This window comes from Nocardia sp. NPDC057668 (assembly GCF_042799795.1).
Classification (GTDB): domain Bacteria; phylum Actinomycetota; class Actinomycetes; order Mycobacteriales; family Mycobacteriaceae; genus Nocardia.
The window spans coordinates 1-56,662 of record NZ_JBHVIC010000005.1 but is presented as its reverse complement, the minus strand read 5'-3'; the positions used below and the strand labels follow the sequence as shown (position 1 = coordinate 56,662).

The following is a 56,662-nucleotide window of genomic DNA, read 5'->3' as shown; positions in this document are numbered from 1 at the left end:
AAATAAAGACCCGGTAGGGGTCGTGATTGAGCGGATTACGGAGAGAGTGCCCGCCGGGCCTGTCGGGCCGGGCTGCTTGGATGGGGCAATGCTGCACGGACTGTGGACGCCGGGGTCTGGCCTGGTGCTGTGGCACGACCCGGAAACGGCCCCGGACCCGTCCGGGCTGCCCGAGCCGACCGCGTCGATCGTCGCCGCCGCGAAGTTCCGTCATCGGGCGAACGTGCTGGTCCCGGGCCCGGACGGGCCGCGGGAGCGGGAGGTGCGGGCCCACGCGCTGGCCCCCGAGAAGGCCGTGCGGGTGCTGCTGAGCGAGTTGCCCGCGCCCGCCGTCGCAGGTGATCTGCGGTATCTGTCGCACGTCGCACACGGTGTGGATCGCTGGGTGCGTGCGGGTCGCATGGTTCCGGAAGTGCGCCGCGACGAGGGCGACTGGTGGGTGCGCTGGCGGTTGGTGGGCGGTCAGCGGCAGCGCGCGTGGCTCGCCGAGCTCGCGGTGGCCATGCCGGCGGCTTTGCAGACCGCAGGTCGCCCCGCCGAGATCCTGGAGAATCTGCTCGACGAGCTCACCGATCCCATGGTCCGGCAGCGGCTCGCCGCGCACCCGGACGTGGTCGAGACCGCGTCGCACCCGCTGCTGACCGCCCTGCTGGATGCCGAACCGCTGGAGGCGGGTTCGCCGCGGCTGGCCGCGGTCCTCGGCGACTGGCGCACGAGTCTGACCGTGGACGAACCGGAATTGCTGCTGCGCCTGCTGGAACCCGATACCGAGGACGACGGCGACGCGCTGTGGCGGCTGGAGGTGTGCCTGCGCACCGAAGGCGAAGCGCCGCAACCGGTCCTGCTGCCGGGCGATCCGCAGCTGGTGCGGATCGCGGGGGAGAAGCTGGCCGCGGCCAAGCTCGCCTACCCGCGCCTGCGGGATCTGCCCGGCGACAACCGGAGCATGGATCTGTTCCTGCCCAGCGAGGTGGTGCTGGATCTGGTGGCGCACGGCGCCGGCGCGTTGCAGGCGGCCGGGGTGCGACTGCTGCTGCCGCGCGCGTGGCGGGTCGCCGCGCCCGCGCTGCGCCTGCGGGTGCAGAGTCCGGCCGCCACCGAAACCGCCGTCGGGCTCAAGGGTTTGGTGTCCTTCCGCTGGGAGTTGGCGCTCGGGGACACGACGCTCTCACCCGCCGACATGGCGCGCCTGATCCGCGCCAAATCCGATCTGGTGAAGCTGCGCGGGGAGTGGGTGCAGGCCGATCACCGCATGCTCGCCGCGGCGGCGGAGTACGTGTCGGGGCGCGCCGCGCCGGTGTCGAGCACGATCGCCGGGCTCTTCGCCGAGCTCGCCGCGCAGCCGGTGGCCGGGGTGCCGATCGAGGAGGTGTCCGCGACCGGTTGGGCCGCGGAGCTTCTGGAGACCGAGCGCGGGTCCGAGTCGGTCGCCGAGCCGGTCGGATTGAAGACGCAGCTGCGGCCCTACCAGCTGCGCGGGCTGAGCTGGCTGGCCACCATGAGCAGGCTGGGCTGCGGTGCGATCCTGGCCGATGACATGGGCCTGGGCAAGACTGTGCAGGTGCTGGCGCTGCTCGTGCACGAGCGCGAGAGTGCCTCCACCACCGTGGATTCGGCAGCGGTGGGTCCGACGCTGCTGGTCTGCCCGATGTCCGTGGTCGGCAACTGGCAGCGCGAGGCCGAGAAGTTCGCGCCCGATCTGCGCGTGCTCGTGCACCACGGCGCCGGCCGGCGCTCGGGCGCGGAATTCGATGCGGCGGTGGCGGATTCGGATCTGGTGGTGACCACCTACGCCCTGCTGGCCCGGGACGTCGAGGAACTCAAACGGCAGTCGTGGCAGCGCATTGTGGTGGACGAGGCACAGCACATCAAGAACGCCGGCACCCGCCAGGCCCGCGCGGCCCGGCAGGTGCCCGCTCCGCACCGGCTCGCACTCACCGGCACCCCGGTGGAGAACCGGCTCGAAGAACTGCGCTCCATCATGGATTTCGCGAACCCGGCGCTGCTGGGCAAGGCTTCGGAGTTCCACGCGCGCTTCGCGGTGCCCATCGAGCGCGAACAGGATCAGAACGCGATCACCCGGCTGCGCGCCATCACCGCGCCCTTCGTGCTGCGCCGGGTGAAGACCGATCCCGCGGTGATCTCCGATCTGCCGGACAAGATCGAGATGACGGTGCGCGCCAACCTGACGGCCGAGCAGGCCGCGCTCTACCAGGCCGTGCTCGACGACATGACCGCGAAGCTGAAGTCGGCGAAGGGTATGGAGCGCAAGGGCGCGGTGCTGGCCGCGCTGACCAGGCTCAAGCAGGTCTGCAACCACCCCGCGCACTATCTGCGCGACGGCTCCACGCTGCTGCGCCGCGGTCATCATCGATCGGGCAAACTCGCACTGGTCGAGGACATTCTGGAGTCTGTGCTCGCCGACGGCGAGCGGGCGCTGCTCTTCACCCAGTTCGCCGAGTTCGGGGAGCTGGTCGCGCCCTACCTGACCGAGCGCTTCGGCGCCCAGGTGCCGTTCCTGCACGGCGGGGTGAGCAAACAGCGCCGCGACGACATGGTCACCCGGTTCCAAGGCGAGGACGGTCCGCCCATCATGGTGCTCTCGCTCAAGGCCGGCGGCACCGGCCTCAACCTCACCGCCGCCAATCACGTTGTGCACCTGGATCGCTGGTGGAATCCGGCGGTCGAGAACCAGGCCACCGACCGTGCCTTCCGCATCGGGCAGCGTCGGGATGTGCAGGTGCGCAAGCTCGTCTGCGTCGACACCATCGAGGAGCGTGTGGACGACATGCTGCGCGGCAAGAGTCAGCTCGCGGATCTCACGGTCGGCGCGGGCGAGAAGTGGATCACCGAACTCGGCGATGCGGAATTGCGGGCGCTGCTGGCCCTGGGCGACGCGGCGGTCGGCGAATGAGCTTCCCCGATTTCAGCGAATTCGGCCCGCGCCGGGCGGTCAAGGGCGCGGTGCCCGCCCGCAGTCGCGGCGGCGCGGCGTTCGCCCGCACCTGGTGGGGCCGTGCGTTTCTGGGCGCGGTGGAGCAGGTGGCCGACACGGGCCGCCTCACCCGCGGCCGGTCGTATGCCCGCAGTGGCCAGGTCATCAGCTACCGGCTCGACTCCGGCGCGATCACCGCGGAGGTGCAGGGCAGTCAGCCGCGCCCGTTCATCGCGGTGCTCACCCTGCGCGAGCTGCGCGACGAGCGCCTGGACGAACTCGCCGATCTGGTGCGCTCGACGCCGGGAATGCTCGGCGAGATCGCCGCGGGCACGCTGCCGCAGGCGCTCGCACCGCTGCTGCTGCCCACCACCGCCTCCGAACTCGACTTCTCGTGCAGCTGCCCGGATTCCGGCTGGCCCTGCAAACACGTGGCCGCGGTCTGCTACGTCGTCGCCGAGCGGCTGGACGAGCACCCCGACGATCTGCTCACCCTGCGCGGGGTGGCCCTGGACGATCTCATCGGCCAGGTGCAGCGCGAGCCGGCCCCGGCCGACCCGGTGGATCTCTACGGTGACACGACCGCCTGGCCCGCGCTGCCCGCGCCCGCCTATCGCGCGGCCCCGGAGGACCTCGACGCCATGCTGCTGCGCCAGGGCCTGCGCATGACCGCCGAGGACGAACAGGTCGCCGAATCCGGTCTGCGCCAGTTGCGCGCGCTATACCGGGCACTCGAAACCTGACCGCCGTGCCCGCCGGTGTTCGCCGTGCGGGTTCAGCGTGCGCGGCTGCGATCGGCTACGCCCGCGGGAGCGGTCCGGGGGGCCAGAGACTCGAATCGATAGTCGTTCATGTCGAAATGGCCTGCCCGCCAGGCGGCCTCGGGTGTGCTCATCGGGCGCAACGGCACATCGCCGTGCTGGTCGAAGTAATAGCTGTTGGAGAGCGCGCAACTGTCCTGCCAGAAGACCTGACTGCCGCGCCGGGCGAGCATTTCCCGGAAATACCTGTCATTGGCTTCGGCGGTGACTTCCACACGGGTGGACGCGTGCCGCCGGGCTCGGCGCAGCAGGCGCAGAATATGCCGGGTCTGAATCTCGATGAGCGCGAAATACGACGAGCCGTTGTAGCCGTACGGCCCGATTATGCTGAAGAAATTCGGGAACCCGGGCACACTGACGCCCTCGTACGCCTGCAATCTGTGGGTATTCCACCAGTCCTCGAGCCGGCCGCCACCGGTGCCGCGCAGGTCGAAGGTCGGCATATTGCCCGACTCCATCACTTTGAACCCGGTTGCCATGATGAGCACGTCGAATTCGTGATGCGTTGCCCCGGTGCGCAATCCGGTAGGGGTCAGCTCGGTGATGGGATCGGTTTCCAGGGTGACGTTCGCGCGATTGAAGGTCTTCAGATAGTCGTTCGAGAACGAGGGGCGCTTGCAGCCGAGCGCGTAGTCGGGGGTGAGCGCGGCGCGGGTCGCCGGGTCGCGCACCTGGTCTCGTAGATGAGCCCGCCCGGTGCGCTCACCGAGCTTGGCCACCGGCAGGACCCCGTAGTAGTGCGCGGCCAGCGGGAAGGTGAGTTCCACGAATGCCTGGCTGAGCCAGCGGGTGAGCCTCTGCCCGCCGGGCAGGCTCATCACGCGCCGCACCGCGCCGGGCACCGGTGCGTCCGGCCGCGGCAGGCACCAGATCGGAGTGCGCTGGAACACAACGAGTTCCGCGACCTCGGGGGCGATCTCCGGGATGATCTGCACCGCGGAGGCCCCGGTGCCGATGATGCCGACCCGCTTACCGCGCAGGTCCAGCTCGTGGTCCCAGCGGGCGGTGTGCACGACCGCGCCGGTGAAACTGTCCGCACCCGGGATCTCCGGCAGCTTCGGCCGGGTCAGCACCCCGGTCGCGCCGATGACGAAGCGGGCGGTGAGCTCGTGCCCGTCGGCGGTGCGCAGCCGCCACACGTGCACGGTGTCGTCGAAGTCCGCGCTCGCGATGGTGGTGTTGAACCGAATGCGCGGGCGCAGGCCGTATTTCGCCACGCAGTGCTCGGCGTAGGCCTTGAGTTCGTGCCCGGGCGCGTACACGCGGGACCAGTCGCGCTGCTGCTCGAACGAGTACTGATAGCTGAACGAGGGGATGTCCACGGCGATGCCGGGATAGGTGTTCCAGTGCCACGTGCCGCCCACGCCGTCCGCGTCGTCGACGAGCAGGAAGTCCTCGAATCCGGCCTTGCGCAGGGCGATCGCGGTGCCGATCCCGGAGAATCCGGCGCCGACGATGATGATCTCGTGGTCGACCACGGTGCTGGTCATAGGGTGTCCTCCGCGAAGATGATGCAGTCCACCCGATGCTCGACGCCGTCCACGGTGCGAATGCCGAGGGGTGCGAGCCGGGCGATGGGCCAGGTGACGAGGCTGCACCCGGCGCGTCGCAGCGCCGGGTAGTAGTGGTTGTGCAGGCGGACCCCGGCGGACGTGTCGGGCGTCAGTTGCCGTCGCTGCCAGCTGTCGCGCACCTGCAGCCGCAGGTTCGCCAGTGCGGCCAGGCGCAGCGCTTCCCCGGTGACGCGGCGCAGCAGCGAGTTCGGTGTGCTCGTGACCGTTTCACCGGCGAGTGGAGCCGAGGTGTGCGCGGGCAGCGGGCCCAGCAGGTCGGCGGGCAGCAGGCGTAGCAGGCGCGCCCCCGGCAGCGGGGGAGCGGGCAGCACCCAGACCGGATCGCGCTGGAAGACCGTCACGCGGCGGGCCCGCACGGCGACCGCGGGGAGCACGCGCGCGATCGCCGCGCCGCTGCCGATCACCGCGACGTGCAGGCCGGTGAGATCGTGGTCGTCGCGCCAGCGGGTGCAGTGGATCCGCGGCCCGGCGTAGCCGGTGCTCGAATCATGCTGCCGCGCAGCGGAGCTCATTTCGCCACCGGGTCGTAGGTCAGGCCCTTGGACCAGGCGGGCGGTTTGCCGAGCAGCCGGACCGGGAAGTGATCGATGGCCCGGTTCAGCGCGGTGTTGATGCCCTGGATCGGCTGCACCCCGTTGATGGTGGCGCGCCCGTGCAGGCGGACCACGTGGAACAGCGGCACGCGCTTGATGCTCGGACTGCGATCGCCCGCTTTCTCGTAGCGGCGCACCGCGTTCCAGAGCTTCTCCTCGTCCAGGCCCATGGCCATGATGTTCGCGGACATGCGCGAGAGCAGCGGGGTGTAGAGCAGCGCGCCCAGCAGCAGGGTCGGCCGCAGCGCGAAACCCGCGGTCTCGATGGCGATCCGGCGCACGGGACCGGCCCCGAGCTGTTCCAGGACCTGGAAGCCCACCGCCAGGTGCCGGGACTCGTCGCTGTTGATATGCCGGAAGACCTGGTGACACAGCGGATCCCGCACCTCGTCCAGCAGGAACTTCACCAGCGCGCCGTCGAGCGCGCATTCCAGCGAGGGGATGACCGTGCCCAGCACCGGTAGTGACAGTTCGTCGCCGTACCGGTCCAGCCATTCGATGACGAGCCGGATGTTCTTGTTGGGCTCGGGCATCGAATCGCCGTCCAGCATGCCCCAGCGCCGCATGAGGGCGAGTTCGGCGTTGGCGTGCTTCTGCTCCTCGGCGTGGAAGTAGCGGTAGATCTCCTTGAGCGGGCCTTCGGGCGCGCATTTGGTGAGCGCGGCGAAACCGCGCGCGCCCACGTGCTCGATCCAGACCAGGTCCGCCATGAAGGCCGCCAGCCGTGGCCGCTGCTCTTCGGTGATCAGCTCGGCTCCCGGTGCATCCCAGTCGATGTCGGCCAGGGCCCACTGTCGCTCCTGGATAACCGCGAGCATGTCGGGATAGGTGAACGCCATTGTTCAGCTCCTTGTCGGAAGTGCTACCGCACCAGCCGCTCCAGTAGTCCGGCGGCGCGGGTGTAGGACTCGGGGAGCAGTCGTTTGGACTGCCAGAGGAATTTGGCCTCCAGCTGCGGGACCACGTACAGCTCGCCGCGGTCCACGGCGTCGAGGGTGGTGCGGGCGATCGCCGCGGGCGGGCGGCCGGTCCAGCGCAGCAGGCGGTCGCCCCACAGCTGCACGGTGTCATCGCCGATCGAAACACCTTCGAGGATGCGGGTTTTCACCGCGGTCGGGCACAGCGCGGTGACCACGACGCCGGTGCCGGACAGTTCCGCGGCCAGCGTCTCCGACAGCGCCAGCACCCCGGCCTTGCTCACGTTGTAGGCGGCCATGCGCGGGGCGACGCCGAAGGCCGCGGCCGAGGCCACGTTCACGATCGCGCCGTGGCCGGCCGCGCGCAGGCGCGGGGCGAAGACGTGGCAGCCGTGCACCACGCCCCACAGGTTGATGTCCAGGACCCCATGCCATTCGTCCAGGGGCGTTTCGCCGATCACCGTGCCGCCCCGGCCGATTCCGGCGTTGTTGACCATCACGTCCGCCGGTTTGCCGAACCACTGCTCGGCGGTGTCGGCCAGCGCGGTGACCTGATCGAGGTCGCGGACATCGCATACGACATCGAAGCCCTTGCCACCCGCCGCGACGACCGCTTCGACGGTCTCGCGGGCGCGTTCGGCGTCGATGTCGGAGCAGATGACCCGCCCACCGCGGCGGCCCAGCTCGATCGCGAAGCCGCGGCCGATGCCGCTGCCCGCGCCGGTCACCACGGCATCCGCCTGCTGGGTGCGGCGAGAACCGCCGAAGGGATTGAGTCGCATGGGAACTCCCGGAGAGTGTGGTCCGGGGCAGTCAATTGGTGGCATCTGCCACCACTGGCCGCGCCTGCCACCAATTAGGCGCGTGATGGGGCAAAATGTCAACCATGAACGTGCGCGCACCGGCCCGGACCTGGGGCGGCCGAACCCGGGACGAACGCCGCGCCGAACGCCGCAGGCGACTGGTGACGGCGGCGCTGGACATCTGGCTCGAAAACGGCTGGGCCGCAGTGACCATGCGCGGGGTCTGCACCCGGGCCGGGCTCAACGACCGCTACTTCTACGAGCACTTCGCCGACCGCGACGAGCTGCTCGCCGCGGTCTGGGACGAGGTGTGCTTCGAGGTCTTCGGCGAACTCTCGGCGGTGGTCGCCGAGCACCTGGATCGTTCACCCCTGGACATCCTGGACCTGGCGATCGCCCGCGCGGTCGGTCTCCAGATCGACAGTCCCGCACGCATTCTCTTCGGCGATCACGCGGGCAGCCGCGTGTTGGAGGAACGCCGCAAATCCATGCTCACCGAGGCCGCCGATCTGCTCATCGCCACCGCCCGCCCCTACCTGCGCCCCGGGTGCGACGAGTCGGACCTGCGCATGGGCACCCTGATGGGCATCGGCGGCTTCGTGGAGCTGCTCACCGCCTGGCGCACCGGAGCCATAGAATCCGACACCTCCCGGATCGTCGACCACGTGTCCCGCACCGCCCACCTGCTCGGCACCCAGTACCTGGCCCTACCCGGCTGAGTCCACGGGCCTCCGCACCGCACACCCGTTCGGAGCCGAGTATCTGGCCCTGCCTGGTTGAGTCCCCGGGCCTCCGCATCGCGCACCTGTTCGGGGCCGAGTATCTAGCCCTGCCTGGTTGAGTCCGCGCGCCTTCGCATGCGCACCCGTGCGGGGCCGAGTACCTTGCCCTGCCCGGTTGAGTTTCCGAGCCTCCACAGCACGGCGGCAGTGAATTCGTCCGGGGGATAGCGGAGTTCGATGGCGAGGGCGGACACCCTGACGTAGGGCGCCGGCCACCCGCACACCGATATGGCCGAGGCCGCGCTGAACATCCCGCGATAAGGGCGAGGTCGGTGATGTCGGCACCGGTGAGGGTCGAGGTGAGCGAGGCGGTGACGGATGTGGGGTGGGGGCCTGCGTGGTGCGAGGGGCGCGCCGAGGGTCGCCGTGACGCTGAACAGGGCGCGCGTCAGCCGGGGTGCGAATCTGCGGTGGGACCTGGTCCCCGGTCCGGACGCGCGGGCTCGGAGCCGACGGCCGGCAGGAGCGCATTGTGTTCGTGCAGTGAGATATCCGGGGTTTCGCACAGTCGCGGCACTATGTCCCGACTTGGCGTTCGTAGCCGTCTTCGGGCACCGTTCCCTCCGCTGAACCACCGCGCGGAGACCTTCGGCGTTCCCCCGCCGTGCGCGGGTGCGCGCGCATACTCGGTGGCATGGCCGGTGATCGTTCTGTGGGCGTGGCTTTGGCGCGGTTGGTCGAGCGGGGGGTGCTGACCGCGGGGCAGCGGGACGCCGTGGTGGCGGAGATCGACCGGGAGCGGGATTCGCGGGGGTCGGGGGTGCGGTGGGGGGGCGGAGGTCGCGGCCTATGCGGGGGCGGGGCTGGTGCTGGGCGGGGTTGTGCTGCTGCTGGATTCGGCTTGGGAGGATCTGGGGCGGGTCGCGCAGCTCGGGGTCATGGCGGTGGTGATCGCCGGATTGATCGCCGGGGGGTACCTGGTGGCGGGCGGGCGCGCCGGATTGTTCCGCGGGTTCGATACGGGGCGGACCGTGCGCCGGGAAGTGGACTCCGGCTCGGGAAGGAAGGAATCCGCTCCGGCGGGAATCGGTGGCGCGACGGCGGAACCCGGCGGTCCGCGCGAGGAATCCGGTGGTCCGCGTGGGGAATCCGACGGTGTGCGCGGGGATCCCGGTGTTCCGCGTGGGGAATCCGGCGGTGCGCGTGGGGAATCCGGTGGTGTGCCGGCCGCGCTCGAACCCACTTCCGGCGGGGGCGGGGCCAGCTCTCCGGGGCCGGGTACCTCGCGGGGGCGGCTCGGGTCGGCGCTGTTCGCGTTGGCGGCCGGGTGTGTGGCCGTGTTCGTGGGGATCGCGGTGAACGGGGAGCCGGGGGACGTGTGGGTGTGGCCGGTCGTGGCGGGGCTGGTGGCGGCCGTCGTGGGGTACGTGGCGTTGCCCTCGGTGGTGGGGCTGCTGGTCTGTGCGGGGTTCGCGCCTGCCGCCTGGGTGGGGGTATTGGACGCGGCGGGGGGATCGCACGACGTCGTTTTCGGGGCGGGACTGCTCGTGCTGGCCGGGATCTGGTTCGGGGTCGCGTATTTCGGGTTCGCCGTGCCGGCGTGGGCGGGGTACGCGGCGGGGATCGTGACGGGGTTGATCGGCGCGCAGACGGCCGGGGACGCGGGGCGGCCGTGGGCCTACGGGCTCACGGGGCTGGTGGCGGTGGCGTGTTTCGCGCTGTACCGCGTGCGGCGGAGCGCGGTGCTGGTGCTCGGTGGCGCGCTGGCGCTGGCCATCGGCGTGTCCACGGCGGTGTGGGACTGGACCGGCGGCACCGCGGCCGCGTTCGTGATCGTCCTGCTGGTGGGCGCGGTCGTGCTCGGTGCGGGTGTCGCCCTGCTCGTCCGGGAGCGGGGCGACACCGGCACGCCGGGTTAGAGGCCGGTGACCCCGTACACCCGCTGGGCGTTGACCCGGAACACCTGTTCCAGCGCCTTCTCGTCGGCGCCGTGCGCGGTGAGCGCGGTCGCCACCGCCTCGGCCGCGTTGCCGATACTCGTGATCGGCTTGTCCACCGGGAAATTCGACCCCCAGATCAGCCGATCCGCGCCGAATACCTCGAGCGCGTGCCCGACCATCGGCGAAATGCGTTCCAGCAGCACCGGTACCGGGGTGGGCCGGCCGCGCGGCGGCACCGGATGCCCGAGGATCGGCATCATCAGCCCGCTGACCTTCGCCACCACGTTCGCATGCGTGGCCAGTTCGGCGATATCGTCCCGCCAGCGCAGGAACAGCTCCCGGCGCTGCCCGGGATTGCGCCCGGTGTGCTTGCCCACCGGCCCGAAAATGCCCGCGGGCGTGGCGAGATGGTTCAGCACGATGGTGGCGTCGGGATACCGCCCGGCCAGCGCGGTCACCTCGGGCAGCTGCCCGGAGTACACCCACGCCTCGAAGGACAGCCCGCGTTCGGCCAGCGCCGCGAAACCGTCCAGGAAGCGCGGGTCGGTCAGCCGGCCCGGCGCCTTGTTGTGCGCTCGCACAGCGGGATCCGGGTGGTACTCCACGCGCGTGCGAATCCCCCGGAACAGCGGTGAGGCCGCCCGGTGCGCGTCGAGCAGTTCGGCGAAATCCGGTGCGGACGGATCGCCCGCGCCGATGATCGCGCCCAGCGCCGGGGTGTCCACCCCGAACGGCAGGCTCGCCACCCAGCGCGTTTCCGCGACCGGCGCCAGCGGTCCCCTACCCGACCACTCCACCTCGATGTGCACGATCGCTTCCACCGGCACGTCGCCGGCGTCGTCGCGATACTGCGCGGGCAGATACGGCTGGACGAAGGGTGCGGGGTCGCCGACGAATTCGCGATCACGCCGGGGCGCGACTCTCTTGGCCCAGTCGATGGGTACCGGAACGTATCGGAAGAGCTTGGCCAATGAACTGAACTCGCGCGGGGTGCTGAGCGGATCCCACTGGTGGATATGCGCGTCGACGACTGTCATTCCCGCAAGGTCCATCTTGTCCCTTCCGTCCGGGTCGGTCTGCCCCCGGATTGTTCCACGCGCCCTCGCGCCCGGTGGCTCGAATCGACAGGAGCCGAACGGGAACGGCGGTGCGCGGTTCAGCTCAGCTCGTAATCCAGCCGAATACGGTGGGTGCCGTCGGCGTCGATCTCGATGTCGCCGGTGCCGGTGATGCCCGCCAGTTCGCCGGTGCCGCTGCCCGGCACGATGACGAAGAACGGGGCGCTGCGATCGGAGCCGGTGGTGGTCGCCGAATGCGCGAAGTTGAAGCTGCCCGGCCGCCCGTTCAGGGTGCCCTCGAACGACTCCAGCGCGAGATAGGTGCCCGCGCCGGTGTTCTGATCGAAGGCGGAGGTGAACAGCGTCGACGCGCGGCCGGCGATGTCGCCCTCGAAGAGCTTCTCCATGACCGCCGCGCCGACCGGGGCCGCCGTGGCGATCCGCGGCTCGAGCACGAGCTCGGTCGGAGTGAACGATTTGACGCTGAAAGTTCCCTGTGCCTGCACGAATCCGAGCCTAGCCAGCACCTCCGACAAACTGGCAACAGCGCGGGCAGTCGCATACCCAGCCCGCGCGTCCCGCCACCTCACACGTTGCGGCGATACTGCCCGCCCACGGTGAAGAACGTATCTGTCACCTGCTGCAGCGTGCACACCCGCGCCGCGTCCATGAGCACCTCGAACACGTTGGCATCGCTGCCCGCGGCCTCGGCGAGCCGGGCCAGCGCGGCCGCGGACTCGCCGCGATGCCGTTCGCCGAACTCGCGCACCCGCCGCAATTGCGACTGCTTCTCCGCCTCGGTCCCGCGCGCCAGCTCCAGCACCCGGTGCTCCTGCTCGTGCGGGCTCCGGAAGGTGTTCACCCCGATGATCGGCAGCGAGCCGTCGTGCTTGCGCCGCTCGTACAGCATGGACTCGTCCTGGATGCGCCCGCGCTGGAACCCGGTCTCCATGGCCCCGAGCACCCCGCCGCGCTCGCTGATGCGATCGAACTCCAGCAGCACCGCCGCCTCCACCAGATCGGTCAGCTCGTCGATGACGAAGCTGCCCTGCAGCGGATTCTCGTTCATCGCCAAACCCCATTCGCGATTGATGATGAGCTGAATCGCCAGGGCGCGCCGCACCGATTCCTCGGTCGGGGTCGTCACCGCCTCGTCGTAGGCGTTGGTGTGCAGGCTGTTGCAGTTGTCGTAGACCGCGATGAGCGCCTGCAGCGTGGTGCGAATGTCGTTGAAGCTCATCTCCTGTGCGTGCAGCGAGCGGCCCGAGGTCTGCACGTGGTACTTGAGCTTCTGCGACCGCTCGTCCGCGCCGTACCGATCCCGCATGGCCACCGCCCAGATGCGCCGCGCGACCCGCCCGATCACCGAGTACTCCGCGTCCATGCCGTTGGAGAAGAAGAACGACAGGTTCGGGGCGAAGTCGTCGATGCGCATCCCGCGCGCGAGGTACGCCTCCACGTAGGTGAATCCGTTGGCGAGGGTGAAGGCCAGCTGGCTGATGGGATTCGCCCCGGCCTCGGCGATGTGATACCCGGAGATGGAGACCGAGTAGAAGTTGCGAACGCCGTTGCGCACGAACCACTCCTGGATGTCCGCCATCATGCGCAGGCTGAACTCGGTGGAAAAGATGCAGGTGTTCTGCCCCTGATCCTCCTTGAGGATGTCGGCCTGCACGGTGCCGCGCACGGTGGCCAGCGTGCGCGCCCGCAGCTCGGCGGCTTCGGCGTCGGTGGGCGCGCGGCCCTCGGCCTCGGAGAACTGTTGCACCGCTTGATCGATGGCGGCGTTGAGATAGAACGCCAGAATGGTCGGGGCCGGCCCGTTGATGGTCATCGACACCGAGGTGCTCGGCGCGTCCAGATCGAACCCGTCGTAGAGCGCCTTCATATCGTCCAGCGTCGCGATGGACACCCCGGAGGTGCCGACCTTGCCGTAGATGTCGGGCCGCTCGGCCGGATCGTGCCCGTACAGCGTCACCGAGTCGAACGCGGTCGAAAGCCGTTTGGCCTCCGCGTGTTCGGACAGCACCCGGAACCGCCGATTGGTACGGAACGCGTCGCCCTCCCCGGCGAACATGCGCGCGGGATCCTCGCCCTCGCGCTTGAAGGGGAAGACCCCGGCGGTGAAGGGGAAGCGCCCGGGCAGATTCTCCGCGCGCAGGAAGCGCAGCAGCTCACCGTGGTCGGTGTAGCGGGGGAGCGCGACGCGCGGAATCGAGCTGCCGGACAGGGTTTCCCGGCGCAGGGTCGTCCGTAGCTCGCGGTCCCGCACCCGGACCACCTGCTCCTCGCCGCGGTAGGACTCGGCCACGGCGGGCCACTCGGCCAGCAGGCCGGCGGCGTCGGGGGCGAGCTCGTGGCGCGCGCTCTCGAGCAGAGCGGTCACCGCGGCCACGCCGTCGCCCGGCGTACCGTCCACGCTCGTGCCCGCCGGGCCGGCGTCCGGCGGCCCGGCCAGCTCCGCCAGGACCAGCTCCAGCCGCTGCACCCGCTGGGCCGCCGCGACCCGCAGCTCGGTCGCACCGTGGTACGCGCGCACCGTCTCGGCGATCTCGGCCAGGTACCGCACCCGCGCGGGCGGGATGATCTGCGCGAACCGGGTCGAGGCCCGGGTGTCCACGCGCGGCAGCACGCCCGGCTCCAGCGGCAGTCCGTGTTCGCCGAGCCGTGCGGAGACGTGCTGGTACAGCGCCGTCACCCCGTCGTCGTTGAACGTGGCCGCGCTGGTGCCGAATACCGGCATGTCCTCGGGCAGGGCGTGGAACTCCTCCCGATTGCGCAGCAGCTGACGGGACACGTCGCGCAGCGCGTCGGCGGCCCCGCGCCGCTCGAACTTGTTGATGGCCACCACATCCGCGAAATCCAGCATGTCGATCTTCTCCAGCTGGGAGGCCGCGCCGAACTCCGGCGTCATGACGTACAGCGCCACGTCCACGTGCTCGGCGATCTGGGCGTCGCCCTGCCCGATGCCGGGCGTCTCCAGCACGATCAGGTCGTAACCCGCCGCCTTGCAGGCGATCACCATCTCGTCGATGTTCACCGGCACCTCGCGCGCGCCCCGGGTGGCCAGCGACCGGAAGAACACCCGCTCGGGATCGAGCGCGTTCATGCGGATGCGATCGCCGAGCAGCGCGCCGCCGCCGCGCCGCCGGGTCGGATCCACCGCGAGCACCGCGACCTTCAGCTTGTCCTGCTGATCGGTGCGCAGCCTGCGCACGAGTTCGTCGGTGAGCGAGGACTTTCCGGAGCCGCCCGTGCCGGTGATGCCGAGCACCGGCACCTGCCGCGCGGCCGCGGCGGCGGCCAGATCCGCCAGCTCCGCCGACCCGAGCGTGTCCCGCTGCAGGCAGGTGAGCGTGCGTGCGAGCGCGGCGCGATCCCCGCCCAGCACCGCCTCGATCGGCGCGGGCGTGCGCGACAGATCGACGTCGCAGTCCCGGATCAGCCGATTGATCATGCCGGGCAGCCCCAGCCGCTGCCCGTCCTCGGGCGAGAAGATGGTGACCCCGGCCGCGGCCAGGCGCTCGATCTCCTCGGGAATGATGACCCCGCCGCCCCCGCCGAAGATCCGTACGTGCCCGGCCCCGGCCTCGCGCAGCGCGGTCGCCAGGTATTCGAAGTACTCCACGTGCCCGCCCTGGTACGAGCTGACCGCGACGCCCTGCACGTCCTCGCTGACCGCGGCGTCCACGACGTCGAGTACCGAACGGTTGTGCCCGAGGTGCACGACTTCGGCGCCCTGCGATTGCAGGATCCGCCGCATGATGTTGATGGCCGCGTCATGCCCGTCGAAGAGCGCCGCCGAGGTCACGAACCGGACCGGGTTCACGGGAACGTGCAGATCGGGCATGGATTCCTCCGCCTCGACGACCGTGGGCGCGCGGCCCGGCGGCTCGTACCGTTGATAACCCAATAGTAGGACGTCAAAGCAAAGTCCAGGTGATATCCGACACAGCAAACACTCTGGAAATACTTGGATGTCCAACTATATGGTGGCCTAGCACCGCGCGATTCGCGTGCGGCGCCGGCATCGGCCCTCGGCCATGCGACGGCGGCGATTCGAGACAGGACTGGCATGGTTCGCGAACTCACCCACTTCATCGGCGGACAGCACGTCCCCGGCGCCTCCGGCAACTTCAAGGACGTGTTCAACCCCAGCACCGGCCAGGTGCAGGCGCGCGTGCCGCTGGCGAGCAAGGCCGAGGTCGAGGCCGTCATCGCCAACGCCGCCGAAGCGCAGCGCGAGTGGGCCGCGTTCAATCCGCAGAAGCGCGCCCGCGTGCTGATGAAGTTCCTGACCCTGGTCCAGGACGAGATGGATTCGCTCGCCGCGCTGCTGTCCAGCGAGCACGGCAAGACCATCCCGGATGCCAAGGGCGATATCCAGCGCGGGCTCGAGGTCATCGAATTCGCCACCGGCATACCGCATCTGCTCAAGGGCGAATACACCGAGAGCGCCGGCACCGGCATCGACGTCTACTCCATGCGCCAGCCGCTCGGCGTGGTCGCGGGCATCACGCCCTTCAACTTCCCGGCCATGATTCCGCTGTGGAAGGCCGGACCCGCGCTCGCGTGCGGAAACGCCTTCGTGCTCAAGCCCTCCGAGCGCGACCCGTCGGTGCCGCTGCGCTTCGCCGAGCTCTTCCTCGAGGCCGGGCTGCCCGCGGGCGTGTTCAACGTGGTCAACGGCGACAAGGAAGCCGTCGACACCATCCTGCACGACGAGCGGATCAAGGCCGTCGGCTTCGTCGGCTCCACCCCGATCGCGCAGTACATCTACGAGACAGCCACCGCGAACGGCAAGCGCGCCCAGTGCTTCGGCGGCGCGAAGAACCACGCCATCGTCATGCCGGACGCCGATCTCGACGACGTCGCCGATCAGCTGGTCGGTGCGGGCTACGGCTCGGCCGGTGAGCGCTGCATGGCCATCTCGGTCGCGGTGCCGGTCGGCGAGGAGACCGCGGATCGCCTGCGCGCCAAGCTCATCGAGCGCGTGGAGAAGCTCAACGTGGGCGCCTCCGACGACCCGGGCGCGGACTTCGGCCCGCTCGTCGGCCAGGACGGCGTGGATCGGGTGAACAACTACGTGCAGATCGGCGTCGACGAGGGCGCGGAACTCGTCATCGACGGCCGCGGCCTGGTGGTCGAAGGCGGCGAGGACGGATTCTTCGCCGGGGCAACGCTCTTCGACCATGTCACCGAGAACATGCGCATCTACAAGGAAGAGATCTTCGGCCCGGTCGTCACCATCGTGCGCGCCAAGGATTACGAAGAGGCCCTGCGGCTTCCGAACGAGCACGAGTACGGCAACGGCGTCGCCATCTTCACCCGCGACGGTGACACCGCCCGCGACTTCGCCGCCCGCGTGCAGGTCGGCATGGTCGGCATCAATGTCCCGATCCCGGTGCCGATCGCGTACCACACCTTCGGCGGCTGGAAGCGTTCCGGCTTCGGCGATCTGAACCAGCACGGCCCGGACTCGATCCGCTTCTACACCAAGACCAAGACCGTCACCCAGCGCTGGCCCTCCGGTCTCAAGGAGTCCAACGCGTTCGTCATCCCGACCATGGACTGATCGATGTTCACACTCGACGAAGACGAACAGGCGATCGTGCAGACCGCCCGCGCCTTTGCCGACGAGCTGCTCGCCCCCGACGCGCTGGATTGGGATGAGCGCAAGCACTTCCCGATCGACGTGCTGCGCAAGGCCGGGCAGCTCGGCCTGGGCGGCATCTACGTCCGCGAGGACGTGGGCGGCTCGGAGCTGCGCCGGCTGGACGCCGTGCGGATCTTCGAGGCGCTGTCCACCGGCTGCCCCGCCATCGCCGCCTACATCTCCATCCACAACATGGCGGCGTGGATGATCGACAGTTACGGCGATGAGGCGCAGCGCAATCGGTGGCTGCCGGGCCTGACCTCCATGGATCTGCTGGCCAGCTACGCGCTCACCGAACCCGGTGTCGGCTCGGACGCGGCGGCCCTGAGCACCAGGGCCGTTCGCGACGGTGACGACTACCTGCTCACCGGCGTCAAGCAATTCATCTCCGGCGCGGGCAGCACCGATGTGTACGTGATCATGGCGCGCACCGGAGACGAAGGCGCACGCGGGATCTCGGCGTTCATCGTGCCCGCCGACACCCCCGGGCTGTCCTTCGGCGCGAACGAGAAGAAGATGGGATGGAACGCCCAGCCCACCCGCGCGGTCATCATGGACGAGGCCCGGGTGCCCGCGGCCAATCTGCTCGGCGCGGAAGGCAACGGCTTCCGCATCGCCATGAACGGGCTCAACGGCGGGCGGCTCAACATCGCGGCCTGCTCGCTCGGCGGCGCGCAGTTCGCCCTGGACCGGACCGTCGGCTACATGGCCCAGCGCAAGGCCTTCGGCGCGCGGCTGCTGGACAACACGGCCCTGCAATTCGACCTGGCCGACATGCGCACCTCCCTCGAGGCCGCGCGCACCCTGCTGTGGCGGGCCGCGGCCGCTTTGGACGCCGGCGCGCCAGACAAGGTCGAGCTCTGCGCGATGGCGAAACGGTTCGCCACCGACGCCGGATTCGACGTGGCCAACAAGGCCCTGCAACTGCACGGTGGCTACGGTTACCTGGCCGAATACGGGATCGAGAAGATCGTCCGCGACCTGCGGGTGCATCAGATCCTGGAGGGCACGAACGAGATCATGCGGGTGGTAGTCGCCCGCTCGGTGGTAGGAGCGGCATGAGCGAAACAGTGGGAACACCCGAGGCCGAGGTGCTCATCGACAAGCGCGACGGGCTCGGCCTGATCACGCTGAATCGGCCGCGCGCCATCAACGCCCTCAATCATTCGATGGCGCTGATCATTCTGGACGCGCTGCGGGCCTGGGCGGCCGACGACGAGGTGCGCACCGTGGTGCTCACCGGTGCGGGCGAGCGCGGGCTGTGTGCGGGCGGGGACATCGTCGCCATCCACAACGACGCGAAGCACGCTGTGGCCGAAGGCGATTCGGCTTACGTCGCCGCCGATTCGCCCAGCGGCCGGTTCTGGCGTGACGAGTACATCCTCAACGCCCTGATCGGCGCCTACCCGAAGCCGTACGTCGCCATCATGGACGGCATCGTCATGGGCGGCGGCGTGGGCCTGTCCGGGCACGCCAGCCACCGGGTCGTGACCGAACGCTCCATGGTCGGCATGCCCGAGACCGGCATCGGGTTCGTTCCCGACGTGGGCGGCACCTACCTGCTCTCGCGCGCGCCCGGCGAGATCGGCACGCACATCGCGCTCACCACCGCGCGCATGAGCGCCGGGGACGCGGTGGCGGCCGGTTTCGCCGACTACTTCGTGCCGTCCGAGCACATTCCGGCCCTGTTGGAGGCGCTGCACACCAACGACGTGGACGTGGCCATCGCGAAATTCGCGCAGCCGGCCCCGGTTTCGGAGTTCGTGGCCCAGCGGGAATGGATCGACGCCTGCTATTCGGCGGACACCGTGGAGGAGATCGTCGAGCGCCTGCGCGCCTCGGACGCGCCGGAAGCGGCCAAGGCCGCCGTGGACGTGCTCGCCAAATCGCCCGTGGCGCTGAAGGTCACGCTGCGCTCGCTGCGCAGCGCCCGCACCGCCGCGAATCTCGAAGAGGTGCTCGATCAGGAGTACCGGGTCTCGGCCGCCGCGCTGAGCACCCACGACCTGGTGGAGGGCATCCGCGCCCAGGTCATCGACAAGGATCGCAATCCGCAGTGGTCGCCCGCGACCCTGGCCGAGGTCACCGCCGCCGCGGTGGACGCGTACTTCGGTGCGCTCGGGGATCGCGAATTGGGTTCGGCCGCAACGAAGGAACAAGCGTGAGCACTGAGAACACCAAGGTCGGATTCCTGGGACTGGGCCACATGGGCGGCCCGATGGCCGCCAACCTGGTCAAGGCCGGATACGAGGTCCTGGCCTACGACCCCGTGCCCGCCGCGCAGGACCAGGCGCGCACCGACGGCGCGAGCGTCGTCGCCACACCCGCCGCGGCCGTGGCGGAGTCGGACGTCGTGATCACCATGCTGCCCAACGGGCGCATCGTGCTCGACCTCTACGGCGACGTGCTGGCGGCCGCGAAGCCGGGCACGCTCTTCGTGGACTGCTCCACCATCGACGTCGACGACGCCAAGGCCGCGGCCGAACTCGCGGTGGCCGCGGGTCACCGTGCGCTGGACGCACCCGTCTCCGGCGGCGTCGCGGGCGCGGCGGCGGGCACCCTCACCTTCATGGTGGGCGGCGCCGAAGCCGATTTCGCCACCGCCCTGCCGCTGCTGGAGGTCATGGGCGGCAAGGTCGTGCACTGCGGCGGCGCGGGCGTCGGCCAGGCCGCCAAGGTCTGCAACAACATGATCCTGGGCATCTCCATGATCGGGCTGTCCGAGGCCATCGTGCTGGGGGAGAAGCTCGGCCTGACCAACGAGAAGTTCTTCGACGTGGTCTCCACCGCCTCGGGACAGTCCTGGGCGCTGACCTCGTACTGCCCGGTGCCCGGTCCGGTGCCGACGAGCCCGGCGAACAACGACTACAAGCCGGGTTTCGCGACCGCGCTCATGACCAAGGACCTGGGTCTGGCGGCGAACGCGTTGCAGGCCAACGGTGTCGACGGACAGATCGGTTTGCTGGCCGCCGAGATCTACAACCGCTTCAACCAGGACGAAGCGGGCAAGGATTTCTCGGCTATCGTCACCGATATCCGTAAGCGATCTGGAGGAGACAACGCGTGAGTGACTTCGAGACCATTCTGCTCGAGCGCAAGGGGCGCGTCGCGCTCATCACGCTCAATCGGCCGAAGGCCCTCAACGCGCTGAACTCGCAGGTCCTGGCCGACATCTCGGCCGCTCTCGACGAGCTCGAGAACGACAACGAGATCGGTGCGGTCGTGCTCACCGGGTCCGAGCGCGCCTTCGCGGCGGGCGCGGACATCAAGGAGATGCAGAGCAAGTCCTACATGGACATGTTCCTGACCGACCACTTCGCGGGCTGGGATCGCCTCGCCGCGTTCCGCAAGCCGATCATCGCCGCGGTCGCCGGCTACGCGCTGGGCGGCGGCTGCGAACTGGCCATGATGTGCGATCTGCTGCTCGCGGCCGACACCGCCAAGTTCGGGCAGCCCGAGATCAAGCTCGGCGTCATCCCCGGCATGGGCGGCTCGCAGCGCCTGACCCGCGCCGTCGGCAAGGCCAAGGCCATGGACCTCATCCTCACCGGCCGCAACATGGACGCCGAGGAGGCCGAGCGCGCGGGCCTGGTCTCGCGCATCGTGCCCGCCGCCGACCTGGTCGCCACCGCCCTCGAGGTCGCCGAAACCATTGCGGGCATGGGTCTTCCGTCGGTCATGATCGCGAAGGAGGCGGTGAACCGCTCCTTCGAGACCACCCTCGGCGAGGGCCTGCGCTTCGAACGTCGCGTCTTCCACTCGCTCTTCGCCACCGAGGATCAGAAGGAAGGCATGAACGCCTTCGTCGAGAAGCGGCCCGCCAACTTCGGTCACAAGTAGGCTCGAAAACCCCACAAGCGTCCCGTCATCCGGCTCGGATGGCGGGACGTTCGTGTCTGCGGAACTCCCGTCCGGAAATCGGCCACCGGCCGTAAAGCCTGCTGGACAGGCTAATTCGTGCGAATCGGGTATTTCGGTCGGCTCAGCCGTGTTTGGGCGGGCCGACCACCTCCACCGTCGGCGGCTTGTCCTGCTGCTCGCCCGCCCGGTCCAGCGCCAGGGCGCCCGCGATGGTGCCCCCCAGCGTGGCCGTGACGGCGATGGCGGCCACCAGCTTGCGCCGGGACACCGGAGCCTCGACCTGAGCGCGCAGCGCGGGCACGGGGTTGAATCGGACGCTGCGCACGCGCCGGGCCGAGGGGCGCTCGGCGGCCAGCAGCACCGCGCCGCGGGTGGAGACGAACTCGGGCTCGGGGTCGTAGATGAGGGGCAGGTCCAGCTGCTGCTCGAGGCCGTCGCGAATGCTCCGGCTGCGCGAGCAGCCGCCGAGCAGCGCCAGCCCGGTCGGATGCACGCCGGTCTCCTCGACCATCTGCCGCACGAACGAGGCCGAATGGTGAACGCCCGCCGACACCAGATCCGCGAAATCGCTGCGGGTCAGCACCGCGCGCTGCCCGGTCACCGGATCCTGGACCGTGATGACCCGCTCGCCCGCCAGCGCCTCCTTGTAGCGGCGACTGGTCCCCAGATCCACGGTGACGCCGCTGCGCACCAGCTGCCACCGCAACAGGGCGTCGTGCCCGTCGCCGCTGAGCACCGGACTGCGTTTGGTGGCCAGGATCGCGTCGGTGCGACAGTCGATCTGGGTCAGGGTCAGCCCCGAAGCGCCCAGGTCGTAGAGCAGGATCGAGCCCTCGGTGGGCAGCCTGCCGGTGAAGCGCAGATACCGCAGCTGCGCGACCGGTTCGTCGATGACGGTCAGGCGATTGCGGCCCGCGGTGGTGCGCACCGCCTCGGCGTGCGCGGAACAGCGGCAGGTCACCGCGATGCCGGTGATGAACTCGTCGCGCCGGGCCGCGGATTTGCGCATGAGGCGAATGGCTTCGAAGACGCCCTCCTCCAGGGCGCCGCCCGCACGGCGATCGACCTCGCACCGATCGATGGGTGGCAGATGGGGCTGATCGGAATGGGTCAGCATGGCGCGCGCACCGGCCGCGCCGGCGGACACCCCGAGGACCAGCACCATGGCCTCCATGGTGAACCCTTTGCGTCCCGATTCCAAGACTATGACGCAGGAAATTGGCTGCTCGGATGCTGGAGGGTTACTGCCCGGCCCACCGGGTGGGCGAGCCACCGCTGTCGAAGTCACCCGCGGTCTGCCGGAATTCGGCCAGCAATTGCAGCAGCAGCTGTAAACGATCCGGCGCCAGGCCCGTGCTGGCGAAGACCTGCCGGTTCAGCTGGGTGGTGGCCTTGGCTACCAATTCCCTTCCGGCATCGGTTATCTCGATGAGCGTCGCCCGCCGGTCACTCGGGTGCGGCACCCGCTTCACCAGGCCCGCCGCTTCGAGTCGGTCGACCGTATTAGTGACGCTGGTGGGGTGCACCTGCAGGCGCGCGCTGGCCACCGCCATCGGCAGCGCGCCCGTTTTGCTGAACCCCAGCAGCATGAGTAGCTCGTAGCGCGAGAAGGTCAGCCCCGACGGTTTGAGCGCCTCGTCGACCCGGGCCATCACGATCTGCTGCGCGCGCACGAGCGAGGTGACCGCGGCCATCCCGTCGGCGACCTCACCCCAGCCGTGTTCGGTCCACTGGCGGTGTGCCTCCTCGATCGGATCCAGTGGCAGGGGACGTGGCCGAGACATGACATCGATCATCGCACGCGATCCGGGCAAACTCCGCCGCACCGAGCCCGATCCGGTGTCGTACTGTTGCGCGCGAACAGGAGGCAGTACGTGATCAACCCGTCCGACCCGCAATCCGACTCCGCACCGGGTCCCTACATGGTGCCCTTCCCCAACTCCCAGCCACCTCAGCGCAATCGACGCACCCAGATCCTCGGGCTGGCCGCGGCGACCCTGCTGCTATCGGTGGGCGTCATCGTCTGGTCGCTGCAGCGATCGGCCGCCGCGGAAGACGACATCGCAGCGGGCGCAAGCGAATTCGCCCCGACCAAGGGCGACCGGGATCCTTCCGAGCGGATCCCGGGCATCGTGCGCAAGGACTACCCGGCCGGATTGCACGTGACCGGGCAGCAACGGGTGGCCTACACCCAGTCCCCGCCCTTCGGCGGCCCGCACGACAGCTCCTGGCTGCCGTGCACGGGTGTCGAGTACGCGGTCGCGGTGCGCAACGAGAACGCGGTGCACTCGCTCGAACACGGCGCGGTGTGGATCACCTACAACCCGGAGACCCTCGACTCCACCGGGCAGGCGGTGCTCAAGACCCTGGTCGTGAACAAGCCCTACATGTTCATGTCGCCGTACCCGGGTCTGACCACCCCCATCTCGCTGCAGTCCTGGGGCCATCAGCTCAAACTCGCCGATCCGCACGACGAGCGCATCGAGCACTTCATCACCGCGCTGCGGGTCAACGACTTCACCCATCCCGAACCGGGCGCGACCTGTTCCAACCCGAGCATCGACCCGGTCGCCCCGCCGCGCGCGGATGCCAACCCCCCGGGTCCGGACGCGATCGCCGAATCGGCGACCACGCTGCCCACCACGACCGTGGCCCCGCCGCCTCCGCCCCCGGCGCCCGAGCCCGCCCCGGACGCGCCGCCGCCCCCGCCGGGTCCCGAGGTGCCCCCGCCGCCCGCGCCGGAGCCGCCGCCCGCGCCGTGAGCGCGTTGAAATCACGGTGATCGCAACCCTGGGCAATCACATTGGCGCAGGTCATTATTGATGACGATGCGGGTGTGACCGAGTGGCCAGGTAGCGGTCTGCAAAGCCGTATACGCGGGTTCGACTCCCGCCGCTCGCTCTGGAGAGATCAGGCCCCCACGGTTCGCCGTGGGGGCCTGATTCGGCTGTGCGGGTTCGCCTTCGGCCCGCTACTTGCCGTCCGCGGAGCAGACCTTCCAGGAGCCCGATTCCAGGCGCAGATGCTCGGTGGCGGTGGTGGTCTTGTCCTCGGCGCCGGCCAGCGCGAGCGCGCCGGTCATCTGCGCGGTCGCGGTTTCCGCGGCGATCGCGATATCGGCGACACCGACGATGCGAATCGTGAACCTGCCGCGATCGGCGGCGACCTTCTGCGCGTCGGGCAGCGCGGCGAACTCGGCGCGATCGGCGGCGCACGCCTTCTCGACCGCCACCGACGGGCCCTCCGCGGACAGGGTGCCGTAGAAGTCGCGAATCGCGGAATCGATCTGCTCGGCGGCGGAGGGATCGGACTTCCCGGTCAGCGCCAGCGTCGCGGCGACACCGCCGCCCACCACCACGACCGCGGCCACCAGCAGGCCGATGAGCAGTGGTCTGCGCCCGCCGTTCCCGGTTCCGGTGGAGCGCTCGGCGTCCTGGGCGGGGGCATGCGGTTGTCCGCCGGGCGGCAGGGTCATCGGGTTCCTTCGATCGTCCTGGCATGAACTGCCCGCACCTTACGCCACAACGGTTGTGGCCCGGCGGGATCCGCGCGAGTGGGCACCGGCCCCCGGAACGCGTGTGCCGCACCGCCTCAGGGCCGCCGCCACATATATTGGCGCGAGGGCGAATTCGCCCGGCTCGATCCGAAGGAGTGCCCGTGCGCCGCACGCTGTTCGTTCTCGCCGTCTGTGCCGCTTCGCTGGCGGCCGCTCCGCTCGCCGCCGCGCAGCCACCCGCCGTGGACACCGGCGTGCAGGTGCGCGCGGTGTACGGCCCCGAACAGTTCCCGATCGCGGGCGTCACCGCCGACATCACCCCGTGCGCGGGCGGTCCCGCCCTGCCCGCCGTCACCACCGATGCCACCGGCGCGGCCACCGTTCCGGCGGGCGCGGGGTGCTACCGGGTCCGGGCGGGCGACCTGTCCGGCTGCGCGGTCGACGGCGACCCGGTTCAGCAGGTGAGCGTGGTCCCCGGCATCACCGCGATCGCGACCTTCCGCTACCGCTGCGCCTGAATCGCGCGTCGGCGACGACGCGCGAAGCACGGCCCCCATGTGTCACCGACCGTGACGTCCGCCTCGGTGCGCCGGTCGGTTCTTCCGTGTTTTCGCAGCGCAGCGGCACTCTCGATAGGTGTGGGCAATTTCACTCGCCCTCTCCGGTATGGGCACCGGCTGTTAACCTCGAGACCAGTTAGCTGCTCGAAATGCTGTAGCGCGATAAGCGTCGCATCACCGATGAGAGGTGACGATATGGGCGCGAAGTCTGCGTTGGAGTATCCGATGGATATGGCGGTCGTGCCTGATCTACGCCGATTTGCAGGTCTAGCCGAGGTCGCGTCCGCCTTTCTCGGCGCGATAGTCGCCGGTTTGTTGCTCATGGCCCCGCTCGATCTCGCGTGGTCCGACGACGGCGGCCCCCTCGAACTGGACATGCTGGTGCTGAACATGCCCCGTGCCGCCGCGGCCGGGGCCATTTTCGCGGTGGTGGCGGCCGCGCTCGCGGTGGCCCTGGGCCGGCGGGCGGCCTGGCTCATGTCCCTGGGCTCGGCGACGATCCTGCTCGCCGATCACCTGTGGAATCTGAATTCCTCGTTCACCGGCACCCTCATCACCGTCAACTACATCGACTCGATCTTCGGCGGGCTGCTGCTCGGCACGCTCGGGGTGGCCGTGTGCGGCCGGCGGATCACCTCGACGGCCTTCCTCGTCGGCGCGCTGGGCGCGATTCTGTTCGGCGACCTCACCTCGCTGCCCGAGTCCGGTGGCGAACCCACCTTCACCGAGTGGCTCTCGGTCGGCACCCCGCCGGTCTGGCTCCTGCTGATCGCGGTCGTGGCGCTGGCGGCCGGGGTGAGCGTGCAGCGTCCGGCCGACGACGCCGAGACCGAGACCGCCGACCTGCCCATCGCCCCGATCCTGGCCGCACTGGTGCTGGTGATGGCCACCGCACTGTCCACCGAGTGGTTCGTGCGCGGACCCGGCACTGTGCCGAATATCGTCCTCGCGGCGGCGGTCACCCTGGTCGCGGCCCTGCTCGCCGCGCTGCTGCTGCCCGGGCGGGACGGCCGCTACGTGCTGCTGGCGGTCGCGGTCACCAACTCCGGCAGCGCCATCTTCACGGTGCCGCGGCCGGACTGGAGCGCGCTGATGCAGATCGGCGGCGTGCTGCTCGGGTTCTACCTCGGCAGGCGCGGGTTTTCCCCGTGGCCGGCCTTCGCCGGGACCGGACTGCTGGCCCTGTTCGCCGCGCTGACGGCGGATCACGCGCACTCGGACGCGGTCATCCCCATCGTCGGCATCACCGCGCTCGGCCTGCTCATGGGCTACGCCTTCGCCGGGCCCGCCCCGGTCGCGCCGACCAGCATGGTGGTGGCCTTGAGCGCGCTGGTGGTGCCGTGTCTGGTGATCGCGTTGCGCGGCAGCAGTTTCGGGCGCATCGCCTATTCGCCGCGTTGGTATCGGGATCCGACGGGCGCGGTCTCGGCGACGCCCGGCTGGACGGCGCTGGCCATCAGCCTCGGCTGCGCGGCGGGCCTGTTGCTGCTGTATCGATTGCGGCCGGCCGGGATTCAGTCCGCGAAGCGCGCGTTCACCCACAGCAGCGCGTCGTCGTAGGACGCCTCCAGCACGGCGCGATGATCCGCGCCCGCGTAGCCGCGATACTGCACCGGCTGTCCCGCCAGGCGCTGTTTCGCCACCAGGGAATCGGTCGCGACCGCCGGCACCACGGTGTCGTCGCGGCCCTGCAGCACCAGCAGCGGCCGGGTGAAAGTCAGTGCGCTGGGATCGTTCTCATCGAGCACGCGGGTCAGCGCGCTCATATCGCCCTCGCTATCGAAGACCTCGTTCATGGCCAGGCCGCCCCACGCCTGCGGGCCGCGTAGCCCGCCGATGCAACTGGCGTCCGCGAGCGAGACCATCGCCGTGGTGTGGGCGGTCAGGAATCTGCCCGGGTCGATGTCGGCGACGGTCTGCGCGCCGCGAATGATCAAGGGCAGGAACGCCGTCGACTCGCCCGCGAGCGAAGCGCCCGCGCTGGGAATCCCGGCCACCGTCGCCAGCTGTGCCGCCTGCAGCCCCACGCCCTGGTGTGAGGCCGGGGCCAGTGCGACCGCGCCCAGCAGGCGCAACTCCGGCGCCCACTCCTGCGCCTGGGCGTTGGCGAAGATCGCGGCCTGCCCGCCCTGCGAATGACCCATGGCCACCCAGCGTTTGCCGATCTCGGGTTCGAGTTCGCGTGCGGCGCGCGCCATATCGGTCACCGCGCGCTGCTCGGCGGTCCCGATGAGATAGCCGTGCGGGCCCGGGGTGCCCAGCCCCTGATAGTCGGTCTGCGCGACCGCGTACCCCGCGGCGATCCAGCGCGCCTGCACCCGGCGCACCAGCGCGGTGTAGTCGTGCGCGGGATACAGCTCCGAGGAGTCCAGCGACGGCGCGCAGACATCGGCCACGCCCGTGGTGCCGTGCGCCCAGGAGATGAGCGGCCACCCGCCCGGCGGCGGGCTGCCCTGCGGCACCGACACGGTGCCCGAGACGGCCACCGGCATGCCGTGCATATCGACGGATCGGTACAGCAGCAGATAGTTTCGCGCGTTCGGCAGCGCGGGATCGCCGATGACGGCCCGGATCTGGATGATCGAACCGGGCGGCCCGGGAATCCGGTCGTCCGGCGCGGAATAGAACGAGAGGTCGGGGGAGTCGTCCACCACCGGGGTCGCGGCCGCGGGCCGGGCCGAGACCGGCGAGCTCACGATCGCCGCCGCCAGCGCGGTCGCGGTGACGAACCCGGACCGCCGGCGCGGCGACGGCCGCGTGGACCGCTGCGCACGCACCGCCTCGATGTCCGACATGTCCAGAAACATACCGCTCTGTCGGTCCCGCGAGCCGCAATGAAACGTCCTCGTGGTGACACCGGCGGGTGTGTGTCCCGGGCGGTGGCCCCACCCCCGGAAACGAGTAAGGCCCCGATCATGAAACATGATCGGGGCCTTACCATCCGGTGCCCTCGGCAGGAATCGAACCTGCGGCCTTCTGCTCCGGAGGCAGACGCTCTATCCCCTGAGCTACGAGGGCGGGGTAGACCCTCCTGGACCTTCGAGCTTCCAAGCGGGCTCCGAAAGCGTAGCGCATCGGGTGCGCTGGGCCAAAAAGCTTTTCGGACCGGGCGTTTTGCGCGCCCGGCCGGCGTCTTGCGTGCGCGTCAGTTCATCGGGAGCGGGGTCGCGCCGCGCTCGGCGAGCATCTGGGTCATCAATTGCGATTCGCTGGCTTGGGTTTTCGCCATGGTGCCCGCCAGGTTCCGCACCTGATCGGTGTCCGCGCGCTGGGCGGCGTACTCGATCATCGGCATGCCGCCCTGGTGGTGGCGCAGCATCAGTTGCAGGAACAGCTTGTCCAGCGCCGGGCCGGTGGCCGTGCGCAGGGTCGCGAGTTCCTGATCCGAGGCCATGCCGGGCATGGACGGGACCGAGCCCGTGTGCTGCCCGCCACCGTGATGCGAACTCGCCTCGCTCATCCAGCCCATGTAGCCGTCCGCCGGCAGCAGCGGCTCGCCCCACAGCGACAGCCACGCCTGCATGCGCCCGGCCTGATTCTGCTGCGTGGTGAGAATGTCGTAGGCCAGTCGCTTGATCGCCGGATCATCGGAACCGGCCAGCGCGATGGCGGACATCTCCACCGCCTGCCCGTGATGCACCGACATGTCCTGGCTGAAACCGATATCCACCGATCCCGCGGCCGCGGCGGTGTCCCGGTTTCCCACCAGCAGTCCCGCCGCGAACCCCAGCAGCACGACCGCGATCACCCCGAGCACCAGCAGCGCGGGCCGCTGGTTCCGGGCCGGCTCCCGCAGGGGAGCCGTCGGTTCGTGGTCGCCGGAGTCCTCGTGTGCGAGCAAGGGCGGCGGCATTACTGCGCCGGAGCCGGTTCGACCGGCTCGGCGGGCTGGGTCGGGCCGTCGGTGGGCGCGGGAATCGCGGGCACGCCACCGGGCATGTTCTCGAGGCCCGGGACCGTCTCCAGTCCCGGAATGCCGGACAGGCCGTTGCCGAACGGGCTCGCGCCGCCGCCACCGAGCTCGGTCGGATCCTGGGTCAGGCCCTTACCGTCCATCGGCACCGCGTCGGGGCCGGGCGCGCTCGGGTCGAACGCCGGCGGATTCTCGGTGTCGAACGTCGGGTTCGCGCAGCTCGCACCGACCTCGGGGTAGGTGTTCTCGTTCAGGCGCAGATCCTTGATGAACTGATCCACCCGCGAATCGTCGGCCGAGTCCAGCTTCAGCTGATGACCCCACGCCAGCAGCGCGATCGGCGAATCCAGGCCCGGGTACGGCGACATGAGCGAGTACGGCTTGCCCTCGACCTTCTTCTTCAAGGTCTCGACGGCCGCCGAATCGACCTTGTCCGGGTTGTAGGTGACCCAGACCGCGCCGTGCTCGAGCGAGTGCACGGCGTTCTCGGTGCGAATCGCCTTGGCGTACACCGTGCCCATGCAGTTCGCCCACGAACCGTCGTGCGGGCCGCCGAAGGCCGGCGACTGGTCGTAGGCCACCCGTTGGGTGGCCGCCACGTGCAGACCCGCCGGATAGTCCTTCTTGACGATGCCGTCGATGTACGCCGACGGGTTCTTGAGCTCCTCGCGGGCGTGGTACTTGGGCACCAGGAACGCGGCGATACCGCCGACGAGACCCAGCACCACCACCACGGCGGCGATCGTCATCCAGGGAATGGTTCGGTTGCTGGGCAGCTTTCCGTTCCCGCCCTTGCGGCCGGAACGCGAGGATTTGCCCGCGGCCTTCACGGCCTTGGCCGACTTGGCACTGGTCCTGCTCGGCATAGCTCGTTGTGCTCTCTTCGACGTGTCGGACAATCAAACGATGCGGCCGCATCGTTTGCTGGGCGCCTGCCCGGTAGGTGCCCGCTCGCGGCGTTCACCTGCTCAGACCATAGGATAGTTACTCGTGACTCCAGCTGACCTTGCAGATCTCCTTCGCGCAACCGCTGCGAAGGTACTTGTCGAACGTGGATCCGACCCTGCGGTCCTGCCCGACGAGGTCAAGGTGGAGCGTCCCCGCAACCCCGAGCACGGTGACTATGCCACGAATGTGGCCATGCAGGTAGGCAAGAAGGCGGGAATCAACCCCCGCGATTTCGCCACGCTGCTGGCCGAGGCGCTCGGCCAGGCCGAGGGCATCGAGGTCGCCGAGGTCGCGGGCCCTGGGTTCCTGAACATTCGCCTGGCGAAGGCGGCCCAGGGCGCGATCATCGAGAAAATTCTCACCGCGGGGGCGAAGTACGGCACCGCGGACGCGCTCGGCGGACAGAAGATCAACCTCGAATTCGTCTCCGCCAACCCGACCGGGCCCATCCATCTGGGCGGCACCCGCTGGGCCGCGGTCGGCGACGCGCTGGGCCGGATCCTGTCCGCGCAGGGCGCGGCGGTGACCCGGGAGTACTACTTCAACGACCACGGCGCGCAGATCGATCGCTTCGCCAAGTCGCTGGTGGCCGCGGCCACCGGACAGCCGACCCCCGAGGACGGCTACGGCGGCGCGTACATCGGCGACATCGCCGCCACCGTCGTGGCCGCGCACCCCGACGCGCCGAACCTGCCCGAGGACGAACGGCACGAACTGTTCCGCCGCGAAGGCGTCGAGCTCATGTTCGCGCAGATCAAGCAGGACCTGCACGACTTCGGCGTGGATTTCGACGTCTATTTCAACGAGAGCGCGCTGTTCGCCTCCGGTGCGGTCGAGCAGGCCCTGGACACCCTCAAGGGCTCGGGCAATCTGTACGAGAAGGACGGCGCGTGGTGGATAGCCTCCACCGAATACGGTGACGACAAGGATCGTGTCGTCATCAAGAGCGACGGCAATTCCGCCTATATCGGCGGCGATATCGCGTATTTCCAGAACAAGCGCTCGCGCGGATTCGACCTGTGCATCTACATGCTCGGCGCCGATCACCACGGCTACATCGGCAGGCTCAAGGCCGCCGCGGCCGCGTTCGGCGACGACCCGAACACCGTCGAGGTCCTCATCGGCCAGATGGTGAATCTGGTCAAGGACGGCGCGTCGGTGAAGATGTCCAAGCGCGCGGGCACCGTGATCACCCTCGACGATCTGGTCGAGGCGATCGGCGTGGACGCCGCGCGGTACTCGCTGGTGCGCTCCTCGGTCAACTCCAGCATCGACATCGACCTGGACCTGTGGACCAAGGCCGACAACGAGAATCCGCTCTACTACGTGCAGTACGCGCACGCCCGCACGAACAACATCATCGGCAATGCCGCGTCCTTCGACTTCGACTCGGTCGCACCGGATTTCGCGCTGATGACCGCCGATCGCGAGGGCGAGCTCATTCGCACCCTCGGCGAATACCCCCGGGTGCTGGCCACCGCCGCCGAGGTGCGCGAGCCGCACCGGGTGGTGCGCTACCTGGAGGAACTCGCCGGCGCGTACCACCCCTTCCAGTCGGACAAGGACATGCGCGTGCTCCCGCTGGGAGACGAGCCCGTCAGTGCCCGTAACGCGGCCCGCCTCGAGCTGGTCAAAGCCACCCGTCAGGTTCTCGCCAACGGCCTCGGCCTGCTAGGCGTCAGTGCTCCGGAGCGTATGTAATGAGTGCCCATCCCGCCGGTCCCCGTCACGCGGACATCCCGCCCGCGCCGAATCTGCCCGAGCGGCCCGAACATCCGCGGCAGATGATCGAACTGCCCGCGAATGTCTGGCCCCGCAACGCTTCCCGTGACGAGGACGGCGTGGTCCGGCTGGCCGGCGTGCCGGTGCACGAGCTGGCCGCGGAGTTCGCGACCCCGCTGTTCGTCATCGACGAGGACGACTTCCGTTCGCGCTGCCGCGACATGGTGCGCGCCTTCGGCGCCGGTGCGCGAGTTCATTACGCGTCCAAGGCGTTCCTGTCCGGCGAGATCGCGCGCTGGATTCGCGACGAGGGCCTGCACCTGGACGTGTGCTCCGGCGGCGAACTCGCCGTCGCGCTGCACGCGGGCTTCCCCGCCGAGCGAATCGCGTTGCACGGCAACAACAAATCGGTTCCCGAGCTGGAGGCGGCCGTCGCCGCCGGGGTCGGGCACATCGTGCTGGACTCGCTGATCGAGATCGACCGCCTGGAGGCCGTCGCCAAGGCGGCCGGCAAGGTGGCCGAGGTGCTGGTGCGCGTCACGGTCGGCGTCGAGGCGCACACCCACGAGTACATCTCCACCGCGCACGAGGACCAGAAGTTCGGTTTCTCCATCGCCAGCGGCGACGCCATGCAGGCCATCGCCCGGGTCTTCGAGTCCGACAATCTCCGCCTGGTGGGCCTGCACTCGCACATCGGCTCGCAGATCTTCGAGATCGACGGCTTCGAGATCTCCACCCGGCGCATGCTCGGACTGTTGCGCGAGGCGGTCGACAAGTTCGGCGTCGAGCGCGCCGCGCAGATCAGCGTGCTGGATCTCGGTGGCGGCCTTGGTATTTCGTACCTTCCGCACGACGATCCGCCGGCCCTGGACGATTTCGCGGCCAAGCTGCGCCGCATCGTCGCCGAGGAAGCCGAGCGCGCGGGCCTGCCGGTGCCGACCATCGCGGTCGAGCCGGGCCGCGCCATCGCCGGGCCGGGCACGGTCACCCTGTACGAGGTCGGCACCACCAAGGACGTGGTCCTGGATGCGGGCCTGCGCCGTCGCTATGTCAGCATCGATGGTGGCATGAGCGACAACATCCGGCCCGCGCTCTACCAGGCCGAATATGACTGCCGTTTGGTTTCGCGATCCAGCGACGCCAACCCGGTCGTCGCCCGTGTTGTTGGAAAGCATTGCGAGAGTGGGGATATCGTCATTCGTGATACCTGGCTCCCGGCCGACGTCGGCCCGGGGGATCTGGTTGCGGTGGCGGCGACCGGCGCGTATTGCTACTCGATGTCGAGTCGTTACAACCTGCTCACGCGTCCCGCCGTGGTCGCTGTGCGAGACGGCAAGGCGCGCTTGATTCTTCGCCGTGAAACGGTGGAGGACCTACTCAGCTTGGAGGTGAATGCATGACCGAGGTAGCCAGCACCAAGGGCGATGTTTGGGGATCGGATCATCCCATCGGAATCGCCGTCCTCGGCATGGGCACGGTCGGCACGGAGGTGGTGCGCGTCATCCGCGAGCACGCCGATGACCTGACCAACCGAGTAGGCGCCCCCGTCGTCTTGCGCGGCGTGGCCGTGCGCGACGCGAGCAAGGATCGCGGCCTGGCCCCCGAGCTCGTCACCACCGACGCCGAGGCGCTCGTCGCCCGCGACGACGTGGACATCGTGGTCGAGGTCATGGGCGGCATCGACCCCGCGCGCGCTCTGATCAAGTCGGCGCTCGAGGCGGGCAAGTCCGTCGTCACCGCCAACAAGGCGCTGCTGGCCGACTACACCGGCGAGCTCTCGGGCGCGGCCGAGAACAATCGCGCCGACCTGTACTTCGAAGCCGCGGTCGCCGGGGCCATCCCGGTCGTGCGGCCGCTCATCCAGTCGCTGTCCGGTGACCGGGTGAACCGGGTGGTCGGCATCGTGAACGGCACCACCAACTTCATCCTCTCGGCCATGGCCGAGACCGGCGCGGACTACGGCGACGTGCTGGCCGAAGCGACCCGCCTGGGCTACGCCGAAGCCGACCCGACCGCCGACGTCGAGGGCTACGACGCCGCCGCCAAGGCCGCGATCCTCGCCTCGGTCGCCTTCCACACCCGCGTGACCTCGGCCGACGTCTACCGCGAGGGCATCTCCAAGATCACTTCCGAGGATCTCGAGACCGCCGCCGCCGTCGGCTGCACCGTCAAGCTGCTGGCCATGGCCGAGCGCGTCACCAACGAGAGCGGCAAGGAATCCATCTCGGTGCGCGTCTATCCGGCGCTCATCCCGCGCAAGCACCCGCTGGCCTCGGTCAGCGGCGCGTTCAACGCGGTCGTGGTGGAGGCCGAGAACGCCGGCCGCCTGATGTTCTACGGGCAGGGCGCGGGCGGCGCGCCCACCGCCTCGGCCGTCATGGGCGATCTGGTGATGGCGGCGCGCAACAAGTTCTACGGTGGCCGCGCGCCCGGCGAATCGGTCTATGCTGAGCTGCCGATCGCGGCAGTCGGCGACACCCCCACCCGCTACCACGTGAACATGCAGGTCGCGGACCGCGCCGGTGTGCTGGAAGCGGTGGCGGGCGAATTCGCCAAGCACGGGGTCAGTATTTCGACGGTTCGCCAGGAAGGGCACGATATCGGCGCCCGCTTGGTCGTGGTGACCCACCACGCGCTGGAGTCGGCGCTGGCCGATACGGTGGCCGCGTTGGCCGAGCTGGACTCCGTCACATCCGTGACCAGTGTTCTGAGATTGGAAGGCACCGAGGAATGAGTACGACAGCTGCCACGCACACCCCGTGGCCGGGTCTGATCGCCGCGTACCGGGATCGGCTCCCGCTGGGCGCCGACTGGGAGCCCGTCACGCTGTTCGAGGGCGGCACCCCGCTGGTGCCCGCCACGCACCTGTCGGAGCTGACCGGCTGCGAGGTGTACCTCAAGGTCGAGGGCGCGAACCCGACCGGTTCCTTCAAGGACCGCGGCATGACCATGGCCATGACCGAGGCCAAGGCCAGCGGTAAGAAGGCCGTGCTGTGCGCCTCCACCGGCAACACCTCGGCCTCGGCTGCGGCGTACGCCACCCGGGCCGGCATGTCCTGCGCGGTCCTGATCCCGCAGGGCAAGATCTCCATGGGCAAGCTGGCCCAGGCGGTCATGCTGGGCGCGAAGATCATCCAGGTCGAGGGCAACTTCGACGACTGCCTCGAGCTCGCGCGCAAGGTGACCGCGGAATTCCCCGAGGTCGGCCTCGTGAACTCGGTCAATCCGTACCGGATCGAGGGGCAGAAGACCGCCGCCTTCGAGATCGCCGACGTGCTCGGCAAGGCTCCGGACGTGCACGTGCTCCCGGTCGGCAACGCGGGAAACATCACCGCGTACTGGAAGGGCTACAACGAGTACTACGCGGACGGGGTCACCACCTCGCTGCCGCGCATGCTCGGCGTGCAGGCCGCCGGCGCCGCGCCGCTGGTCAACGGCGCCCCGGTGAAGGATCCCGAGACGATCGCGACCGCGATTCGCATCGGCGCGCCCGCGTCCTGGAACCAGGCCGTGGCCGCCAAGGAAGAGTCCGGCGGCGCGTTCCGCGCGGCCACCGACGAGGAGATCCTCGCGGCGTATCGCCTGGTCGCGGCCACCGAGGGCGTTTTCGTCGAGCCCGCATCGGCCGCCTCGGTCGCGGGTCTGCTCGCCGCGCGCGCGGAAGGCTGGCTCGACGCCGGCCTGACCGTGGTCTGCACCGTGACCGGCAACGGCCTCAAGGACCCGGACAACGCACTGGCCGGCATGCCGGAGATCAAGCCCATCCATGTCGACCCCGTGGCCGTGGCCCGCGAACTCGAGCTGGCCTGAGTTGAATTCGCGCGACAGTCAGGTGATGACTCGCACCCTGCCCGCCGGAATTTCGGTCACGGTGCGGGTCCCGGCGTCCAGTGCCAATCTGGGGCCGGGCTTCGATTCCCTCGGAATCGCTTTGGGGCTGTACGACGAGATCTCGGTGTCCACCACCGAGTCCGGGCTTAACATCCGGGTCGAGGGGGAGGGCGCCGACGATGTGCCCTGGGGCCCTTCGCATCTGGTGGTGCGGGCCATCGAGCGCGGCCTGCAGGCCGCGGGCGTCTGGGCCGACGGCCTGGACGTGGTGTGCCACAACGTGATTCCGCATTCGCGGGGCATGGGCTCCTCCGCCTCGGCGGTGGTCGGCGGTCTGGCCGCCGGCCGCGGTCTGGCCGCGAAATTCGATGCCGGACTGGCCTATGACGACGCCGTCATGGTGCAGCTGGCCTCGGAGTTCGAGGGCCACCCCGACAACGCGTCCGCCAGCATTCTGGGCGGAATCGTGGTGTCCTGGACCGAAACCGAACATCGGGGCGAGCCCAACGGCGCCGCCGAGCATCATCAGCGCGTATACCGCGCGGTGCGGCTGGATCCGCACCCGTCGTTGCGCCCGTTCGTGCTCATTCCCGAGGAGCGGTCCTCCACCGCGCACACCCGCGGCCTGCTGCCCGAGACCGTGCCGCACGGCGACGCGGCCTTCAACGCGAGTCGCGCGGCGCTGTCGGTAGTCGCCTTGACGCAGCGCCCTGACCTGCTGATGGCCGCCACCCAGGATCGGCTACACCAGGGCTACCGCGCCTCGGCGCTGCCGCTGACGACGAAATGGATCGAACGGTTGCGCGCGGCGGGCCTCGCGGCCACCGTGTCGGGCGCCGGTCCGACGGTCTTGGCCCTCGGGACCAGCGAATTCCCTGCGGAACTGCGTGAACTCGCGATCGCCGACGGCCTGCGGGTTCTCGAACCCGGCATCGCCGACGGCGTGCTGGTGGATTGACCGCGTGCCTGCCTTGCCGATGTAAAGGGCGGGAGCTATCCTGAGCGAGTCCGTACATCGTGCGCGTCAGACGCCGGTGCTTCATTAGGGCAATCGCTCCAGAGGCTCCTTGCTCAGGCTCGAGGCTTGAGGCTCGAAACTTGGGGGTAGCCAGTCAACTGGGATGATCTCTCCCGCCTTTTCACTCGGTGGGCAGGCCCACGCGGAGGTACCCCCACCGATCCGGCGGGACAGGCGATACGGCATCCGAGTCCGGCATCAGACCGGACTGCAGGAGGAACCCTCGATCAGGCACACGGCGGTCGAGGGAAGGAAAGGATTTCCGTGACAGAGACGGACCTGCTCGCGACACCCGGGGTGGAAAGTGATTCAAACTCCTCGGATCGCGATAGTGAATCCGGACAGATTTCGAAGATGAGCGAACACACTGACATCGCACGATCGGGGCTGACTGGAATGTTGTTGCCGCAATTGCGTGCGCTTGCGGGGGAACTCGGTATTCGAGGCACTTCCGGAATGCGTAAGGGTGATCTCATCGCCGCCATCAAGGAAAATCAGTCGGGTGGATCGGCCAAGTCGGCCGTGGTGAGTGGCGGCGCGGTGAGCGGTAAGTCGACCGCCAAGCGCACCGACGCCAAGGCCAAGGGCGAGTCCGCCGTGGTCGAGGCCGCTCCCGCCAAGGCCGAGACCCCTGCCGCGAAGGCCGAGAACGCCGACGCGAAGACCGAGAGCCCGGCCCCGAAGGCCGAGGAGACCCGCACGCAGGCCGAGGCGCCCGCGCGTACCGGGTCCGCTCCGGAGAAGTCCGCCGAGCCGCGTGAGGCCAAGCGCGAAGAGGCCGAAGGCAATCGGGCCGACGGCGGCGAGGAAGGCCGCGAACGCGGCGAGCGCGGCCGGGGCCGCCAGCGCCGTGGCCGTGAGCAGCGGGGCGGATCCGGCAACGCCGGCGAAGCCGCCGCCACCAACTCCGAAGCCGCCGAGAAGTCGGATTCCGAGGGCGGTGAGCGTCGTCGCGACCGCAACAACCAGCAGTCGGGCGGCCAGAACCAGCAGAACCAGAACGGCACCGCGCGCGGCGGCAACAACGACCGCGATCGCAATCGCGCGGCCGCCGACGACGACGAGGAAGGCGGCCGCGGCCGCCGGGGCCGCCGCTTCCGCGAGCGGCGTCGCGGGCGTGACCGCGACGGCGTGGCGGGCGACGCCGGCGGCAGCCGGGAGAGCCGTGAGCTGGAGATCCGCGAGGACGACGTCCTGCAGCCGGTGGCCGGCATTCTCGACGTGCTCGACAACTATGCGTTCGTGCGGACCTCCGGCTACCTGGCCGGCCCGAACGACGTGTACGTGTCCATGAACCTGGTGCGCAAGAACGGCCTGCGCCGCGGTGACGCCGTCACCGGTGCGGTGCGCGCGGCGCGCGACGGTGATCAGAGCAATCAGCGGCAGAAGTTCGATCCGCTGGTGCGCCTGGATTCCATCAACGGCTCGGATGTCGAATCCGCAAAGCGCCGACCGGAATTCAACAAGCTCACCCCGCTGTACCCGAATCAGCGACTGCGCCTCGAGACCCAGCCGAACAAGCTGACCACGCGCATCATCGATCTGATCATGCCGATCGGCAAGGGCCAGCGCGCGCTGATCGTGTCCCCGCCCAAGGCGGGTAAGACCACGGTCATCCAGGACATCGCCAACGCGATCGCCACGAACAACCCCGAGTGCTACCTGATGGTCGTGCTGGTGGACGAGCGTCCCGAGGAGGTGACCGATATGCAGCGCTCCGTGCGCGGCGAGGTCATCGCTTCCACGTTCGACCGCCCGCCGGGCGACCACACCGCCGTCTCCGAGCTCGCCATCGAGCGCGCCAAGCGGCTGGTGGAAATGGGGCAGGACGTGGTGGTGCTGCTCGACTCGATCACTCGATTGGGCCGCGCGTACAACAACTCGTCCCCGGCGTCGGGCCGAATCCTTTCCGGTGGTGTGGATTCCACCGCGCTGTACCCGCCCAAGCGGTTCCTCGGCGCGGCCCGCAACATCGAGAACGGCGGCTCGCTCACGATCATCGCCTCGGCGCTGGTCGAGACCGGTTCCACCGGCGACACGGTCATCTTCGAGGAGTTCAAGGGCACGGGTAACGCCGAGCTCAAGCTGGACCGCAAGATCGCCGAGCGCCGCGTGTTCCCGGCGGTCGACGTCAATCTCTCCAGCACCCGTCGTGACGATCTGCTGATGTCTCCGGACGAGGCGGGCGTGGTGCACAAGCTGCGCCGCGTGCTCTCGGGCCTGGATTCACATCAGGCCATCGATCTGCTCGTGGATCGACTCAAGAAGACCAAGAGCAATGCCGAGTTCCTGATGACGGTCTCCAAGACCGCCCCCGGGGCGATGGACGAATAACATTGTCCTAGAACGGCATTGACAGTGACGGCCCCGCTTCGGCGGGGCCGCTGCTGTTTCCGGGGCAGCATGCTCGCCGCTAGGGCGCTCCAGTGCCCCGGGCCCAGGACGGGCACCGCGCGCGGGCTGTAGAAGAACAGCCCGACGAGCATCGCCCCGGCGATCACGAATCCCAGAATGGTGGCGGTCACGGCGCCGGACCCGCTGCCCGACGCCGTGGCCGCCGGATGGATGAGGGTGGTCGCGTCCCCGCGTGCCGCGGCGGGCGTCGCTACCCGCCCCGCCCCGTCGTCGCCCGCCCCGGGCGCACCCCACCAGCCCGCCAGTACCAGCAGAGCCAACCCCGCCAGGACCACCCCCGCTGTCGCGTCCCTCCTGGTCACAGCTGTCCTCCCGGTAGTGGTAAGCCTCTCACCTGGAACTACTCTATGAACACTGCTGTTCGTATTCTTGAGTAGCGAACTACTCGACTTCCAGCCTGACTCGAGCCCGAACCATCTGCGCGCCCGCAGTTTTGGGGGCGGTGGAGTCGAGAACCCCCGAAAAGTGGGGGCCGCAAACCCCGCCGCGAAACGGGTGACCCGCAATATTTTGTGAGTCGCAAGTACTTCACATCAAGAGGCGGGCGGTCGACGACCATGCGCAAGGCAGCAACCACACTGGCCGCGGCAGCGGCCCTGACTCTGATCGGCGGGGGATCCGCGACCGCGGCCGGCCCCGACACGGCTTCCGGCACCGGATCGGCATCGGGCTCGGGAACGGTGGTCGCGACCGCGGTCTGCTCGCTGGTCCGCGTGTTCATCATCGATCCGTCGCAGGAGTGCCGCCGGTACCCGCTGCCCGCGCTCTCCTAGCCGTGCGGGTCGTGCGTTCGATCCGCCCGTGTGGTTCCACATTCTTCGAGACAGAGGTACGACATTGCGCAAGGTAACAGCCACTATCGTCGCGGCAGCGGCGCTGACGGTGGCCGGGATGGGTTCGGCCGCGGCGGAATACCCCTCGACCGGATCGTTCGCGGTGGACGAGGTCAACAACGGCAGTTCGACCCTGCGGCAGTTCCCGATCCTGGCCGGCAGCGGTCAGCTGATCACCGGCTCGGCACTGGCCGTGCTGTATCCGATCGGAATGATCAGCTGTGCGATCGGGCAGCTCTTCGATCCGAAGGCGTGCACGGTCGTCCCGTCCGGTGATCCCAACGGCCCGAAATAGGAGGACCACCCCGCGCCCGACCGGGGCGGATGAGGGGTGGAACAAAACGCGCCGGGGGTGACGTTTACACTCATCAGTCGGCAACCATGCCTATGTCGGTTCCGGTTCACGCTTGCTGCCAGGTGACAACCTGGCGAGGCGACCCGGCGCCTTTCGAAAGGACACCATGAAGGCAGGAATTCACCCCACGTACGTCGATACGACGGTCGTGTGCGGCTGCGGCAACACCTTCCAGACCAAGAGCACCAAGGAGTCCGGCCAGATCACGGTCGAAGTTTGCTCCCAGTGCCACCCGTTCTACACGGGCAAGCAGAAGATCCTGGACACCGGTGGCCGCGTGGCTCGCTTCGAGGCTCGCTACGGCAAGCGTGCCGCGAAGGGCGCCGAAGCCAAGTAGCTTCCCTGACGACGCCCGTCTGCCCCGTGCAGGCGGGCGTCGCGGTGTTTCCAGGGTCGGGCCGCGGACGGCAGCGGAATGACCCGCAAACTGACTGTGCACGCCCTATCCGAGGAGAACCGCGATGGCCGACAAGATGGCCCCCTCCGCGATCGACGACATTCTGGCCGAGTACTCCGGGCTCGAGTCCCAGCTCGCTGACCCCGCGCTACACAACGACCCGGGTGCGGCCCGGCGCGTGGGCAAGCGCTTCGCCGAACTGGGTCCGATCATGTCGGCCTACAACAAGCTGACCTCCACCCGGGACGATCTGGCCGCCGCCGAAGAGCTGGCCGCCGACGATTCCTCCTTCGCCGCCGAGATCCCCGGATTGCGCGCGCAGGTCGAGGAATACGAGAAGGCGCTCACCGACCTGCTCGCCCCGCGCGATCCGCACGACGCCGATGATGTTGTGCTGGAAGTGAAGTCGGGTGAGGGCGGCGAGGAGTCGGCGCTGTTCGCCTCCGACCTGGCCCGCATGTACATCCGCTACGCCGAACGGCACGGCTGGAAGGTGGAGGTCCTGGACGCGACCGTCACCGATATGGGCGGGTACAAGGAAGCCACGATCTCGATCAAGGCCAAGGAGCCCTCCCGCGACGGCGTGTGGTCCAAGCTGAAGTTCGAGGGCGGCGTGCACCGCGTCCAGCGCGTGCCGGTCACCGAATCGCAGGGCCGCATCCACACCTCGGCCGCCGGCGTGCTGGTCTACCCCGAGCCCGACGAGGTCGAAGAGGTGCAGATCGACGACAAGGACCTGCGCATCGACGTCTACCGCTCGTCCGGCAAGGGCGGCCAGGGCGTCAACACCACCGACTCCGCGGTGCGCATCACCCACCTGCCCACCGGCATCGTGGTGACCTGTCAGAACGAGCGCTCGCAGCTGCAGAACAAGATGCGCGCCATGCAGGTCCTCTCGGCCCGGCTGCAGGCCCTGGCCGAGGAGCAGGCCGATCAGGAAGCCGCCGCCGGGCGCGCCACCCAGATCCGCACGGTCGACCGTTCCGAGCGCATCCGCACCTACAACTTCCCGGAGAACCGCATCGCCGATCACCGCATCGGCTTCAAGGCGCACAACCTCGACGCCGTGCTGCAGGGCGGGCTGGACGACCTGTTCAACGCCCTCGGCGAGGCCGACCGCGCGGCCCGGCTCGCCGCGGAATAGGGCACGCCGCGACCCTGCGCGACCGGGCGGCCGGCGCGGCGAATCCGTGAGAACATGGGTACCCCCGGGACGTCCCGGGATGGTTTCCGCACCTACCGCAGTACGTGTCAGAACCGGGCGGCGGCTTCCGGGCCGTCCGCCGCATGCTCGGCGAGGCGGACCAGTAGAAGCGAGGCTTCCAGGTGATCGGCAGTAATACGGGGGAGTCGGCGCAGCCCCGCACGCCACTGCGGCCCGCGATTCGGGAGGCGGCCGAGATCCTGCGCACCGCCGGGGTGCCCAGTCCCGACGCCGACGCCGAACACCTTGCCGCCCATGTCCTCGGCGTGGACCGCATGCGGCTGGTGCTCGTGCCGATGGTGACCGCGGACCAGCTCGAGGAGTTCCGCAAACTCGTCGACCGGCGCGCCGAACGCGTTCCGCTGCAACACCTCACGGGCACCGCGGCGATGGGGGAGATCGATCTGGCGGTCGGGCCGGGCGTTTTCGTGCCCCGCCCGGAAACCGAACTCGTCTTCGCCTGGGCGCTGGGGCAACTCGAAGCCGCCGGGCACGAGCACCAGCCGATCGTGGTCGATCTGTGCACCGGTTCGGGCGCCCTGGCCCTGGCCGTCGCGCACGCCCGCCCCGACGCCCAGGTGCACGCGGTGGAACTGGACACCGAGGCGCTGGCCTGGGCCCGCCGCAACGCCCTGCAACTGGCCGACGAGGGCGACACCCCCATCGACCTGCACGCCGCCGACGTCACCGATCCCGCCCTGCTGGAACATCTCACCGGCCGGGTCGACGTCCTGGTATCCAATCCGCCCTACATTCCCGAGGCCGCGGTCCTGGATCCCGAAGTGGCGGACCATGATCCGCACCGCGCCCTGTTCGGCGGCCCCGACGGCCTCGACGTCATCCGCCCGATGATCCCCAACATCGCCCGCCTGCTGCGCCCCGGCGGCGTGGTGGCCATCGAACACGACGACACCAACGGCTCCGGCGTGGCCGCGCTGCTGACCGCCGCGGGCTTCACCGAGGTGGTCGAACACCCCGACCTGGCGGGCAAACCCCGCTTCGTCGTGGCCCGCGCCGCCGCCCTGCCGACCGCGCACTGAAACGAGCGGACACACCGAGGGCACGGTTCCGCGCATGCCCTGTTCTGCGACCGGATGCCCATCCGGTCCGAACCCCGGGAACGAACGGACCGGCTGCCCGGAGTGCGCTCGCACCGCGCGGATCTCGGATTCGATCGCGAAACCCGGCGGCGGCGATGGCGTTCTCCGGCGTTCGTGCCAAGATGTTGCGCGTGAGTACCGTCTACGACTGTGCCGATTCCGATTCACGAGCCGCCGGACTGATCGCGGCCCGGAGTGCGCTGAAATCGGGACGGTTGGCCGTCATTCCCACCGACACCCTCTACGGCCTGGCCGCCGACGCCTTCGACAGCCAGGCGGTCAGCGCGCTGCTCGCGGCCAAGCGCCGCGGCCGGGACATGCCGGTGCCGGTGCTGGTCGGTTCCTGGACGACCATCGACGGACTCGTCTTCTCGGTGCGCCCGCAGGCCCGCGACCTGATTCGCGCTTTCTGGCCCGGCGGCCTGAGTCTCGTTGTGCAGCAGGCGCCTTCGCTGGCCTGGGATCTGGGCGACACCCGCGGCACCGTCATGCTGCGCATGCCGCTGCACCCGGTGGCGCTCGAGCTGCTGCGCGAGGTCGGCCCGCTGGCGGTCTCCAGCGCGAACGTCTCGGGCCAGCCGCCCGCCAAGACCGTCGACGAGGCCAAGGCACAACTCGGCGAGCTGGTCGGGGTGTACCTCGACGGCGGCCCGGCCGATCACGCCGTCGCCTCCACCATCGTGGACCTCACCTCGGACGCGCCGCGCGTGCTGCGCGAGGGTGCGATTCCGGTGGAGAAGATCGCGGAGGTCCTCGGCATGTCGCCGGAGGAACTGCGCTCGCCCGGTGAGCGGTGACGGCCACCTAGATGCTGTTGAGTCAGGGCGTATTCAGCCAGGGCGCGGTCGTCCCACTGCGCGAGCTGCTGTTGGTGCTGCTCGTCGCCTCCGTCGTCACCTTTCTGCTCACCGGTGGAATCCGGGTCATGGCAATCGGATTCGGTGCGGTGGCGGTACCGCGCGAACGCGACGTGCACGTGAAGCCGGTGCCGCGCATGGGCGGATTGGGTATTTATCTGGGTGTACTCGCCGCGGTCATGTTCGCCCATCAATTGCCCGCACTGCGCCGCGGCTTCGAGTATCCGAAGGACATTCCGGCGGTATTGGCGGCGGGCACGCTGATCGTGCTGGTCGGCATCATCGACGATCGCTGGGGTCTGGATGCCCTCACCAAATTCGTCGGGCAGATCACCGCGGCCGGGGTGATGGCCGTCATGGGCCTGAGCTGGGTCGCCATCTACAACCCCTTCACCAACGAGACCGTGGTCCTGGATCCGCTGCAGGGCGGCCTGGTCACGGTCGGCATCACCGTGACATTGATCAATGCCATGAATTTCGTGGACGGCCTGGACGGCCTGGCCGCGGGCCTGGGGTTCATCGCCTCGGTGGCGGTGTTCGTATTCACCGTGGGCCTGCTCTACGAGGTGGGCGGGGCGACCGACACGTATCCGCCCGCGTTGCTGGCCGCGGCGCTGGCCGGCGGTTGCCTGGGATTTCTCCCGCACAATTTCCAGCCGGCCCGAATATTCATGGGCGACACCGGTTCCATGCTCATCGGATTGATGCTGGCCGCGGTGTCCACCGGCGCGTCCGGGCGAATTCCGCTGCAGGGTTACGGCCCGCGCGACATCGTCGGCCTGCTCTCGCCGCTGTTGCTGGTCGGCGCGGTCATGTTCATTCCGGTCCTCGATCTCGTGCTCGCGATCGTGCGCCGCGTGCGCGCGGGTGTGAGTTTCTCCACTCCGGACAAAATGCATCTGCATCACCGTTTGCTGCAGATCGGGCATTCGCACCGACGCGTCGTGCTGCTGATCTACTTGTGGGTGAGCGTGCTGGCATTCGGCGCGGTCGGGACGTCATTGATGGATCGGACGCTGGTGGTGCTGCTGTTCGCGGCGGGCCTGGTTTTCGCGCTCATCGTGACCGCGGTCCCGTCGTGGCGCGGATTGACCGGGCGGGTCGGCGGCAGAACCGCCGGGTAAAGTTTCCGGACGTGAGCAAGCCTTCCGAACCAGGTCCCGACGCCCCACTGCGGGCCGCGCTGCGCTACGGCATCGCCGGTTTGGCTGTGCTGGTTGTGATTTCGGCAATTCTGTCCACGATTATCGCCGGTACGCCCGGCCTGTGGGGCGCCCTGCTCGGCGCCGCCATCGGCGGCGGATTCATTCTGACGACCGCCGCCTCGGTGCTCTTCAGTGCCAAGATCGAATCCGGATTGCAGGGCATCGTGCTGCTCGGCAGCTGGGTGGGCAAGCTGCTGGTGGCCCTCGTGGTCGTCGCGGTTCTCAAGCAGTACGACTTCTACAGCTCCGGCGCCCTGTTCCTGACGGTCGTCGGCGCACTGCTGGTTGTGCTCGGCGCGGAGACGTACGGCCTTCTGCGCCAAAAGGTTCCGACCGTCGAGGTGGACCGCGAACTGTAGCTTCGGCGCAGTTCACCGGCTGTTCAGGCGGCCCCCTACACGCTGTCGTAGATAACTTGATAAACTCTTTACTTGTAGCCGACCGAAGCACAAGGGGGGGTCACCTGAGACCCGCCTGGGAGCAGGTTATGCTTACTGCCGTACCTGACCCCCAGGGTCACGGTTCTGCACCGTCGACGATGTCGCCGACGCGCGTACAGACGCCCGGGCTTGGCCCGAACAGCTGCTGACGAACTTCGAGCCGACCTGAGTCGACCACCAGATCGTCAATGTCCGATCGAACCGCAGGGAAAAACCTTTCCTGCGGCCCGACCACGGGAGAGAACGCTGAGCGTCACCATTCTTGCGGGCGAGTTCCACGCGCCGTCGCTTAACGACTTCTTCCCTCCAGCAGTGCTGTTCGAGGGGACACTTTTTCAGCTCGATCGGCTGATGCTGATTCGCATCGTCATGTCGGCCGTTCTGCTGGCCGTCATGTTCCTCGCATTCCGGAGCCCGAAGCTGGTTCCGCGAGGCCTGCAGAATGTGGCGGAATCCGCGCTGGTGTTCGTCAAGGAGCAGATCTGTGACGAGGTGCTCGGCAAGGAATCCGGCAAGAAGTTCTTCCCGCTCATCGCGACGATCTTCTTCTCGGTCCTGTTCCTGAACATCTCCGGCATCATTCCGGGCCTGAACATCTCTTCGAATGCCCGCATCGGCTTCCCGCTGGTCCTGGCGCTGGTCGCGTACGTGACGTTCAACTACGTGGGCATCAAGAAGTACGGCTTCCTGAAATACATGCGTTCGAGCATCGTCGTGCCGAACGTGCCGCCGGCCCTGCATGTGCTGCTGATTCCGATCGAGTTCATCTCGACCTTCGTGCTGCGGCCGTTCACCCTGACCGTGCGACTCATGGCGAACATGCTGGCCGGTCACATCATGCTGGTGCTGTTCTTCAGCGCCACCCAGTTCTTCCTGTTCGACGCCGCCTCCTGGATGAAGGTGTTCTCGCCGTTCTCGCTCCTCGCGGGCTTCGGCTTCACCCTCTTCGAATTGCTGGTGGTCTTCCTGCAGGCGTACGTGTTCGCGCTGCTGACCGCTGTCTACATCGGTCTCGCGCAGCACGCCGACTCCCACTGACCGACCGGTACCAAATTTCCACAAACCTGCTTCACGCGCCGACGGCGGGTGGGCGACAGAAAGGGAAAACAACACCATGAGCAGCACCCTCTCGATCCTGGCGCAGGCGACTGAGACCAAGTCCACCGGCTTCGGCGCCATCGGCTACGGCCTCGCCGCGATCGGCCCCGGCATCGGCGTCGGCATCGTCGTCGGTAAGGCCATCGAGGGCATCGCGCGTCAGCCCGAGCTCCAGGGCACCATCCGCACCAACATGTTCCTCGGTATCGCGTTCACCGAGGCCCTGGCGCTGATCGGCCTCGTCGCCGGCTTCATCTTCTGATTCCGGATAATCAGCGATGAGCAACATGACTTTGCTCGCGGCTGAGGGGTCGGAACAGAACCCCCTCATCCCGGAGCCGTATGACATTTTCTGGTCTGCGGTCTGCCTCCTGGTCATCGGCTTCGCGTTCTACAAGTACGTGATTCCGCGTCTGACCAAGGTGCTCGACGAGCGCTCGGAGAAGATCGAAGGCGGCATCGCCAAGGCCGAGGCCGTGCAGGCCGAGGCGCAGGCGACCCTGCAGCAGTACCAGGAGCAGCTGGCCGAGGCTCGCCTCGAGGCCGCGCGCATCCGTGAGGAAGCGCGTACCCAGGGCCAGACCATCCTGTCCCAGATGCGCTCCGATGCGCAGGCTGAGGCCGACCGAATCGTCGCCGCTGGTCAGACCCAGCTGGAGGCGCAGCGTCAGCAGATCGTGACCGAGCTTCGCTCCGAGCTGGGCCGCACCGCGGTCGACTTGGCCGAGAAGATCATCGGTCAGTCGGTGGCCGACGAGGCCAAGCAGGCGGCGTCGATCGACCGGTTCCTCGCGGAACTGGATTCGAACGCCGGCATCGGGGTCGGAAGGTAACGAACCGAAAGTGGGAAGCATGTACGCAGCGAGCCGCGAGGCGAGCTCCCGTGCGCGGGAAGCTCTTCGGGCCGCTCTGACCGGAAGCGACACCGTCGCGGCCACGACGGGCTCCGAACTGTTCGCCGTTGTCGCCGTCCTCGACGACCAGCGCTCGCTGCGTGTGGCGCTCGCGGATAAGTCGGTGTCCAGTGCGGCCCGCGCCGAACTGGCCGAGCGCCTGTTCGGCGGCAAGATCAGCGCGGCCACCCAGGCGGTGCTGACCACCGCCGTGGCACAGGACTGGTCCCGTGCCCGCGACCTGGTCGACAGCCTGGTCCTGCTCGGCCGCGAGGCGTTGCTGCGTGCCGCGGAGGATCGCGGCCGCCTCACCGCCGTCGAGGACGAGCTGTTCCGGCTGGGCCGGATCGTCGACGACAACCCCGCGCTGGAGCAGGCGCTGACCGATCACGGCCAGTCCCTGACTGCCAAGCGTGAACTGGTGCAGCGTCTGCTCGCGGGCAAGGTCGAGGAGATCACCCTCGAGCTGGTCCAGCAGGCAGTCGCCCGCAGCAAGAAGGGCGACATCGGCGCGGCTTTCGACCACCTGTCCGACCTGGCGGCGTCGCTCCGGGATCAGATCGTGGCGCACGTGCGCTCCGCGTCTGCCCTGACGACGCAGCAGCGCGAGCAGCTCGCTGCCTCGCTGCAGCGCATCTACGACAAGCCCGTCACGGTGCATGTGCAGGAAGACCCGAGCCTGCTGGCCGGCGTCGTCGTGCGCGTGGGCGACGACCTGATCGACGGCAGCGCCGTCGGCCGACTGCAGCGCTTGCGCCAGTCTCTCGCTTGAGACACGGCCGAGAAGCGCACTTACACACCGACTTACGAGACCACAGCGAGAGCAGGAAGAACATGGCGGAGCTGACGATCTCCCCCGATGAGATCCGTAGCGCGATCGAGAGCTACACCCAGAGCTACACCCCGGAAACCTCCATCGAGGAAGTGGGCGTGGTCACCGACACCGGCGACGGTATCGCCCACATCAGCGGCCTCCCGTCCGCGATGGCCAACGAGCTGCTGGAATTCCCCGGCGGCAAGCTCGGCGTCGCGTTGAACCTGGAGGACACCGAGATCGGTGCCGTCATCCTGGGTGAGTTCGACACCATCGAGGAGGGCCAGCAGGTCCGTCGTACCGGCGACGTGCTCTCGGTCCCCGTTGGCGACAAGTTCCTCGGTCGCGTCATCAACCCGCTGGGCGCCCCGATCGACGGCCTCGGCGACATCGAGGCCGACGAGCGTCGCGTGCTCGAGCTGCAGGCCGCCACCGTGCTGGAGCGCCAGCCCGTCGGCGAGCCCCTCGCGACCGGCATCACCGCGATCGACGCCCTGACCGCCATCGGCCGCGGCCAGCGTCAGCTCGTCATCGGCGACCGCAAGACCGGCAAGACCGCGGTCTGCATCGACGCCATCATCAACCAGAAGGCCAACTGGGCCACCGGCGATCCGACCAAGCAGGTGCGCTGCATCTACGTCGCGATCGGCCAGAAGGGTTCCACCATCGCGGGCGTGAAGGCCGCGCTGGAGGCCCACGGCGCGATGGAGTACACCACCATCGTCGCGGCCCCCGCGTCCGACTCGGCCGGCTTCAAGTGGCTGGCGCCGTACACCGGTTCGGCCCTGGGCCAGCACTGGATGTACCAGGGCAAGCACGTCCTGATCGTGTTCGACGACCTGTCGAAGCAGGCCGAGGCCTACCGCGCGATCTCGCTGCTGCTGCGTCGCCCGCCGGGCCGCGAGGCGTACCCGGGTGACGTCTTCTACCTGCACTCCCGTCTGCTGGAGCGTTCGGCCAAGCTGTCCGACGAGCTCGGTGCCGGTTCCATGACCGCGCTGCCGATCATCGAGACCAAGGCGAACGACGTCTCGGCGTTCATCCCGACCAACGTCATCTCCATCACCGACGGTCAGGTGTTCCTCGAGTCGGACCTCTTCAACAAGGGTGTCCGCCCGGCCATCAACGTCGGTATCTCCGTCTCCCGTGTCGGTGGCGCAGCGCAGACCAAGGCCATGAAGCAGGTCGCCGGTTCGCTGCGTCTGGAGCTGGCCTCCTACCGCGAGCTCGAGGCGTTCTCCGCCTTCGCCTCCGACCTCGACGCGGCCTCCCTGGCGCAGCTCGAGCGCGGCGCGCGCTGGGTCGAGCTGCTCAAGCAGGACCAGTACGCCCCGGTCGCGGTCGAGGACCAGGTCGTCTCGCTGTTCCTGGTCGACGCCGGCTACTACGACTCGGTGCCGGTCGGCGACGTCCGCCGCTTCAACTCCGAGCTGCTCGAGTTCCTGCACAGCTCCGTGCAGGACTCCTTCGACGCCCTGCAGGGCGGCGCGAAGAAGATCGAGGGCGAGCCCGCCGACGCGATCAAGACCGCGACCGACAAGTTCAAGCAGGGCTTCCTCGCTTCGGACGGCAGCCGCGTGGTCAACGAGGCCGAGGCCGGAAAGCTCGATCACGAAGAGGTCGAGTCGCTGTCCGTCACTCGCAAGCACGTCGAGAAGTAAGAGCGGCGAAGCTGATGCGAATGACTGTCTCGAGTAACGAAGGGAGTGTGAACCGCTAATGCCTAGCGTGCGCGAACTGCGCTCCCGAATTCGTTCCGTGAGCTCGATCAAGAAGATCACCAAGGCGCAAGAGCTGATCGCGACCTCGCGAATCAGCAAGGCGCAGGCCCGGGTCGCCGCGGCCAAGCCGTACGCGGAAGAGATCACCAAGGTGCTCGCCGAATTGGCAAGCGCCAGTGGCAATCTCAGCCACCCGCTGCTCACCGAGCGGCCGAACGCGCGGCGTGCCGCGGTGCTGGTGATCACCAGCGACCGCGGCATGTGCGGTGGTTACAACTCCAATGTGCTCAAGCGCACCGAGGAGCTGCTGACCACCCTGCGCGCCGAGGGCAAGGAACCCGTCCTGTACGTGATGGGTTCGAAGGGCCTGACCTACTACACCTTCCGTGGTCGCGAGACCAACGGCGCGTGGACCGGGTTCTCCCAGTCGCCGAACTACGCCGATGCCTCCGCCGCCTGCAACCACCTGGTCGAGGCGTTCATGGCGGGCGCGGACGGCGAAGTCGCCGCCCCCAACGGGCTCGGCACCATTGCCGGTGTCGATGAACTGCACATCGTCTACACGCGTTTCGTGTCGATGCTGTCGCAGGTGCCCGAGGTTCGCCGGCTGGCTCCCATCCAGGTGAGCTACGTCGACGAGAACTTCGAACTGGGTGAGGACAGCTTCTCGGACGGCAATGCCGACCCCGCGGCTCAGTACGAGTTCGAGCCGGATGCGGACGTCCTGCTGGGCGCGCTGCTGCCGAAGTACGTCAACACTCGGATTTACTCGTCGCTGCTCGACGCGGCGGCATCGGAGTCGGCTGCGCGCCGCACCGCGATGAAGGCGGCCACCGATAACGCGACGGATCTGGTGAATTCACTGACCCGTACCGCGAACTCGCTGCGCCAGGCCGGAATCACGCAGGAAATCACGGAAATCGTCGGCGGCGCCAACGCGCTGGCTTCGAGCTCGGACCGCGACTAGAGCCAGGAAGAAGAAGCAATGACCGCAAGTGTCACCACAGAGACCCGGGTTGGCGCCGGCACTGGCCGCGTCTCCCGCGTCATCGGACCCGTCGTGGACGTCGAGTTCCCGCGCGGTTCGATCCCGGAGCTGTACAACGCGCTGAACGTTGACATCGCCCTGAAGTCCGTTGCCAAGACGCTGACCCTCGAGGTCGCACAGCACCTGGGCGACAACATCGTTCGCACCATCTCCATGCAGCCGACCGACGGTCTGGTGCGTGGCGTCGAGGTGCGCGACACCGGCAAGCCGATCTCGGTTCCCGTCGGCGATGTCGTCAAGGGCCACGTGTTCAACGCCCTCGGCGACTGCCTGGACTCCCCGGGCCTCGGCCGCGACGGCGAGCAGTGGGGCATCCACCGCCAGCCGCCCGCCTTCGACCAGCTCGAGGGCAAGACCGAGATCCTGGAAACGGGCGTCAAGGTCATCGACCTCCTCACCCCCTACGTCAAGGGTGGCAAGATCGGTCTGTTCGGTGGCGCCGGTGTCGGCAAGACCGTTCTGATCCAGGAGATGATCACCCGTATCGCTCGCGAGTTCTCCGGCACCTCGGTGTTCGCGGGCGTCGGCGAGCGTACCCGTGAGGGCACCGACCTCCACCTGGAAATGGAAGAGATGGGCGTCCTTCAGGACACCGCCCTCGTCTTCGGCCAGATGGACGAGCCGCCGGGCACGCGTATGCGCGTCGCCCTGTCGGCCCTGACCATGGCGGAGTACTTCCGTGACGTGCAGAACCAGGACGTTCTGCTCTTCATCGACAACATCTTCCGCTTCACCCAGGCCGGCTCCGAGGTTTCGACCCTGCTGGGTCGTATGCCCTCGGCCGTGGGTTACCAGCCCACCCTGGCGGACGAGATGGGTCAGCTCCAGGAGCGGATCACCTCGACCCGCGGTCGCTCGATCACCTCGATGCAGGCGATCTACGTCCCCGCCGACGACTACACCGACCCGGCGCCGGCGACCACCTTCGCCCACCTCGATGCGACGACCGAGCTTTCGCGCCCGATCTCGCAGAAGGGCATCTACCCGGCCGTCGACCCGCTGACCTCGACCTCTCGTATCCTCGAGGCGTCCATCGTCGGCGACCGTCACTTCCAGGTTGCCAACGAGGTCAAGCGGATCCTGCAGAAGTACAAGGAACTGCAGGACATCATCGCCATCCTCGGTATGGACGAGCTCTCCGAAGGCGACAAGGTCCTCGTCGGCCGCGCGCGTCGTCTGGAGAAGTTCCTCGGCCAGAACTTCATCGTGGCCGAGAAGTTCACCGGTCAGCCGGGTTCCGTCGTGCCGCTGGAGCAGACCATCGACGACTTCGATCGCGTCTGCAAGGGCGAGTTCGACCACCTGCCCGAGCAGGCGTTCAACTCCTGCGGTGGCCTGGACGACGTCGAGGCCGCTGCGAAGAAGATCGCCGGGAAGTAGTCACCCATGGCAGATATGTCCGTTGACCTGGTCGCCGTTGAGCGACTGCTGTGGTCCGGCCGGGCGAAGTTCGTCTCCGCCCAGACCACGGAGGGTGAGATCGGCATCCTGGCCGGCCACGAACCGCTGCTCGGTCAGCTGGTCGAAGCCGGCACGGTGACCATCGTGTCCGACAGCGACGAGCGCATCGTCGCGGCCGTGCACGGCGGATTCTTCTCCGTCACCGGCACTTCGGTGCGGGTGCTCGCCGAGACCGCCGATTTCGCGGCCGACATCGACGAGGCGGCCGCCAAGGCCGTGCTCGCCGACGCGGACGCGAGCCCGGCCGCACAGGCCAAGGCGCAGGGGCAGATTCGGGCCCTGGCGAAGGCTGCCGAATCCTGATCGTTTCACCTCGGACTTGATTGTCCGATTCGAGTTCCACTCGGCAATCGAGCGGCGACTCCGGGAAATATCCCGGGGCGCCGCTCTTTTCGTTTACACTCGAGCACCGGCTTCGAATGTGATCTGAAGCATTCGCGAAAGCCGCGGCTATTCCAGGAAATTCCGGCATTACCTCAACGAGTTGGCGCAGCGTGGTCGCCCTCTGGTTTCGGACGGGTGCGGCCTCGCGACGATGAGCGAGGGATGGATGAGCGTATTTCTAATAGTTCGATGGAGTTCCGTAACCGCCGCCGCGGTGACACTCGCTCTGCTCGGGCCGGCGACCGCCGCCGCGGACGTCACCGTCCCGCTGCCGGACGGCCGGATCGAGCGGCCGGGAGTGACGATCACGAGTGTGGGTGAGCAGGCGATCATTTCGCCGTCCCCGGCACCCGGCGGGGCGGGCCGGATCTCATGGCTCACCGGCCACGTCAGCGCTGAAGTCGAGACGCCGGACGGTGTCGCGGGAATCGATGGCGGAACACGGAATTCACCGGGCGCCAACGGTTCTCCCGCCTACGGGGTCTCCGAGTTGACGGTGGGCTACATCGTCGGCTGTCAGGTCGCGCCGGGGGCCTCGGAGGCCACGGCGCGTACGACGCCGATGATCCCGGCGGGCCTGAACTTCCCGCTGTCCCTCGGTCAGGTCGCCTTCGTCGAGATCGATAAAATCGAAATGCCCACGAGTGGTACGTATCACATTCACTACCAAGATGTTCCGATGGAAATGCAGGGCTGCGCGGGTTATGCGCAGGCCCGGCAATTCTCGGTGGTCGAGATCACCGGCTCCCATTACAAGAAGATCAGCATGTACGGGCAGCCGTTCAGCATCGGCTGAACGCGCCCGCCTCGACGCGTCCCGGCGCCCGTTGCTCGGGCGCGGACCGTCGGCACGGGCACAACCCTCGGTCCGGGGCAGTCGGCCGGGCACATGACGCTCGATCCGGAGCGGGGCGCCCCGTTCTCCATGGGCTGAACCCACAGGTCAGCTGAGCAGGGCATACGTCACATTCGGTGGATGGCCGGACCTCGTGTCGGAGCGGTCGCTACTATCGACCAAACACGGGGCCCGGCTTCTGCCGGACGAGCTCGACGGCCACGCGGATGTAACAGGGACGGAGCAGCATTGCGAACTGGGATGGTGGTCCTGATCATTCTGGTGCTGCTGCTTGTCGGTTTGGCCCTGGCCTCGACCTATCGCCTCATCATGCTGCGCCGCGGCGGCACCGCCGCGCTGCTGCGGGTTCTCCCCGCTCGCGGGCACGGTGGCGGGTGGCGGCACGGCCTGATCCGCTACGGCGAGGACAACCTCGTCTTCTACAAACTCTCCAGTCTCAAGCTCGGCCCGGACACCGCCATCCGCCGCCTGGACATCGAGGTGGGCAACCGCCGCAGTCCGCACGACGACGAGTACGACATCATGACCGACGAGGCCATCGTCATGATCTCCGACAATCACGGCGGCTACGAGCTGGCGCTGGACCGCGGCGCCCTGGCGGCGTTCCTGTCCTGGGTGGAGTCCCGCCCGTCCGAGCGCATCCGCCGGCGCAGGTAGTCACGCCGCATCGGGGTTTCCCGGCCGCCGCGCGCGGCTAGTCTGGCCTTGTGAGCGTGCATCTGACGAGGATCTACACCCGTACCGGCGATGACGGGACCACCGGACTCAGCGATTTCTCGCGGGTCTCCAAGACCGATCCCCGGCTCATCGCCTACGCCGATTGCGACGAGGCCAACGCGGCGATCGGCGTCGCCATCTCGCTCGGCGATCCGGACGAGCGCATCACCGCCGTGCTGCGCGCCATCCAGAACGACCTCTTCGACGCCGGTGCGGACCTGTCCACCCCCGTGGTCGAGGAGCCGAAGTACCCGCCGCTGCGCATCACCCAGCCGTACATCGATCGCCTCGAAAAATGGTGCGATGAGTTCAATGAGCCTCTGGCGCCGTTGAATTCGTTCATCCTGCCCGGCGGCACCCCGCTCGCGGCGCTGCTGCACACGGCGCGCACGGTGGCGCGGCGCGCCGAACGGGCGGCCTGGGCGGCCGTGGACGCCCATCCCGAGGACACCAGCGCACTGCCCGCGAAGTACCTGAACCGGCTCTCCGACCTGCTGTTCATTCTGGGCCGGGTGGCCAACCCCGACGGCGACATCCTCTGGCGCCCGGGCGGAGAGGCCACGAGCGCGGGAGCGGACCACTAGGCTGACCCCCGTGAGTGAACGGTTTCTGGTGACCGGGGGCAGCAGGCTCGTCGGTGAGGTCGCGGTAGGCGGCGCGAAGAACAGCGTCCTCAAGCTGATGGCCGCCGCGCTGCTGGCCGAAGGCACGACGACGATCACGAACTGCCCGGACATCCTGGATGTGCCGCTGATGGCAGACGTTTTGCGCGGCCTCGGCTGCGATGTCACGATCGCCGGCGGGACGGTGGCCATCACCGTGCCGCCCGAGCCCAAGTACCACGCCGACTTTCCGGCGGTCACCCAGTTCCGTGCCTCGGTGTGCGTGCTCGGTCCGCTGATGGCGCGCTGCAAGCGCGCGGTGGTGGCGCTGCCGGGTGGCGACGCCATCGGATCGCGGCCGCTGGACATGCACCAGCAGGGTCTACGGCTGCTCGGCGCGACCAGCGAGATCGAGCACGGCTGCCTGGTGGCCCGTGCGGAGGAACTGCAGGGCGCGCGCATTCGCCTGGACTTCCCGTCGGTCGGCGCGACCGAGAACATCCTCATGGCGGCGGTGCTCGCCGAGGGGGAGACGGTCATCGACAACGCCGCGCGCGAACCCGAGATCGTGGACCTGTGCACCATGCTGGCGCGCATGGGTGCGGTCATCTCCGGTGCGGGCACCTCGGTGCTGACGATCCAGGGCGTGGACAAGCTCGCCCCGATCGAGCACCGGGTCATCGGTGATCGCATCGTCGCGGCCACCTGGGGGATCGCGGCCGCCATGACCCAGGGCGATGTGCGGGTCACCGGCATCAACCCCAAGCACCTGTCGCTGGTCCTGGACAAGCTGCGGTCGGCCGGCGCGCGAATCTCGTTCGAACCGGACGGTTTCCGCGTGGTGCAGTCCGAGCGCCCGCGCGCGGTGAACTTCTCGACGCTCCCGTTCCCGGGTTTCCCCACCGATCTGCAGCCCATGGCCATCGGCCTGGCCGCGATCGCGGACGGTACCTCGATGATCACCGAGAACATCTTCGAGGCGCGATTCCGCTTCGTGGAGGAGATGATCCGGCTGGGCGCCGATGCGCGGACCGACGGGCATCACGCTGTGGTGCGCGGTATTCCGCGGCTGTCGAGCGCGCCGGTGTGGAGCTCGGACATCCGGGCCGGCGCGGGTCTGGTGCTCGCGGGTCTGGTGGCGGACGGGGTGACCGAAGTCCACGACGTCTTCCACATCGACCGGGGTTACCCGGATTTCGTGGAGAACCTGCGGTCGCTGGGGGCGGAGATCGTCCGCGTGGGGGCAGCCGACTAGTCGGTATTTCCGAGGGCGCGAACCGGTTTCGCCGGCGAGCCAACGGGTATCCGACGGTCAGCTGAACGGCAGGGGTTGGAAGCGCTTCGCGAAAACCCCTCCTGAACAGGCGATTTGACATGCGAACAACCAACACGTAACTTATTCCAGGTCAGAGCGACACGGACACCGACCAGGGGCCGAGACGCGGAGCCGAGAGGCTCAGCGCGGAACCGGGTGAACGAGGTTGTACGAGGAGCGCCTGATGTTCACATTGGCTCCACCGAGCAGACGATTTTGTTTCTGTGAGGTTACGAGCTAAGCTTTGAAAGCAGCCACGGAGACCGACCGGGACAAAGAGCCCGCGAAGTTCCGTGTGCGTGTGTTCTTTGAGAACTCAATAGTGTGTCGATGAATGTCAGTGCCAATAATTTATTGGTTCCGATCTTCCACACCCCCGTGTGAGAGGGTCGGACATTTAGTCAGCAAATACTTTTGCTGGCGTTTGATTTTGCCAAGGTTTTCGGACTCTGGTTAATTCTTCCAATTAGCTCTTCGGAGCGAGTTGAGAGTCTTCAACGGAGAGTTTGATCCTGGCTCAGGACGAACGCTAGCGGCGTGCTTAACACATGCAAGTCGAGCGGTAAGGCCCTTCGGGGT

General features: G+C 68.6%; 51 protein-coding genes, 2 tRNA genes and 1 rRNA gene. 40 read left to right on the top strand and 14 right to left on the bottom strand.

From position 1 onward, the window contains the following. Window positions 1–88: 88 nt before the first annotated feature. Together ACFVBH_RS27835 and ACFVBH_RS27830 are read left to right on the top strand one after the other, a co-directional pair. Window positions 89–2,914 carry a DEAD/DEAH box helicase gene (locus ACFVBH_RS27835; protein ID WP_379005977.1) on the top strand — a complete coding sequence of 942 codons (2,826 nt, stop codon included), beginning with the start codon at window positions 89–91 and terminating at the stop codon, window positions 2,912–2,914. After that, on the top strand, window positions 2,911–3,678 hold the full coding sequence (locus ACFVBH_RS27830) for an SWIM zinc finger family protein (RefSeq protein WP_379005975.1): 768 nt from the start codon (window positions 2,911–2,913) through the stop codon (window positions 3,676–3,678). Before ACFVBH_RS27835 ends, ACFVBH_RS27830 begins: the two co-directional genes overlap by 4 nt. Before the next feature lie 32 nt (window positions 3,679–3,710). Here ACFVBH_RS27830 and ACFVBH_RS27825 read toward each other — a convergent pair whose 3' ends face one another. From ACFVBH_RS27825 to ACFVBH_RS27810, 4 genes are read right to left on the bottom strand one after another with little or no spacing between them, the layout of a single operon-like run. Beyond that, complete coding sequence (locus tag ACFVBH_RS27825) at window positions 3,711–5,246, bottom strand: flavin-containing monooxygenase (protein ID WP_379005972.1); 1,536 nt, start codon at window positions 5,244–5,246, stop codon at window positions 3,711–3,713. After that, a complete protein-coding gene (locus ACFVBH_RS27820) occupies window positions 5,243–5,842 on the bottom strand; it encodes a hypothetical protein (protein ID WP_379005970.1) in 600 nt (199 codons plus the stop codon). The genes ACFVBH_RS27825 and ACFVBH_RS27820 overlap by 4 nt, the downstream gene beginning before the upstream one ends. Next, the gene (locus ACFVBH_RS27815) at window positions 5,839–6,762 is read right to left on the bottom strand and encodes a ferritin-like domain-containing protein (protein WP_354986805.1); all 924 of its coding nucleotides are present in this window, start codon (window positions 6,760–6,762) and stop codon (window positions 5,839–5,841) included. Before ACFVBH_RS27815 ends, ACFVBH_RS27820 begins: the two co-directional genes overlap by 4 nt. Window positions 6,763–6,785: 23 nt before the next feature. After that, entirely contained in the window at window positions 6,786–7,622 is an 837-nt protein-coding gene (locus tag ACFVBH_RS27810; RefSeq protein ID WP_379005967.1) for an SDR family NAD(P)-dependent oxidoreductase, read from the bottom strand. 104 nt (window positions 7,623–7,726) lie between these two features. Between ACFVBH_RS27810 and ACFVBH_RS27805 the strand changes: the two genes are divergently transcribed. Together ACFVBH_RS27805 and ACFVBH_RS27800 are read left to right on the top strand one after the other, a co-directional pair. Continuing rightward, complete coding sequence (locus ACFVBH_RS27805; RefSeq protein ID WP_354986807.1) at window positions 7,727–8,362, top strand: TetR/AcrR family transcriptional regulator; 636 nt, start codon at window positions 7,727–7,729, stop codon at window positions 8,360–8,362. Between the two features lie 869 nt (window positions 8,363–9,231). Continuing rightward, entirely contained in the window at window positions 9,232–10,284 is a 1,053-nt protein-coding gene (locus ACFVBH_RS27800) for a hypothetical protein (protein WP_379005965.1), read from the top strand. Here ACFVBH_RS27800 and ACFVBH_RS27795 read toward each other — a convergent pair. The 3 genes from ACFVBH_RS27795 to icmF form a co-directional block, all read right to left on the bottom strand. Further along, entirely contained in the window at window positions 10,281–11,342 is a 1,062-nt protein-coding gene (locus ACFVBH_RS27795) for an amidohydrolase family protein (RefSeq protein ID WP_379005963.1), read from the bottom strand. The two genes, ACFVBH_RS27800 and ACFVBH_RS27795, sit on opposite strands and share 4 nt — an antisense overlap. 119 nt (window positions 11,343–11,461) lie before the next feature. Further along, entirely contained in the window at window positions 11,462–11,869 is a 408-nt protein-coding gene (locus tag ACFVBH_RS27790) for a DUF3224 domain-containing protein (RefSeq protein WP_354986810.1), read from the bottom strand. 80 nt (window positions 11,870–11,949) lie between these two features. Further along, window positions 11,950–15,213, bottom strand: a complete 3,264-nt coding sequence (gene icmF / locus ACFVBH_RS27785) for a fused isobutyryl-CoA mutase/GTPase IcmF (protein WP_379005960.1) — start codon at window positions 15,211–15,213, stop codon at window positions 11,950–11,952. Window positions 15,214–15,438: 225 nt separating this feature from the next. Between icmF and ACFVBH_RS27780 the strand changes: the two genes are divergently transcribed. Genes ACFVBH_RS27780 through ACFVBH_RS27760 form a run of 5 tightly spaced genes read left to right on the top strand, consistent with a single transcriptional unit; the run spans window position 15,439 to window position 20,859 of the window. Next, window positions 15,439–16,938: a CoA-acylating methylmalonate-semialdehyde dehydrogenase gene (locus tag ACFVBH_RS27780; protein WP_379005958.1), complete on the top strand. Its 1,500-nt coding sequence runs from the start codon at window positions 15,439–15,441 to the stop codon at window positions 16,936–16,938. A 3-nt stretch (window positions 16,939–16,941) separates the two neighbouring features. Then, window positions 16,942–18,081: an acyl-CoA dehydrogenase family protein gene (locus ACFVBH_RS27775; protein WP_379005956.1), complete on the top strand. Its 1,140-nt coding sequence runs from the start codon at window positions 16,942–16,944 to the stop codon at window positions 18,079–18,081. Beyond that, window positions 18,078–19,184 (top strand): enoyl-CoA hydratase/isomerase family protein, encoded by a 1,107-nt coding sequence (locus tag ACFVBH_RS27770; protein ID WP_379005954.1) that lies wholly within the window; start codon window positions 18,078–18,080, stop codon window positions 19,182–19,184. Before ACFVBH_RS27775 ends, ACFVBH_RS27770 begins: the two co-directional genes overlap by 4 nt. Beyond that, window positions 19,181–20,086, top strand: a complete 906-nt coding sequence (gene mmsB / locus ACFVBH_RS27765) for a 3-hydroxyisobutyrate dehydrogenase (RefSeq protein WP_354986815.1) — start codon at window positions 19,181–19,183, stop codon at window positions 20,084–20,086. The genes ACFVBH_RS27770 and mmsB overlap by 4 nt, the downstream gene beginning before the upstream one ends. Next, window positions 20,083–20,859, top strand: a complete 777-nt coding sequence (locus ACFVBH_RS27760; protein ID WP_354986816.1) for an enoyl-CoA hydratase — start codon at window positions 20,083–20,085, stop codon at window positions 20,857–20,859. The genes mmsB and ACFVBH_RS27760 overlap by 4 nt, the downstream gene beginning before the upstream one ends. A gap of 142 nt (window positions 20,860–21,001) precedes the next feature. Here the strand turns inward: ACFVBH_RS27760 and ACFVBH_RS27755 are convergent, their stop codons facing one another. Together ACFVBH_RS27755 and ACFVBH_RS27750 are read right to left on the bottom strand one after the other, a co-directional pair. Then, the gene (locus tag ACFVBH_RS27755; RefSeq protein WP_354986817.1) at window positions 21,002–22,054 is read right to left on the bottom strand and encodes a hypothetical protein; all 1,053 of its coding nucleotides are present in this window, start codon (window positions 22,052–22,054) and stop codon (window positions 21,002–21,004) included. 67 nt (window positions 22,055–22,121) lie between these two features. Continuing rightward, a complete protein-coding gene (locus ACFVBH_RS27750) occupies window positions 22,122–22,664 on the bottom strand; it encodes a MarR family transcriptional regulator (protein ID WP_354986818.1) in 543 nt (180 codons plus the stop codon). A gap of 90 nt (window positions 22,665–22,754) precedes the next feature. On the opposite strand from ACFVBH_RS27750, the gene ACFVBH_RS27745 reads away from it, so the two are divergent. Together ACFVBH_RS27745 and ACFVBH_RS27740 are read left to right on the top strand one after the other, a co-directional pair. After that, a complete protein-coding gene (locus ACFVBH_RS27745; RefSeq protein WP_354986819.1) occupies window positions 22,755–23,642 on the top strand; it encodes a DUF3105 domain-containing protein in 888 nt (295 codons plus the stop codon). Between the two features lie 68 nt (window positions 23,643–23,710). Beyond that, window positions 23,711–23,781, top strand: a tRNA-Cys gene (locus ACFVBH_RS27740). Between the two features lie 70 nt (window positions 23,782–23,851). On the opposite strand, the gene ACFVBH_RS27735 is transcribed toward ACFVBH_RS27740, so the two are convergent. After that, entirely contained in the window at window positions 23,852–24,355 is a 504-nt protein-coding gene (locus tag ACFVBH_RS27735; RefSeq protein ID WP_354986820.1) for a hypothetical protein, read from the bottom strand. A gap of 182 nt (window positions 24,356–24,537) precedes the next feature. Between ACFVBH_RS27735 and ACFVBH_RS27730 the strand changes: the two genes are divergently transcribed. Together ACFVBH_RS27730 and ACFVBH_RS27725 are read left to right on the top strand one after the other, a co-directional pair. Further along, window positions 24,538–24,894: a hypothetical protein gene (locus ACFVBH_RS27730; RefSeq protein ID WP_379005949.1), complete on the top strand. Its 357-nt coding sequence runs from the start codon at window positions 24,538–24,540 to the stop codon at window positions 24,892–24,894. Window positions 24,895–25,131: 237 nt separating this feature from the next. Then, a complete protein-coding gene (locus ACFVBH_RS27725; RefSeq protein WP_379005947.1) occupies window positions 25,132–26,496 on the top strand; it encodes a hypothetical protein in 1,365 nt (454 codons plus the stop codon). Here the strand turns inward: ACFVBH_RS27725 and ACFVBH_RS27720 are convergent. The 4 genes from ACFVBH_RS27720 to ACFVBH_RS27705 all read right to left on the bottom strand — a co-directional run bounded on the left by ACFVBH_RS27720 (window position 26,451) and on the right by ACFVBH_RS27705 (window position 29,715). Beyond that, entirely contained in the window at window positions 26,451–27,731 is a 1,281-nt protein-coding gene (locus tag ACFVBH_RS27720; protein WP_379005945.1) for an alpha/beta hydrolase family protein, read from the bottom strand. The two genes, ACFVBH_RS27725 and ACFVBH_RS27720, sit on opposite strands and share 46 nt — an antisense overlap. A gap of 150 nt (window positions 27,732–27,881) precedes the next feature. Next, window positions 27,882–27,954: transfer RNA gene (locus ACFVBH_RS27715), tRNA-Arg, on the bottom strand. A gap of 127 nt (window positions 27,955–28,081) precedes the next feature. Beyond that, window positions 28,082–28,789, bottom strand: a complete 708-nt coding sequence (locus ACFVBH_RS27710) for a DUF305 domain-containing protein (RefSeq protein ID WP_354986824.1) — start codon at window positions 28,787–28,789, stop codon at window positions 28,082–28,084. Then, on the bottom strand, window positions 28,789–29,715 hold the full coding sequence (locus ACFVBH_RS27705) for a DUF3105 domain-containing protein (protein WP_354986825.1): 927 nt from the start codon (window positions 29,713–29,715) through the stop codon (window positions 28,789–28,791). Before ACFVBH_RS27705 ends, ACFVBH_RS27710 begins: the two co-directional genes overlap by 1 nt. A gap of 124 nt (window positions 29,716–29,839) precedes the next feature. Here ACFVBH_RS27705 and argS point away from each other — a divergent pair, with 124 nt between their 5' ends. The 27 genes from argS to ACFVBH_RS27570 all read left to right on the top strand — a co-directional run. Continuing rightward, complete coding sequence (argS, locus tag ACFVBH_RS27700) at window positions 29,840–31,498, top strand: arginine--tRNA ligase (RefSeq protein ID WP_379005942.1); 1,659 nt, start codon at window positions 29,840–29,842, stop codon at window positions 31,496–31,498. Beyond that, a complete protein-coding gene (gene lysA, locus ACFVBH_RS27695; protein WP_354986827.1) occupies window positions 31,498–32,919 on the top strand; it encodes a diaminopimelate decarboxylase in 1,422 nt (473 codons plus the stop codon). Before argS ends, lysA begins: the two co-directional genes overlap by 1 nt. Beyond that, entirely contained in the window at window positions 32,916–34,253 is a 1,338-nt protein-coding gene (locus ACFVBH_RS27690) for a homoserine dehydrogenase (protein ID WP_379005939.1), read from the top strand. Before lysA ends, ACFVBH_RS27690 begins: the two co-directional genes overlap by 4 nt. Further along, window positions 34,250–35,329 carry a threonine synthase gene (gene thrC / locus ACFVBH_RS27685; RefSeq protein ID WP_379005937.1) on the top strand — a complete coding sequence of 360 codons (1,080 nt, stop codon included), beginning with the start codon at window positions 34,250–34,252 and terminating at the stop codon, window positions 35,327–35,329. Before ACFVBH_RS27690 ends, thrC begins: the two co-directional genes overlap by 4 nt. Before the next feature lie 25 nt (window positions 35,330–35,354). After that, window positions 35,355–36,308 (top strand): homoserine kinase, encoded by a 954-nt coding sequence (thrB, locus tag ACFVBH_RS27680; protein WP_354986830.1) that lies wholly within the window; start codon window positions 35,355–35,357, stop codon window positions 36,306–36,308. A gap of 324 nt (window positions 36,309–36,632) precedes the next feature. After that, entirely contained in the window at window positions 36,633–38,702 is a 2,070-nt protein-coding gene (rho, locus tag ACFVBH_RS27675) for a transcription termination factor Rho (RefSeq protein WP_379005934.1), read from the top strand. Window positions 38,703–39,340: 638 nt separating this feature from the next. Next, window positions 39,341–39,556 carry a hypothetical protein gene (locus ACFVBH_RS27670; RefSeq protein ID WP_354986832.1) on the top strand — a complete coding sequence of 72 codons (216 nt, stop codon included), beginning with the start codon at window positions 39,341–39,343 and terminating at the stop codon, window positions 39,554–39,556. A 64-nt stretch (window positions 39,557–39,620) separates the two neighbouring features. Beyond that, on the top strand, window positions 39,621–39,911 hold the full coding sequence (locus ACFVBH_RS27665; RefSeq protein ID WP_379005932.1) for a hypothetical protein: 291 nt from the start codon (window positions 39,621–39,623) through the stop codon (window positions 39,909–39,911). Window positions 39,912–40,077: 166 nt separating this feature from the next. Then, a complete protein-coding gene (gene rpmE, locus ACFVBH_RS27660; protein ID WP_354986834.1) occupies window positions 40,078–40,308 on the top strand; it encodes a 50S ribosomal protein L31 in 231 nt (76 codons plus the stop codon). A gap of 124 nt (window positions 40,309–40,432) precedes the next feature. After that, entirely contained in the window at window positions 40,433–41,512 is a 1,080-nt protein-coding gene (gene prfA / locus ACFVBH_RS27655; RefSeq protein WP_354986835.1) for a peptide chain release factor 1, read from the top strand. A gap of 182 nt (window positions 41,513–41,694) precedes the next feature. Continuing rightward, window positions 41,695–42,612, top strand: a complete 918-nt coding sequence (prmC, locus tag ACFVBH_RS27650; RefSeq protein WP_354986836.1) for a peptide chain release factor N(5)-glutamine methyltransferase — start codon at window positions 41,695–41,697, stop codon at window positions 42,610–42,612. A gap of 191 nt (window positions 42,613–42,803) precedes the next feature. Next, the gene (locus ACFVBH_RS27645) at window positions 42,804–43,469 is read left to right on the top strand and encodes an L-threonylcarbamoyladenylate synthase (protein WP_354986837.1); all 666 of its coding nucleotides are present in this window, start codon (window positions 42,804–42,806) and stop codon (window positions 43,467–43,469) included. Between the two features lie 11 nt (window positions 43,470–43,480). Further along, entirely contained in the window at window positions 43,481–44,653 is a 1,173-nt protein-coding gene (locus tag ACFVBH_RS27640; protein WP_354986838.1) for an MraY family glycosyltransferase, read from the top strand. An 11-nt stretch (window positions 44,654–44,664) separates the two neighbouring features. Then, window positions 44,665–45,093, top strand: coding sequence for a hypothetical protein (locus tag ACFVBH_RS27635; RefSeq protein WP_354986839.1), 429 nt, complete (start codon window positions 44,665–44,667; stop codon window positions 45,091–45,093). Between the two features lie 393 nt (window positions 45,094–45,486). After that, on the top strand, window positions 45,487–46,212 hold the full coding sequence (gene atpB, locus ACFVBH_RS27630; RefSeq protein WP_354986840.1) for a F0F1 ATP synthase subunit A: 726 nt from the start codon (window positions 45,487–45,489) through the stop codon (window positions 46,210–46,212). A 76-nt stretch (window positions 46,213–46,288) separates the two neighbouring features. Beyond that, window positions 46,289–46,534 carry an ATP synthase F0 subunit C gene (locus ACFVBH_RS27625; protein WP_354986841.1) on the top strand — a complete coding sequence of 82 codons (246 nt, stop codon included), beginning with the start codon at window positions 46,289–46,291 and terminating at the stop codon, window positions 46,532–46,534. A 16-nt stretch (window positions 46,535–46,550) separates the two neighbouring features. After that, window positions 46,551–47,105 (top strand): F0F1 ATP synthase subunit B, encoded by a 555-nt coding sequence (locus ACFVBH_RS27620; RefSeq protein ID WP_354986842.1) that lies wholly within the window; start codon window positions 46,551–46,553, stop codon window positions 47,103–47,105. A gap of 19 nt (window positions 47,106–47,124) precedes the next feature. Next, a complete protein-coding gene (locus ACFVBH_RS27615) occupies window positions 47,125–47,937 on the top strand; it encodes a F0F1 ATP synthase subunit delta (protein WP_354986843.1) in 813 nt (270 codons plus the stop codon). Window positions 47,938–47,999: 62 nt separating this feature from the next. Continuing rightward, on the top strand, window positions 48,000–49,640 hold the full coding sequence (atpA, locus tag ACFVBH_RS27610; protein WP_354986844.1) for a F0F1 ATP synthase subunit alpha: 1,641 nt from the start codon (window positions 48,000–48,002) through the stop codon (window positions 49,638–49,640). Between the two features lie 58 nt (window positions 49,641–49,698). Then, window positions 49,699–50,667: a F0F1 ATP synthase subunit gamma gene (locus ACFVBH_RS27605; RefSeq protein ID WP_354986845.1), complete on the top strand. Its 969-nt coding sequence runs from the start codon at window positions 49,699–49,701 to the stop codon at window positions 50,665–50,667. Between the two features lie 18 nt (window positions 50,668–50,685). Further along, window positions 50,686–52,128: a F0F1 ATP synthase subunit beta gene (gene atpD / locus ACFVBH_RS27600; protein ID WP_354986846.1), complete on the top strand. Its 1,443-nt coding sequence runs from the start codon at window positions 50,686–50,688 to the stop codon at window positions 52,126–52,128. Between the two features lie 6 nt (window positions 52,129–52,134). Further along, entirely contained in the window at window positions 52,135–52,512 is a 378-nt protein-coding gene (locus ACFVBH_RS27595) for a F0F1 ATP synthase subunit epsilon (protein WP_354986847.1), read from the top strand. Between the two features lie 181 nt (window positions 52,513–52,693). Continuing rightward, a complete protein-coding gene (locus ACFVBH_RS27590) occupies window positions 52,694–53,389 on the top strand; it encodes an MspA family porin (RefSeq protein WP_379005924.1) in 696 nt (231 codons plus the stop codon). A gap of 300 nt (window positions 53,390–53,689) precedes the next feature. Next, complete coding sequence (locus ACFVBH_RS27585) at window positions 53,690–54,106, top strand: DUF2550 domain-containing protein (protein ID WP_354986855.1); 417 nt, start codon at window positions 53,690–53,692, stop codon at window positions 54,104–54,106. Between the two features lie 50 nt (window positions 54,107–54,156). After that, window positions 54,157–54,750, top strand: coding sequence for a cob(I)yrinic acid a,c-diamide adenosyltransferase (locus ACFVBH_RS27580; RefSeq protein WP_379005922.1), 594 nt, complete (start codon window positions 54,157–54,159; stop codon window positions 54,748–54,750). 10 nt (window positions 54,751–54,760) lie between these two features. Continuing rightward, entirely contained in the window at window positions 54,761–56,023 is a 1,263-nt protein-coding gene (murA, locus tag ACFVBH_RS27575; protein WP_379005920.1) for a UDP-N-acetylglucosamine 1-carboxyvinyltransferase, read from the top strand. 554 nt (window positions 56,024–56,577) lie between these two features. Then, window positions 56,578–56,662 (top strand): 16S ribosomal RNA (locus tag ACFVBH_RS27570); the annotation flags it as partial.

What these genes read in the sequence shown, in the direction of transcription:
- thrB (WP_354986830.1), top strand. Translation starts at nt 35,355, where the DNA reads ATGACTCGCACCCTGCCCGCCGGAATTTCGGTCACGGTGCGGGTCCCG.
- ACFVBH_RS27615 (WP_354986843.1), top strand. Translation starts at nt 47,125, where the DNA reads ATGTACGCAGCGAGCCGCGAGGCGAGCTCCCGTGCGCGGGAAGCTCTT.
- ACFVBH_RS27640 (WP_354986838.1), top strand. Translation starts at nt 43,481, where the DNA reads ATGCTGTTGAGTCAGGGCGTATTCAGCCAGGGCGCGGTCGTCCCACTG.
- prfA (WP_354986835.1), top strand. Translation starts at nt 40,433, where the DNA reads ATGGCCGACAAGATGGCCCCCTCCGCGATCGACGACATTCTGGCCGAG.
- icmF (WP_379005960.1), bottom strand. Translation starts at nt 15,213, where the DNA reads ATGCCCGATCTGCACGTTCCCGTGAACCCGGTCCGGTTCGTGACCTCG.
- ACFVBH_RS27605 (WP_354986845.1), top strand. Translation starts at nt 49,699, where the DNA reads ATGCCTAGCGTGCGCGAACTGCGCTCCCGAATTCGTTCCGTGAGCTCG.
- ACFVBH_RS27815 (WP_354986805.1), bottom strand. Translation starts at nt 6,762, where the DNA reads ATGGCGTTCACCTATCCCGACATGCTCGCGGTTATCCAGGAGCGACAG.
- ACFVBH_RS27595 (WP_354986847.1), top strand. Translation starts at nt 52,135, where the DNA reads ATGGCAGATATGTCCGTTGACCTGGTCGCCGTTGAGCGACTGCTGTGG.
- ACFVBH_RS27705 (WP_354986825.1), bottom strand. Translation starts at nt 29,715, where the DNA reads ATGCCGAGCAGGACCAGTGCCAAGTCGGCCAAGGCCGTGAAGGCCGCG.
- ACFVBH_RS27770 (WP_379005954.1), top strand. Translation starts at nt 18,078, where the DNA reads ATGAGCGAAACAGTGGGAACACCCGAGGCCGAGGTGCTCATCGACAAG.
- ACFVBH_RS27725 (WP_379005947.1), top strand. Translation starts at nt 25,132, where the DNA reads ATGGGCGCGAAGTCTGCGTTGGAGTATCCGATGGATATGGCGGTCGTG.
- ACFVBH_RS27820 (WP_379005970.1), bottom strand. Translation starts at nt 5,842, where the DNA reads ATGAGCTCCGCTGCGCGGCAGCATGATTCGAGCACCGGCTACGCCGGG.
- ACFVBH_RS27805 (WP_354986807.1), top strand. Translation starts at nt 7,727, where the DNA reads ATGAACGTGCGCGCACCGGCCCGGACCTGGGGCGGCCGAACCCGGGAC.
- ACFVBH_RS27825 (WP_379005972.1), bottom strand. Translation starts at nt 5,246, where the DNA reads ATGACCAGCACCGTGGTCGACCACGAGATCATCATCGTCGGCGCCGGA.
- atpD (WP_354986846.1), top strand. Translation starts at nt 50,686, where the DNA reads ATGACCGCAAGTGTCACCACAGAGACCCGGGTTGGCGCCGGCACTGGC.
- thrC (WP_379005937.1), top strand. Translation starts at nt 34,250, where the DNA reads ATGAGTACGACAGCTGCCACGCACACCCCGTGGCCGGGTCTGATCGCC.
- ACFVBH_RS27735 (WP_354986820.1), bottom strand. Translation starts at nt 24,355, where the DNA reads ATGACCCTGCCGCCCGGCGGACAACCGCATGCCCCCGCCCAGGACGCC.
- ACFVBH_RS27690 (WP_379005939.1), top strand. Translation starts at nt 32,916, where the DNA reads ATGACCGAGGTAGCCAGCACCAAGGGCGATGTTTGGGGATCGGATCAT.
- ACFVBH_RS27835 (WP_379005977.1), top strand. Translation starts at nt 89, where the DNA reads ATGCTGCACGGACTGTGGACGCCGGGGTCTGGCCTGGTGCTGTGGCAC.
- ACFVBH_RS27710 (WP_354986824.1), bottom strand. Translation starts at nt 28,789, where the DNA reads ATGCCGCCGCCCTTGCTCGCACACGAGGACTCCGGCGACCACGAACCG.
- ACFVBH_RS27780 (WP_379005958.1), top strand. Translation starts at nt 15,439, where the DNA reads ATGGTTCGCGAACTCACCCACTTCATCGGCGGACAGCACGTCCCCGGC.
- ACFVBH_RS27750 (WP_354986818.1), bottom strand. Translation starts at nt 22,664, where the DNA reads ATGTCTCGGCCACGTCCCCTGCCACTGGATCCGATCGAGGAGGCACAC.
- ACFVBH_RS27585 (WP_354986855.1), top strand. Translation starts at nt 53,690, where the DNA reads ATGGTGGTCCTGATCATTCTGGTGCTGCTGCTTGTCGGTTTGGCCCTG.
- lysA (WP_354986827.1), top strand. Translation starts at nt 31,498, where the DNA reads ATGAGTGCCCATCCCGCCGGTCCCCGTCACGCGGACATCCCGCCCGCG.
- atpA (WP_354986844.1), top strand. Translation starts at nt 48,000, where the DNA reads ATGGCGGAGCTGACGATCTCCCCCGATGAGATCCGTAGCGCGATCGAG.
- rpmE (WP_354986834.1), top strand. Translation starts at nt 40,078, where the DNA reads ATGAAGGCAGGAATTCACCCCACGTACGTCGATACGACGGTCGTGTGC.
- ACFVBH_RS27810 (WP_379005967.1), bottom strand. Translation starts at nt 7,622, where the DNA reads ATGCGACTCAATCCCTTCGGCGGTTCTCGCCGCACCCAGCAGGCGGAT.
- ACFVBH_RS27795 (WP_379005963.1), bottom strand. Translation starts at nt 11,342, where the DNA reads ATGACAGTCGTCGACGCGCATATCCACCAGTGGGATCCGCTCAGCACC.
- ACFVBH_RS27830 (WP_379005975.1), top strand. Translation starts at nt 2,911, where the DNA reads ATGAGCTTCCCCGATTTCAGCGAATTCGGCCCGCGCCGGGCGGTCAAG.
- ACFVBH_RS27670 (WP_354986832.1), top strand. Translation starts at nt 39,341, where the DNA reads ATGCGCAAGGCAGCAACCACACTGGCCGCGGCAGCGGCCCTGACTCTG.
- ACFVBH_RS27720 (WP_379005945.1), bottom strand. Translation starts at nt 27,731, where the DNA reads ATGTCGGACATCGAGGCGGTGCGTGCGCAGCGGTCCACGCGGCCGTCG.
- ACFVBH_RS27775 (WP_379005956.1), top strand. Translation starts at nt 16,942, where the DNA reads ATGTTCACACTCGACGAAGACGAACAGGCGATCGTGCAGACCGCCCGC.
- ACFVBH_RS27620 (WP_354986842.1), top strand. Translation starts at nt 46,551, where the DNA reads ATGAGCAACATGACTTTGCTCGCGGCTGAGGGGTCGGAACAGAACCCC.
- ACFVBH_RS27625 (WP_354986841.1), top strand. Translation starts at nt 46,289, where the DNA reads ATGAGCAGCACCCTCTCGATCCTGGCGCAGGCGACTGAGACCAAGTCC.
- ACFVBH_RS27755 (WP_354986817.1), bottom strand. Translation starts at nt 22,054, where the DNA reads ATGGAGGCCATGGTGCTGGTCCTCGGGGTGTCCGCCGGCGCGGCCGGT.